The organism is Nonomuraea sp. WAC 01424, from assembly GCF_003947315.1.
GTDB classification, from domain to species: domain Bacteria; phylum Actinomycetota; class Actinomycetes; order Streptosporangiales; family Streptosporangiaceae; genus Nonomuraea; species Nonomuraea spiralis.
In genome coordinates, this window is sequence record NZ_QHHZ01000031.1 from 1 (window position 1) to 54,326 (window position 54,326).

Here is a 54,326-nt window from a genome sequence, read left to right on the forward strand (position 1 = left end):
GCCGTCCAGCAGGGCGACCAGCAGCTTCAGCCGGTTCTGGTCGGACAGCAGGCCGAAGACGTCGGCCGTGTCGGCCAGGTCCTCGGCGGCGGGCATGCGCTCGTGCACGGCGGCGACCCGGTCGGCGTCGACCACCTTGACGGTACAACCGTCGACGGCCAACACATGGTCATCTGAAGAACTGTTCATATGTCTAACTTAGTAGGACATGTCGGTGTTCTGTCAAGCGGGGGTCAAGCGCGCAGGCGAGGGGTCAGCCGCTTCAGCGCCGCCGCGAGCCGGTCGACCTGCGCCGCCGACGTGAACAGAGCCGGCGTGACCCGGACGGCGTCGCCGCCGGTCATGCCCGTCCGGGCGACCGTGTACAGGCCGTAGGTGTCCAGCAGCGTCTTGGCGACGGCCTCGTTGTCGGCGGTGGAGGTACGGCCGGCGATGCGGAAGGCGGTGATCGCGCCGTACATGCCGGGTTCGTCGGGGGTGAGGATCTGCATCCCCGGCAGGTCGCGGACCTGGCCGACCCAGCGGTCGCGCAGGTGGCACAGCCGGGCCTGCTTGAGCGGCGCGCCGAGCCGCTGGTGGAAGTCGAGGGCGTCGGGGACCGTGAGGGGGGCCGCGACGTCCATGGTGCCGGAGTGCACGCGCGAGCGGATGTCGCCGGCCGGGTAGCTCTCGTCGGCGAAGACGGGCTCGATGTCGGCCAGCCGTTCGCGGCGGATGTAGAGGAACCCCGTGCCGAGCGGCGCGCCCATCCACTTGTGCAGCGAGAACGCGGCGAAGTCGGCGCCGAGGCCGGGCAGGGTGAAGTCGAGGTGCCCCCAGGAGTGGGCGGCGTCGACGACGACGTCGACGCCGCGTTCGCGGGCCATGGCGACGATCTCCCGGACCGGCAGGACCAGTCCCGTGCGGTTGTTCATGTGCGACAGCAGGAGCAGCCTGACCTTGGGGTTGGCGCGCAGCGCCCGCTCGTAGGCGTCAAGAGCCGCCTGCCGGGTGGCGGGCTCGGGCACGACGAGCCTGGCGACACCGGCCTCGCGCCGCCCGGCCAGCCAGTTCATCGTGTGCTGGGCGGCCGGGTAGTCGAGGTCGGCGTACAGCACGGCGTCGCCCGGACGCAGCCGCCGGTAGCCGGAGATGAGGTTCTGCAGCGCCTCGGTGCCGCCCCGGGTGAGCGCGATCTCGTCCCGGGTGACGCCGAGCAGCCGGGCGACGCGGTCGCGCACCTCGTCGGCCTTCGCCTTGTACGTCGTCCGCAGCAGATGGGAGTTGCGGGCGTTGAGATCGTCGACGTTGCGGTGGTAGGCGCGCCGGACCGGCTCGGGCATGATCCCGTAGTAGCCGTTCTCCAGGTTGACGAAGTCGGCGCTGACCCGGAACTGCCCGGCGACGCCCGCCCAGAAGCGTTCGTCCCGGGCGAGTCCGGAGACGTCGGCGGCGAGGGCGGGGGCGGCGGCCACGGCGGCGGCCAGCGCGCCGACCCCGGCGATGACCGCACGTCTGGACAGGGCCATGCGCACCCCTTCGGTCGGCGGAACGGTGAATGCCAGTGTCGCGGAAACAATCACCCGCCACGGGGACGGCTCGCCGTTGTGCCGTCATCCGGCGGGAATGCAGCTGTTTGAGAGATCGGGTGGGCATTAAGTAATTCGCACAGCGGATCCGGTGCAACGGGAATTTCTTTACGGCAACCTTGTCCTTTCCCGGGCGCGCCGCGTCGCGTGGCGGGCATGATTCGCGGTGATGCTCATGACCAGGTCAGCCGGTGCGCACCGGCCGCCCCTCCCGGGGGCCGGCCGATGGCTGACGCACGCGGTCCTGGCCCTGGCCCTGCTGATCACCGTGGTGTTCGCGCACGGCGGCGCGTGCGCGGCCGTCGAACTGTCCGAGCGGGCCTCGGGCGGCCCCGCGCCGGCGGCCGTCCAGGACGCCGCCTCCGGCCTCCACCGGCACGTCACGTGGTCGTCCGGCCGCATGCCGGTGCAGGACGCGGAGTGCCTGCACGGTGAGCTGCCGCTCGGCCATCTGCACGGCACCGAGCAGAACTGCTCGGCGGTCGCCGCCGCCTCCGCGCCCGTCGTGGCCGCCGTCTGCGCGCTGCCCGCCGTGCCCGCCGCTCCCGCGGCCCTGTCCGTACGGGCGGCGCCGCCGGTCGTTCCGGCAGGACTCGCGCCGGGTCACGGATATCCCTGTGTGATGCGTATATAGGACGCGCGTTCCTCGTCGCCGTCCATTTCCACTGCGCCGTTTCGCGGTGCCTTCCATGCCGCGGGTGCGCCGTCCATCTCGGGGATATCCACCAATGTCGTACGACACTTTGCCGCGCCCTGACATTCTGCCCGCCATCGGAAATTCGGGTATTTGTGTCACCGTCGGAAACACACCACTGGCGTTCGTCGCCGCGCCGTTCGTCACCCAAGGAGGCGGCTTCTGGGCCAAGCTGGAAGGCTTCAACCCGGGCGGCATCAAGGACCGGCCCGCCCTGCACACGATCCGCCAGGCCCGCGCCCGGGGCGACCTGGCCCCCGGCGCGACGATCGTCGAGTCGACCAGCGGCACCCTGGGGCTGGGCCTCGCCCTGGCCGGGATCACCTTCGGCCACCCGGTCGTGCTGGTCGCCGACCCCGGCATGGAACCGCTCATGCAGCGGCTGCTGGCCTCCTACGGCGTACGCCTGGAGATCGTGCCCGAGCCGCATCCCACCGGAGGCTGGCAGCAGGCCCGCCGCGACCGGGTCCACGAACTGCTGGCCGAACTGCCCGGCTCCTACTGCCCCGACCAGTACAACAATCCCGACAACGTCGCCGCCTACGCCGGGCTGGCCCGCGAGCTGCTCGCCCAGCTCCCGCACATCGACACGCTGGTCTGCTCCGTCGGCACCGGCGGGCACAGCGCGGGCATCAGCCGCGAGCTCCGCCGCCACCTGCCCCGGCTGCGGCTGGTCGGCGTCGACACCGTCGGCTCGACCATCTTCGGCCAGCCCGACCGCCGCCGCCTGATGCGCGGCCTCGGCTCCAGCATCCACCCCGGCAACGTCGCCTACGACGCCTTCGACGAGGTGCACTGGGTCAGCGCCGCCGAGGCGGTGTGGGCCTGCCGCACCCTGGCCGCCCAGCACTACGTCTCGGGCGGCTGGAGCACCGGGGCCGTCAGCCTGGTGGCCCGCTGGCTGGCCGGGTCCGCCGGAGCGGGCGCCGTCGTCGCCGTCTTCCCCGACGGGCCCTGGCGTTACTGGAACACCGTCTTCGACGACGGCTACTGCCGCGCCCACGGCCTGCTCGGCGTCACCCCGGCCGACGAACCCGACGAACTGGACAGCCCCTCGGAACGGGAGGTACGCCGCTGGACCCGCTGCACCACGGTCACCGACCCGCTGGCGGGCACACGATGAAGGACACGCTGCGGGAGTTCCGCTCCTTCGACCGGCCGATCCGGCTGCTCCAGATCAACCAGGCGGGCATCAACATCGGCTTCTACATGCTGATGCCCTACCTCGCCCAGCACCTGTCGGCCGGCGCGGGCCTGGCGGCCTGGACGATCGGGCTCATCCTCGGCCTGCGCAACGCCAGCCAGCAGGGCATGTTCCTGATCGGCGGCACGCTGGCCGACCGGTTCGGGCACAAGCCCATGATCATGGCGGGATGCGCCCTGCGCACCGCGGGGTTCGCGCTGTTCGGGCTCACCACGTCCCTGCCGCTGCTGGTGGTGGCCGCGGTGCTCACGGGGCTGGCGGGGGCGCTGTTCAACCCGGCCGCCCGCGCGTACCTGGCGGGCGCCGCTGGGTCGCGCAAGGTGGCGGCCTTCGCTGTGTTCAACGTGTTCTACCAGGGCGGGATCCTGCTCGGACCGCTGCTCGGGGTGCTGCTGCTGGCGGGCGGGTTCACCGTGGTGTGCCTGGGGGCGGCGGGCATCTTCGCCGTCCTGACGGTGTTGCAGGGGCTCTACCTGCCGTCGCGGCCCAGGGAACCGGACCAGGCGCGGCAGCCGGTGTTGCGGGCCTGGCGGCAGGCGTTCGGCGACCGGGCCTTCGTCTCGTTCGCGGCCTCGATGATCGCCTCGTACGCGCTGTCGTACCAGATGTACCTCGCCCTTCCGCTGCAGGTGCAGCGGGCCGGCGGCGGCGAGTGGGGGGTGACCGCGCTGTACGCGGCGTCGGGCCTGCTCGGCATCGCCGGGCAGGTACGCCTGACCGCCTGGTGTGCCGAACGGTGGAGCCGCGGCCAGGCGATCACCCGCGGGCTGGCCCTGATGGGGGCGTCCTTCGTGCCGATGGTCGTGGCCGCGCAGCTCCACCTGCCGCCGGCGGCGACGCTGGCGGCCGCGCTGGTCTGCGCGCTGCTGCTCGGCGCGGGCACGCTGGTCGCCTTCCCGTTCGAGATGGCCACCATCGCGGACATGGCGGGCGAGCGGCTGGTCGGCACCTACTACGGCCTGTACAACCTGGCCTCCGGCGCGGGCATCCTGGCCGGGAACCTGCTGTCGGGCGCCCTGCTGGACGTGACCGCCGGAGCGGGCTGGGCGGGCCTGCCGTGGTTGGCGCTGGCCGCCGCCGGGTCGCTCTCGGCCCTGGCGGTGGCCCGCCTGGACCGCCGCCAGGCCCTCCAGCCACGCCTACCGGCACCCGTCCCGACCGGCTAGCCGGCGTCGCCGGGGTTGCGCTTGCGGCGGCCGGCGATGACGGTCGCCGCTCCGCCCGCCACCAGCGCCGCCGCGGCCACCCACAACCAGCCGGGCACACCGCCCGAGCCGGTCTCCGCCTGCGCGACCGGCGTCGAGGAGGCCGCTTCCGGCTCGCCGGAACCGGCGGAGGCGGCGGGAGCGGCCTCGGACGGCGTCGCGGAGTCGGCGGGAGTGGCGGCGCCGGACGGTTCGGCCGTGGCGGCGCCGGACGGCTCGGCCGTGGCGGTGTCGGACGGCTCGGCGGTGGGGGTGGCCGGGGCGGTGACGGTGAAGCGCAGCTCGCCGGAGATCGGGCGGCCGTCGGAGGAGACCACCCGCCAGGCCAGACGGTACCGGCCCGGCTCCAGCGGCTCGCCCGGCTCGGACGTCACCTTGACGCCCTGGCTGCGCGGCTTGCCCAAGGGCAGGTTCTTGCCCGCGGGCCCGTCGAGCACGAGGGTCGGCATGGTCATCCGGGACGTGAACTCAAGCTCGATGCTCTCCACCTGCGCCACCTTGGCGCCGTCGGCGGGGGAGCTGTCCTTCAGCCGGTCATGGGCCAGCGCCGCGGGCGCGGTGGCCAACAGCAGCAGTACGGCACCGCCGACGGCGACACCGGCACGGCGGATCGCCCGGAACGGACGACGAACGGGGCGGTTGGAACGGGTCACTGTGAACTCCGAAGATCCTGGATCCGGCTGAACCGCCGGATGGACGTACGCTCCGGCGCGTGACGGCGCGGAAGGCGCACCGCGACGGCGCCGGCTGGCACCTGCCGGACGGCACGCGGGACCCGCCGCGTGACGGTACGTCAGCGGCAGTGCGGGCGGGCGTGCCGGACCGGGCCGGGCGGCCCGCGCCGGGAGAGCACCGGAGCCAGCAGCAGGACCCGGTGTCCCGCCACGGGCGGCCACAGCGGGCACGCGCGGGCGGGCCCGGCGACCGGCGGCGCCAGGACGCGCAGCCAGGCGGACAGGACACCCCACAACCGGGCCAGCCGGACGGTGCTCAGGCGCAGCACCGCCGCCAGCGCCGCGTCACCGCGGGCCAGCCACCAGCTCGACGACAGCGCCACGGCCAGGTGGATCACCACCATGCCCGGGGCGGAACCGTGCCCATGGGCGACGGCCCCGGTGGGAACGACTGTCGACACGGCGGAGGTCGCGGGGGCGGAGGCGTCGAAGAGTTCGTGCAGGCCGTACTGGGCGGCCACGCACATGCTCAGCAGCAGCGGCCAGCCGCGCGGGCGGGAGCCGGCGGCGTAGGCGGCCCCGAAGGTCTCCGCCACGGCCACGGCCAGCGGGCCGGGCGCGATCGCGGTGCCGCCGACCAGCATGTGCAGGGCGGCGGAGACCAGGACGCACACAGCCGTGAACACCGCGGCGCGAAGCGCGCGGACCACGGGACGGGCGACCTGCACCCGGCCATCGTGCCAGAGCCCGGGAGCGTCGTCATCCGCGTGCGTGCGCAACCCGGTCCGCAGTCCGGGCTCCATGCCGGGGGGCAGCCAGGTGAGGCGCCGGCCATGCCAGGGGTCAGCCATGTAGGAGTCAGTGGTGTTGCGGGGTTTCGAGCTCGCCGCCCAGCCGGGCGCGCAATTGTTCCAGCGGGCCGGCCGCGGCGACGACCACCCACCGCTCGCCGACCAGGTACGAGCCGCCGTACGCCTGGGCGGCGTCGAGCCAGGTCCGTTTGCCGTTGTCAGTGGCGAAGGTCACGATCGTGAGCCGGCCCTGCGGGCTGTCGCAGGCCGCCTGGCGCAGCTCGGCGGCGTCCACCTGCAACTTCCGGGGCGGGCAGCCGAGCAGGGCGGTGAGCTGTTCCATGCTGGCGGCCCGCGACGCGGGAGCGGCGGCGGGAGCCTGGGCGGCGGCGGGGGGAGCGGCGCCGTGGTGGTGCGCCGCCTGCTGGACGGGTACGGGCGCGGTCGCGCAGCCCGCCAGCAGGGCGAGGCCCAGGGCCGCGACGGCCGGCCGTGGGATGCGGATGTTCCTGGTCGTGGGCATGAGGCTCCGTACGATGAGCGATGAGCGATGCGGTGTGGCGGGTCCTGTCAGTTCTGTTGCGTCCACCGGCGTCAGGGGGTGGTCGGGGCGGGGGAGGGGGCCGGCGGTTCGGGGAGCTGGTTGTGGTTCACCAGGCCGGTCGACTCCAGGTACGTCATGTGGCGCATGACGAAGTTGATGCCCTCCTGGGCGAACTTCCGGATCTCGGCGTTGCGGGTCCCGGCCCGTACGAGGGCGAGGGTGCCGAAGACCTTGCCGTGGGCGGCGCGCAGCAGGTTCGCGTAGTCCTGGTCGAAGGCGGGGCCGCTCTCGGTCGCGAGCTGGGCCAGCCAGCGCTGCTGGTCGGGATTGGGCTCGTCGGGCAGCGCGACGCCGAGCTTCGCCGCGGTCTGGCGGGTCATCTGGTCCAGCTTCCCGTGCTCGTCCATGATCTGCTTGCCGACCTGCCTGACGCGCGGAGACTGGGCGCGGGTGGCGGCGTACTCGCCCGCGGGCATCTCCCACAGGCCCGCCTGCCGCACCTTGATCAGCAGATCGACGTCGGCGGCAGAGAGCGGGCCGGAGGACGTCTGGGTCGGTTGCGCGACCGCGGAGTCGATCGACTGGGGCAGGATCAGCAGGATCGTCGCCGCGGCCGCCGCGACGAAGCCGCCGAGCATGAACATCTCACCGCGCAAGAGCCTCTGCATGCTGCGAGGTACGCAGGCCGGCCCGGTCCGGTTCAACGGTCATGGCCCTTCTTGTGTCGCTGCGTCGCGGATATACCCCCCTTGGGTATAGTGTGGCCGCGACAAGGAGGACAAATGAGACGTCTTGCAGCGCTGGATCCGGCAGAGGCCCCTGAGAAGTCCCGCCCGATCCTGGAGGACATCGTCGCCAGGCACGGCGGCGTGGGCGACATGGTGTCCACGATGGCCCACTCGCCCGCCCTGCTCCAGGGATACCTGGACTTCTCCCGTGCGATGAAGCGGGTGAAGATCCCGCGCGCGCTCGGCGAGAAGATCTCCTTGGCCGTGCAGGAGTGGATCGGCTGCGGCACGTGCCTGGCCGCCCACACCGAGGCGGCGCTGGCGGCGGGCCTGACCGAGACGGACGTGGCCCTGGCCCGCCAGGGCACCTCGGCCGACGCGCGGGAGGCCGCCCTGATCGGCGTGGCCGTCCGCGTACTGGTCGAGCCGTCGGCCATCACCGACGAGGACGTGGCGGGGCTGCGTGCCCACGGCTGGAGCGACCGGGTGATCGCCGAGGTCGTCGGGCTGGTCTCGCTCAACCTGCTGACCGGCGCGTTCAACCTGCTCGTGGGCAACCAGCCGCACGAGTCGTAGGCCCGTGCGGGCGGCCGTGGCAGGATCGGGGTGTGCGGGAGCAGCGGTACACCACGGAGAGCCGGTCGGGCGGGCGCGGGCGGATGTTCGTGCCGGTGCCGTTCGATCCCGACGCGGTCTGGGCGCCCAAGCAGGTCCACCACGTGACCGGCACGGTCGAGGGCGTGGCCGTCCGCGCGGTGATCGTCGAGGAGCAGGGTGAGCGCGGCTTCCTGCTCGGCCCGGCGTGGTCGCGATGCGGGCCGACGCCGGGCGCGCGGGTGCGCGTGGTCCTCACGCCCGAGGGGCCGCAGCGGGCGGACCTCGCCGACGACCTCGCGGCGGCCCTCGACGCCGACCCGGCGGCGGGCGCCTTCTTCGACTCCCTCGCCCAGTTCTACCGCCGGGCCTACCTGCGCTGGATCGACGGCACCAAGGGCCGTCCCGAACTGCGGGCGCGGCGCATCGCCGAGACGGTCGGCCTGCTGGCGGCGGGCGTGAAGGAGCGTCCCAAGACCTGAGCCCCGAGGGGCGGGCGCCGGGCCTGGGCGGTGCGCGGTCCGTACGCGCCGACCAGGGGGATCGGCCGCACGGCCGGTCACGTGGTCAGCGGTCGTGGTGTACTGGCTGATGGCGATCGGCGTGCGCCGGGAGGCGGTCCCCCGCACGCCCCGGCGACGGTTGGAGGACGACATGACGGTGCACGAACCGGCGGCAACCTCGCATTTCCGGCGGGCGCACGCCGACGCGGTCGACGCGGTCGACGCCTTCATCGCCGCGGCCAACGCCGACGACCCCGAACACCGTTCCGCGCTGCTCAGCCGGGCCCTCGCCGCCGACGTCGTGTTCTGGGGGCCGCTCGGGCGCGGCACCGGCCGCAACGCGGTGGCCGACTTCATCACCGAGGTCGTGCAGGGCTACCGGGCCGGTGGTTGCCGCCTGGTGCGGACGACGTCCGTCGACGCGCCGCACGAGTGGGCCCGGTTCGGCTGGCGCTTCGAGGCGCCCGACGGCGCGACCGTCCTGTCGGGCACCGACATGGTGCACCTGACCGCCGCCGGCGACATCGACGAGTTCGTGGTCTTCGCCGGGCCGCTCCACTGACCGCCGCTCCCGCCGCCGCCAGGACCTAAGCCCCTGCGCCTCCGGGACGTTCGCCGCTGCCGCCCGCGCCCCCGCGCGAGGGAACGTGGAGGCGGAAAGCGAGGTGGCCGATCATGTCGATCGAGGTCAAGGACGTCATGGGGCGCGTGGCGATCGCGGTGCTGGAGCACGCGTCGTTCGCCGACATCGTGGCGGCGATGAAACGGTACGCGGTGGGCGCGGTCACCGTGATCGACGCCGACCGGCGGCCGGTGGGCGTGGTGTCGGAGGACGACCTGCTGCTGAAGGAGACCGGCCACGCGCGGCACGCGGTCTCCGTCTTCGACTCGCGGGCGCGGCGGCAGGAGCACCGCAAGGCCGGCGCCGTCACCGCGGCCGAGCTGATGACGTCACCGGCGATCACGGTCACGCCGGGCACGCCGGTCCGCGAGGCGGCCCGGCTCATGCACGCCCGGCGCGTCAAGCAGCTCCCGGTGATCGACCCGGTCACCGGCCGCGTCGCCGGCACGCTGCACCAGCGCGACGTCCTGCGCGTCTTCACGCGCCCCGCCGGCGAGCTGGAGGCCGACGTCCGGGCCGTGCTCCCGAGGGACGGGACGTTCTCGGTGGCGATCGACGCCGGCGTCGTCACGATCGGCGGCAGGGTGGCCGCAAGGTCGCGGGCCGTCGAGCTGACGGAGGCGGTCCGGGCGGTGGAGGGCGTCGTGGACGTCGTCGCCGAGATCGAGCACGACCACGAGGACCTGTTCACCGTCCCCCCGTTGTTGTAGGGCGGGACCAAGGTCCTTCCGGCGCGGGCCGTACGCCACTGCACCCGGACGGCCGCGACCGGTGGGATGAAGGCAAGACAGAGAGCACGACCCCAGCGGAAAGGAAGGCCCGCCATGGCCACCACCGTTCACACCCCCGTGATGGGCGTCGCCGCCGTCGCCAAGGCGGCGCACACCCCGGTCGACTACGTCTGGGCCGCCGCCCGGATCGCGATCGGCTGGATCTTCCTGTGGGCGTTCCTGGACAAGACGTTCGGCTGGGGCTTCGCCACCCCCGCCGCCAAGGCCTGGATCAACGGCGGCAGCCCGACGACCGGCTTCCTCAAGGGCACCGGCGAGAACGCGCTCGGCGGCCTGTTCGGCGCCCTGGCCGGCCAGGCATGGGTGGACTGGCTGTTCATGACCGGCCTGGCCGGCATCGGCCTGGCGCTGGTCCTGGGCGTCGGCACCCGGATCGCCGCGGTCACCGGCACCCTGATGCTGGCCCTGATGTGGGCCGCCGAACTGCCCCTGGCCACCAACCCCTTCCTCGACGAGCACATCATCTACGCCATCGTCCTCGTCGGCCTGGCCCTGACCGGCGCCGGCACCACCCTCGGGCTCGGCAACCTGCCGATCGTCCGCCGCAACGCCTGGCTCAGGTAGCCACTCCGGTCAAGGGCCCGTACCTCGTGGGGGACGGGCCCTTGGCCGTTCCGCGGGTGGACGGCCTGATGCTGCCGGCGACGGGTCCGGCTGGGACACTGAACGGTATGTCGGAAAGTGAGCACCGTAGCCTGATGCCCCAGATGCGGCTCGACGAGTTGCTGGCCGAACTCCAGACGAGGCTCGCCGCCGTCCTCGCCACCCGCGACCGGGTGCACGCGCTGCTGGAGGCCGTCGTGTCCGTGGGCAGCGACCTCGACCTGGAGACCGTGCTGCGGCGGATCGTCGAGACGGCGACCAGGCTGGTGGACGCCTCGTACGGGGCCCTCGGCGTGGTGGGGGAGGAGCGCACGCTCGTCCAGTTCATCCCGGTGGGGCTGAGCGAGGAGGAGATCGCCAGGATCGAGCACTGGCCCCACGGCCTCGGCCTGCTCGGCCTGCTCATCAAGGACGCCCGCCCGCTCAGGCTGGGCCGCATCTCCGACCACCCCGAGTCCTACGGCTTCCCGCCCGGCCACCCGCCGATGGGCACCTTCCTCGGCGTCCCGGTACGCGTCCGCGACGAGGTGTTCGGCAACCTCTACCTGACCGAGAAGCGCGGCGGCGGCGACTTCGACGAGGAGGACGAGGCCATCGTCGTCGCCCTGGCCACCGCCGCCGGCGTCGCCGTGGAGAACGCCCGGCTGTACGAGGAGTCGCGCCGGCGCGAGACCTGGCTGAAGGCGTCCTCGGAGATCACGACCAGCCTGCTGTCCGGCGCAGGCTCCCGCGAGGTGCTGACCACCATGGCCGCGCGGGCCCGCCAGATGTGCGACGCCGACCTGGTCCAGGTGCTGCTGCCCGACCCGGCGGGCCAGACGCTGACCGTCGACGTGGCCGAGGGCGACGGGGGCGGCGCGCTGGTGGGGACGGCGTTCGACGTCTCGGCCACACTGGCCGGCGAGGTGTTCACGCACGCCGAGCCCCGGTCGGAGCGCGACCTTCCGGGCGCGGCCCACCGCGACTCCCCGCTGCGGCGGCTGGGCTACGGCCCGGGGCTCATGGTGCCGCTGGGCGCCGCGCCCCGGGTGCGCGGCGTGCTCACGCTGGCCAAGCGCGGGGGTCGGCTGCCGTTCAGCGCGGCCGACCAGCAGATGCTCGAATCGTTCGCGGGGCAGGCGGCGATCGCGCTGGAGCTGGCCGAGACCCGCCGCGACGCCGAACGGCTCGGCCTGCTGGAGGACCGCGACCGCATCGCGAAGGACCTGCACGACGTGGTCATCCAGCGGCTGTTCGCGACCGCGATGACGCTGATGAGCACCGTACGGCTGGTCGAGCGGCCGGAGGCGGGCAAACGGCTCCAGCACGCGATCGACGAGCTGGACGAGACCATCCGGCAGATCCGCTCGTCCATCTTCGCGTTGCAGGCCCCGCGCGAGGACACCGCGCCGAGCCTGCGCACGCGGATCGTCGACCTGGTCGAAGGGGCGGGCGCGCACCTGGGGTTCATGCCCGGCCTGCGGATGGAGGGCCAGATCGACACCCTGGAGCCCGACCCGGTGGCCGAGCACCTGCTCGCCGTCCTGCGCGAGGCCCTGTCCAACGTCGTACGCCACTCCCACGCCACCCGCGCCGAGGTCTCGATCGAGGTCGCGGACGGCCGGCTCACCCTCGTCGTCGGCGACAACGGCGTCGGCGTGGGCGTGGGCGGGCGGCGCAGCGGCCTGCGCAACATCGAGGAACGGGCCGGCGACCTGGGCGGCGCGGCCGAGCTGGAGACCCCGGAGGAGGGCGGCACCCGCCTGCGCTGGCACGTGCCCCTGTGAGGGCCCGGCGCCGCCGCGCGTCCTAAGTCCTCCCAGGTCGGGACCTTCGTCCATACCCCACGTCATCCCCGCTGAGCTGTGATGGGACAGCACATCCCGGTGATCGCGGCCGTCCCCCGGCCGCATGAACGTGAGGAAGACATGACGAACGCACCGGCCACCACCCCCGGCCGCAGCCCGGCGTTGATGCTCGGCCTGGCGACCCTGGGCTTCGCGGTGAACTTCTGGGCCTGGGCGCTGCTGAGCCCGCTCGGGCCGCGTTTCAAGGAACTGCTCGGGTTGTCTGCCGGGCAGCAGGCGCTGCTGGTGGCCGTACCGGTGATCGTGGGGTCGCTGGGCCGCATCCCGGTCGGCGCGCTCGCCGACCGGTTCGGCGGGCGGGTGATGTTCCCGCTCGTCTCCGCGGCCACCATCGTCCCCGTGTTGTTCATCGGCCTGTTCGGGCAGACGTCGATGGTCGCGCTGCTGACCGGCGGGTTCTTCCTGGGCATCGGCGGCACCGTGTTCGCCGTCGGGGTGCCGTTCGTCAACGCCTGGTTCCCGCCGAACCGGCCGGGCCTGGCCGTCGGGATCTTCGGGGCCGGGATGGGCGGCACCGCGATCAGCGCGCTGACCACCGTCCCGCTGGTGCGCGCCGCCGGGCCGGCCGTGCCGTTCGTCATCACCGCCGTCGTGCTGGCCGCGTACGCGGTCGTGGCGTGGCTGGTGCTGCGTGACGCGCCCGGCCGCGCCGTCGTCGTCCAGCCGCTCGGGCTCGGCCTGGCCGCCGCGCTCAGGCTGCCGATCACGTGGCAGGCGTGTGTGTTGTACGCGGTCGCCTTCGGCGGATACGTCGCCTTCTCCGTCTACCTGCCCGCCTACCTCCAGACCGGGTACGGGCTGGAGCAGGCCGACGCCGCCAACCGGATGGCCGGGTTCGTGGTCCTGGCCGTGCTGGCCCGGCCGCTGGGCGGCTGGTTGTCGGACCGGGTCGGGCCGGTGCCCGTCCTGACCGGCGTGTTCGTCGTCACCGCCGTCACGGCGGGCGTGCAGGCGCTCACCCCCGGCCTCATGCCGGTCGGCACGATCGCGTTCCTGACCATGGCCGCCGCGCTCGGGGCCGGCAGCGGCGCCACGTTCGCCCTCGTCGCGCAGGTCGCCCCGGCCGACAAGGTCGGCACCGTCACCGGCCTGGTCGGGGCCGCCGGCGGGCTCGGCGGGTTCGTCCCGCCCCTGGTGATGGGCTTCCTGTACGGCCGGCTCGGCTCGTACGGACTGGGTCTGGCCCTGCTGGCGGTCACCGCCGTGGTCACCCTGGCCCTGACGGTGACCGCGGTCCGCGCGCTGGCCGCCAGCCGCACGGCCGGCTCCCACTGACGTGAAAGAAGGGGCGGGGCCCGGCGGGCCCCGCCCCTTCTTTTCGTCCGTCGCTAGATGGAACGTTCCCGGGCGATCCGGCGGCCGGAGACCTGCTCGGCCTCGACCACGACGAAGTGATCGCGGCTGCCCGGCGCCCAGGGGGACAGCGGCAGCCTGGCCAGCCGGGCCGTCTCGGCGGGATCGTTCACGGCCCGCGCGTGCCCGACGGCCGTCACCGACCAGCCCGTGCGCGTCGCGGGATCGAACTCGTCGGCCTCGAACGCCACCACGGCGTGCCGGGTGGCCGCCGCCAGCTTCGATCCGATCGAGGTGCGGATGACGACGCTCTCGCCGTCGAGGCAGAAGTTGACGGGCTGGACGGCGGGCAGGGCGCGATCGGTGAAGACGATGCGCCCGATCGGCGCGGACGACAACAACCGCAGGCACTCCTCACGCGAGAGCACCTGGAGCCCGGACGAATCGAGTCGCATACGCCTCAGCCTGCCACCGGGACGCATCCCGGCGGCAGAGGCGAAAGTCCCGAGGTCAGGGCCGCTCAGCAGGGCCGCTCAGTCGCGCCGGTCGGCCCGCAACCGCGCCGACAACGCGGCCGCCTGGGTACGGCGCTGCATGTTGAGCTTGGACAGCAGGTTGGACACGTAGTTCTTGACCGTCTTCTCGGCCAGGAACATGCGCTCCCCGATCTGCCGGTTGGTCAGCCCCTCGCCGATCAGGTCGAGGATGTGCCGCTCCTGCTCCGACAGCGCCGCCAGCGGGTCCTTCCGGGCCGCCTGGTCGCGCAGCCGCTGCAACATGGCGGCGGTGGTCTGCGGGTCGAGCAGCGACTGCCCCGAGGCCACCGTACGCACCGCGCCGACCAGGTCGGAGCCGTGGATCTGCTTGAGCACGTAGCCCGAGGCGCCGGCCATCACCGCGTCGAACAGGGCGTCGTCGTCGGCGAACGAGGTCAGCATGAGGCAGGCCAGCTCCGGCAGCTTCGAGCGCACCTCGCGGCACACGTCGACGCCGTTGCCGTCGGGCAGGCGCACGTCGAGCACCGCCACGTCCGGCCGCAGGGCCTGGATGCGGGCGACGGCCGACTCCGCGGTCCCGGCCTCGCCGATCACCTCGATGTCGTCCTCGGACTCCAGCAGGGTGGCCACGCCACGCCGCACGACCTCGTGATCGTCGAGAAGGAACACACGAATCATGTCTCCGACGCTACCGCCTCCCGTCACCCGGCAGTAGGGACCAAGGTCCCCCGTGCCGGTCGTGGGCCCATCGGCCCCCACGAAGGGACTTTGGTCCCTGCCGGGAGCGGGCGGCCACCCACCAGCCTGGAGCCATGACCGTTGTGGCAGGGGAAAAGTTGTGAGCGACATAGACGCGATCCCGGGCATGGGGCCGTTGCTGGCCGCCAGGAAGTTCTTCACCAAGGCGGAGGTGTCGGCCGACGGGCGCACCATCCACCAGATCGACCCCAGCGCCTGGGACCGCTTCTACCGGGACCGGTGGGCGCACGACAAGGTGGTGCGCTCGACGCACGGCGTGAACTGCACGGGCTCGTGCTCCTGGCAGGTGTTCGTCAAGGACGGCCTGATCACGTGGGAGCACCAGGCCACCGACTACCCGTCGGTCGGCCCGGAGTCGCCCGAGTACGAGCCGCGCGGCTGTCCCCGTGGCGCCTCCTTCTCCTGGTACACCTACTCTCCCTCGCGGGTGCGCTACCCGTACGTGCGCGGGGTGCTGCTGGAGATGTGGCGCGAGGCCAAGGCCAGGCTGGGCGACCCCGTACTGGCGTGGGCGGAGCTGACCGGCGACCCGGAGCGGGCGCGGGCCTACAAGCGGGCCCGCGGCAAGGGCGGGTTCGTCCGGTCGAGCTGGGAGGAGGTCCTGGAGCTCATGGCCGCCGCCCACGTGCACACGATCAAGGACTACGGCCCGGACCGGGTGGTCGGCTTCTCGCCGATCCCGGCGATGTCGATGGCCTCGTTCGCGGCGGGCACCCGCTTCCTGTCGATGATCGGCGGCACCCTGCTGTCGTTCTACGACTGGTACGCCGACCTGCCGATCGCCTCGCCGCAGGTGTGGGGCGACCAGACGGACGTGCCCGAGGCCGCCGACTGGTGGAACTCCCGCTACCTGATCATGTGGGGCTCCAACATCCCGGTCACCCGCACCCCGGACGCGCACTTCATGACCGAGGCCCGCTACCAGGGCACCAAGGTCGTCGCCGTCAGCCCCGACTACGCCGACAACGTCAAGTTCGCCGACGACTGGCTCGCGCCGCACCCGGGCACGGACGGCGCCCTCGCCATGGCGATGGGCCACGTGACGCTGACCGAGTTCTTCCGCGACCGCCAGGTCCCGTACTTCACCGACTACGTGCGCAAGTACACCGACCTGCCGTTCCTGGTGACGCTGGAGCCGCGCGGCGACGCGTACGTGCCGCGTCGGTTCCTGACCGCCGCCGACCTGGGCCAGGAGAGCGAGAACGCCGAGTTCAAGACCGTCTTCCTGGACGAGACGACCGGCGCGGCGCAGGTGCCGAACGGCTCGCTCGGCCACCGCTGGGGCCAGGAGGGCGAGGGCCGCTGGAACCTCGACCTGGACGGCGCCGTCCCCGCGCTGACCCTGCTCGACCGGTCCGGGCGCGCGGTCGAGGTGGACCTGCCGCGCTTCGACGAGGGCCCCACCGAGGGCGGCACGGTCATGCGCCGCGGCGTGCCGGTGACCGAGCTGGGCGGCAAGCTGGTGACGACGGTGTTCGACCTGCTCATGGCCCAGTACGGCGTCAAGCGCGACCTGCCCGGCGTCTGGCCGGACGGCTACGAGGACGCCACGCAGCCCTACACCCCGGCCTGGGCGGAGGAGATCACCTCGGTCCCGGCCGCCACGATCGCCAGGATCGGCCGCGAGTTCGCCCGCAACGCCGAGCGCACGCAGGGCCGGTCGATGATCGCGATGGGCGCGGGCACCAACCACTGGTTCCACTCCGACCAGATCTACCGCGCGTTCCTGACGCTGGTGCTGCTGACCGGCTGCCAGGGCGTCAACGGCGGCGGCTGGGCGCACTACGTGGGCCAGGAGAAGGTCCGCCCGGTCACCGGCTTCCAGCACCTGGCCTTCGGCTTCGACTGGCAGCGCCCGACCCGGCACATGGCCGGCACCGCGTTCTGGTACCTGGCCACCGACCAGTGGCGTTACGAGCGCATCGGGGCCGGCGAGCTGGCCAGCCCGCTCGGCGAGGGCAGGTTCGCGGGCCGGTCGTTCGCCGACTGCAACGCCCAGGCGGCCCGGCTCGGCTGGCTGCCCTCGCACCCGACGTTCGACCGCAACCCGCTCAAGCTCGCCGACGAGGCCGCCGAACGCGGCATCCCGGTCGCCGAGCACGTGGTGAACGAGCTGACCTCGGGCCGGCTGCGCTTCGCCGCCGAGGACCCGGGCGACCCGGCCAACTTCCCGCGGGTGCTGACCGTGTGGCGGGCCAACCTGCTCGGCTCGTCCGGCAAGGGCAACGAGTACTTCCTGCGCCACCTGCTCGGCGCCGACGCCGAGGCGCGCAACGAGGAGACGCCCGAGGGGCTGCGCCCGGCCGAGGTGACCTGGCGGGAGAACGCCGCCGAGGGCAAGCTCGACCTGCTGACGACGATCGACTTCCGGATGACGTCCACGGCGCTGTTCTCCGACGTCGTCCTGCCCGCCGCCACCTGGTACGAGAAGCACGACCTGTCCAGCACCGACATGCACCCGTTCGTGCACGCCTTCAACCCGGCCATCGCGCCGCCGTGGCAGACCCGGTCCGACCACGACGCCTTCCTCGGCCTGGCCGACGCCTTCTCCGAGCTGGCCGCCCGCCACCTGGGCCGGCGCACCGACGTGCTGGCCGTTCCGCTCACCCACGACACACCGGACGAGCTGGCCCAGCCGGGCGGCCGGGTGCGCGACTGGAAGCACGGCGAGTGCGAGCCGATCCCGGGCAAGACCATGCCGAAGATCATCACGGTCGAGCGCGACTACGCCGCCGTCGGCGAGCGCGTACGCGGGATCGGGCCGCTGTTCGCCGAGCTGGGGCTGACCACCAAGGGCATCACGTACCAGGTGGGCCCCGAGCTGGACTACCTGCGCGAGCAGAACGGCCGCACGCCCGAGGGACACATCTCCCTGAGCACCGCCGACCGGATGTGCGAGGCCATCCTCGCGCTGTCGGGCACCACCAACGGCCGCCTGGCCACGCAGGGCTTCGAGACCATGGAACGGCGCACCGGCACCCGGCTCGCCGACCTGGCCGCCGAGCACGAGGGCAAGCGCATCACGTTCGCCGACACGCGGTCCAGGCCGCAGCCGGTGATCACCTCGCCGGAGTGGTCCGGGTCGGAGACCGGTGGGCGCCGCTACTCCGCCTTCGTCATCAACGTCGAACGCGACAAACCGTGGCACACCCTGACCGGGCGGCAGCAGTTCTTCCTCGACCACGACTGGATCATCGAGCTGGGCGAGCAGCTTCCCGCCTACCGGCCGCCGCTCGACCTGCGCCGCCACCACGGTGACCAGGGCGACGGGCAGGGGGCCGAGGTCACCGTGCGGTACCTGACGCCGCACTCGAAGTGGTCGATCCACTCGGAGTACCAGGACAACGCGTACATGCTGGCCCTGTCGCGGGGCGGGCCCACGATCTGGATGAGCGTCGAGGACGCCGCCGCGATCGGGGCGGCCGACAACGACTGGATCGAGGCGTACAACCGCAACGGCGTGGTCGTGGCCAGGGCGGTCGTCTCCCACCGGATGCCGGCCGGGACCGTGTACATGTACCACGCCAAGGACCGCAACGTGAACGTGCCGCTCACCGAGAAGTCGGGCCGGCGCGGCGGCGTGCACAACTCCCTCACCCGGCTGCTGCTCAAGCCCAGCCACCTCATCGGCGGGTACGCGCAGTTCACCTACGCCTTCAACTACTACGGGCCGACCGGCAACCAGCGTGACGAGATCACGGTGATCCGCCGCCGCGGCCAGGAGGTGACCTACTGATGCGCGTCATGGCACAGGTCGCCATGGTGATGAACCTGGACAAGTGCATCGGCTGCCACACCTGCTCGGTCACCTGCAAGCAGACCTGGACCAACCGGGACGGCGTCGAGTACGTCTGGTTCAACAACGTCGAGACCAAGCCCGGCGTCGGCTACCCCAAGCGGTACGAGGACCAGGAACGCTGGCACGGCGGCTGGGAGCTCGACCGGCGCGGCCGGCTCAAGCTGCGCGCCGGCGGCCGGGTCAAGCGGCTGCTCAACCTGTTCTCCAACCCCGACCTGCCGGACCTGGACGACTACTACGAGCCGGCCACCTACGACTACGACACCCTGCTCAACGCCCCCGCCGGGCCGCACGTGCCGGTCATCCGCCCCAAGTCGGCCATCACCGGCCAGGACATGAACATCACGTGGGGCGCGAACTGGGAGGACGACCTCGGCGGCGCCCCCGAGCACGCCCACGGCGACCCCAACCTCGCGGCCATGGCCGAGAAGGTGCGCATGGAGTTCGACCAGACCTTCATGTTCCACCTGCCGCGCATCTGCGAGCACTGCCTGAACCCGGCGTGCGTGGCCGCCTGTCCGTCCGGCGCCATGTACAAGCGGGAGGAGGACGGCATCGTCCTGGTGGACCAGGACCGCTGCCGCGGCTGGCGCATGTGCGTCTCGTCGTGCCCGTACAAGAAGGTGTACGTCAACCACAAGACCGGCAAGGCCGAGAAGTGCACGTTCTGCTTCCCCCGCATCGAGGCGGGACAGCCGACCGTGTGCGCCGAGACCTGCGTCGGACGGCTGCGCTACATCGGCCTCGTCCTGTACGACGCCGACGCCGTGCTGGCCGCCGCCCGCGTGCCCGACCCGCGCGACCTGCTGGAGGCCCAGCGGAAGGTCTTCCTCGACCCCGACGACCCCGAGGTGGCCGCCGCCGCGCGGGCGTCCGGGATCAGCGAGGACTGGATCGAGGCCGCCCGCCGCTCGCCGATCTACCGGCTGGCCATGCGCTACCGGGTGGCGCTGCCGCTGCATCCGGAGTACCGCACGCTGCCGATGGTCTGGTACATCCCGCCGCTGTCGCCGGTGCTGGACGCCGTGACCGGCGCCGGCGCGGACGCCGACGACCCCGACAACGTCTTCCACGCCATCACCGACCTGCGCATCCCGCTGGAGTACCTGGCCGGCCTGTTCAGCGCCGGGGACACCGAGGTCGTGGCCGGGGTGCTGATGAAGTTGTCGGCGATGCGCGGCTACATGCGGGCCCGTACCCTCGACGGCACCGTGGCGGAGGACCTGCTGGAGTCGGCCGGGATGACCGCGCGCGACATGGAGGAGATGTACCGGCTGCTGGCCGTCGCCAAGTACGACGAGCGCTACGTCGTGCCCGCCGCGCACCGCGAGGACGCCGCCGCCCTGTCGGCCCAGGCCGACGGATGCAGCCTGGACGGCGACGGCGGCCCCGGCATGAGCGAGTTCCACCCGACGGGCCTGACCGGCCGCCGTACCGACGGACGCCTGGGCCTGAAGCTCTTCACCGGCAAGGGACCGGCCTCATGAGACTGCTCCGCGCACCCGAGACCGCCCTCGAACGGCCGCAGGACCGCGCGACCCTGCTCCGGCTGGTGTCGCTGCTTCTGCAGTACCCGGACGCCGGGCTGCTGGACGCCCGCCCCGAGCTGGGCCGGGTCGTCGCCGCGCTGCCCAACTCCCACCCGCGCCAGGCGCTGGAGCAGTTCCTGTGGTGGTTCGCCGACCGGCAGCCGATGCCGCTGGCCCGCCACTACGTCGAGACCTTCGACCTGCGCCGCAAATCCAGCCTCTACCTCACCTACTACCTGCACGGCGACACCCGCCGCCGCGGCATGGCCCTGCTGACCCTCAAGCAGCGCTACCGTGTGGCCGGGCTCACCCCGCCCGAGGGCGAGCTGCCCGACTTCCTGCCGGTGGTGTGCGAGTTCGCCGCGCTGGCCGGGCCGGACACGGGGGAGGCGCCGCTGCGCCAGCACCGCAAGGGGCTGGAGCTCATCCGCACCGCCCTGCACGACTCCGGCTCGCCGTACGCGCTGGTGCTGGACGCGCTGTGCGCGGTGCTGCCCGGCCTGTCGGAGGCCGAGCGGACCGCGCTGGCCGACCTCGCCCTGGCCGGCCCGCCCGCCGAGGACGTCGGCCTGGCCCCGTACGGGCCGTCGCTGAACGAGAGCGGCCTGGCCCCGTCCGGGTCGCCGCCGAACGAGAGTGAGGTACGGCCGTGAGCGTCGTGCTGTGGGCGATCGTCCCCTATGTCGCCTTGACGATCTTCGTCGCCGGGCACGTCTGGCGCTGGCGCGTCGACCAGTTCGGCTGGACCACCCGTACCACGCAGGTGCTGGAGAGCCGGGTGTTGCGGCTCGGCTCGCCGCTGTTCCACCTGGGCGCCTTCGCCGCCATCGGCGGTCACGTGCTCGGCCTGCTCGTCCCCAAGAGCTGGACCGAGGCGGTGGGCGTCGACGAGCATCTCTACCACCTGGTGTCGGTGAGCGCCGGGACGGTGGCCGGGATCATGGTCGTCGCGGGCCTGGCGCTGCTGCTGGCCCGCCGCCTGACCAGCCCCCGGGTGCGCCGTACCACCACGCGCTCCGACAAGGTGCTGTTCACCGTGCTGGCCGTGGTGATCGTGCTCGGCATGACCGCGACCGTGGGCCGCAACCTGCTCGGCGGCGGCTACGACTACCGCGCCACCATCGCGGTCTGGTTCCGCGGCGTCCTGACCTTCCGCCCCGACCCCCGCCTGATGGCCGACGTGCCGCTGATCTTCCAGTTGCACGCGATGTCGGCCTGGCTGCTGGCCGCCGTCTGGCCCTTCACCCGGCTGGTGCACGTGTGGTCGGCGCCGGTGGCGTACCTGTGGCGGCCCTACGTCGTCTACCGGCGGCGCGTGCCCGTACGGCCGCGCTGACCGGCGCGGGGATGAGCGTGGCCAGGGCGGCTGTGGTGCTGCTGGCCGCCGCCGGCGCCGCGCTGGTGGCGGCCGGCCCGGTCACCGCCGCCCAGGAGGACGCCGCCCGCGCCGAGATCCGGCTGGAACCGCGCGGACAGGTGATCAGGCTGGTTACAGCGCGTGGATGCGGCGGCCGGTGATCCGGTGCGGGACGATGCGGATGTAGAGCCGCCGGTCGCCGCCCGCCCACGGCGTGGGGTCGGCCCCGGCCTGCTCCTCCGGCGTCACGTGATGGGCGGCCCCCTGGACCAGCACGCTCCAGCCCTGCCGCCTGGCCTCGTCGATCCGGTCCACCTCGAAGCCCACCATGACCTCGACCCCCTCCAGCCCGGTACGCAGATCCTGGTCCATGGGCCCGCCCGAGCCGGTGCGGAAGACGATCGCGCCCTCGTGCATCCGGAAGTTGACGGGCAGCACCGTCGGCCCGTGCGAGCCGTTGAACGCGATCCGCCCGATGCCGCCCGGCTCGATCAGCCGCCGGCACTCGTCGGGATCGAGCACCTCCAGCACCGGCTCGGCCATCGCCGGTCCGACGCCCGGCGGACGGTCGCGCCCGCCGCCCAGCAGATCCTGGCTGGTGGTCTCCAGTGCGTCGGCCAGGCGGTTCAGGGTGCCCCGGTCCGGGATGTCCACATGCTCCTCCATGTAGCGGATGTAGCCGGCGGACATGTCCGCCCGCTCCGCCACCTGCTCTGGCGTGAGCCCCAGCCGCTGCCGGTGATATTGGATGCGGTGGCCGAAGTCGCCGGTCCCTGTCACTTTCTCCTCCTGCGCGCTAGAGCACTGCGTGATGAAGCTACCCATGTCCCTGCCCTCCGGACAGGGTCCTTCGCCCCTTCCGGCCCCGGCCGTGGGACCAACGTCCCTTGTGCCGGGGACGCACGGCCCTAGGGGACGGCGGCCGGGAAGAGGAGCCTGGCCTGCATGGATGTCCTGGATCTCTCCCGGTGGCAGTTCGGCATCACGACCGTCTACCACTTCCTCTTCGTGCCGCTCACGATCGGCCTGTCGATCATCGTGGCCGGGTTGCAGACGGCGTGGCACCGGACGAAGAAGCCGGAGTACCTGCGGCTGACCCGGTTCTGGGGACGTCTGTTCCTGATCAACTTCGCCATGGGCGTGGTGACCGGGATCGTGCAGGAGTTCCAGTTCGGCATGAACTGGAGTGACTACTCCCGCTTCGTCGGAGACGTGTTCGGGGCGCCCCTGGCCATGGAAGGGCTCATGGCGTTCTTCCTGGAGTCCACGTTCCTCGGCCTGTGGATCTTCGGCTGGGACCGGCTGTCGCCCCGGCTGCACCTGGCCACGATCTGGCTGGCCGCCATCGGCACCAACATCTCGGCCTACTTCATCCTGGCCGCCAACTCCTGGATGCAGCACCCCGTCGGCTACCGGATCGTCAACGGCCGCGCCGAGCTGACCGACATCTGGGCCGTGCTCACCAACTCGACCACGCTGGTCACCTTCCCGCACGTCCTGTTCGGGGCGTTCCTGACCGCGGCCGCGTTCGTGCTCGGCGTCAGCGCGTGGTTCCTGCTGCGCAAGCGGGACGTCTCCCTCTTCCGCACCTCGGCCCGCCTGGCGCTGGCCGTCAGCCTGGTCTCGGCGATCGGGGTGTCGTTCTCCGGCCACTGGCAGGCCCAGATCATGACCGAGCAGCAGCCGATGAAGATGGCCGCCGCCGAGGCCCTGTGGGAGGACGAGACCTCCGCCGGCTTCTCCCTGTTCGCCATCGGCGACGTCGAGAACGGCCGCAACCACGTCAACCTGCAGATCCCGTACGGCCTGAGCCTGCTGTCCACCAACACCCTGGACGGCGAGGTCGAGGGCATCAACGACATCCAGGCCCGCTACCAGGCCCTGTACGGCCCCGGCGACTACCGTCCGGTCGTCGGCCTGGCGTACTGGTCGTTCCGGCTGATGATCGGGTTCGGCATGGTGTCGGCGCTGCTGGCCCTGGCCGGACTCTGGCTGACCAGGCGCGGCCGGCTGCCCGCGGGCCGCTGGGCCTACCGGCTGGCCATCGCCGGGATCGGCCTGCCGTTCCTGGCCAACAGCATGGGCTGGATCTTCACCGAGGTGGGCCGCCAGCCGTGGACCGTCTTCGGGATCATGCGCACCGCCGCGGCCGTCTCGCCCACGGCGGACATCCCCTCGGTGGCCATCACGCTGGTCGGCTTCACCCTGGCCTACGCCGTGCTCGCGGTCATCGAGATCCGGCTGCTGCTCAAGTTCATCCGGATCGGGCCGAACGAGCAGGCCGAGCCCGACACCGCCGTCCCCGCGCTGAGCTACTGAGGAAACCATGGAAAACGTCTGGTTCGTACTGATCGCCGTGCTCTGGACCGGCTACTTCCTGCTGGAGGGATTCGACTTCGGCGTCGGCATCCTGCTGCCCGTCCTGAGCCGCGAGGAGGCCGACCGGCGCGCCATCGTCAAGACGATCGGCCCGGTGTGGGACGGCAACGAGGTGTGGCTGCTGGTGGCCGGAGGCGCCACGTTCGCCGCCTTCCCCGAGTGGTACGCCACCCTGTTCAGCGGCTTCTACCTGCCGCTGTTCCTCATCCTGCTGGCGCTCATCGCCCGCGGCGTGGCCCTGGAGTACCGCAGCAAGAGCGACAGCACGCGCGGCTGGGACCGGGCGCTGTTCTGGGGCTCGCTCGTCCCGGCCTTCCTGTGGGGCGTGGCCTTCGCCAACATCGTGCGCGGTGTCCCGCTGGACGCCGACCACGAGTACACCGGCACGCTGCTGACCCTGCTCAACCCGTTCGCGCTGCTCGGCGGGCTGGCCACGTTGTTGCTGTTCACCCTGCACGGCGCCGTCTTCCTGGCCCTGCGCACCACCGGTGACCTGCGCCAGGCCGCCGCCCGGATGGCCAAGAGCATCTCCCCGGCCGCGTTCCTGGTGGTGATGGCGTTCATGCTGCTCTCCGACGGCGGCGGCGGGGCCGTCCGGTGGGCCGCGGTGGCGCTGGTCGCGCTCGGCCTGATCGGCGCGGTCGCCGCGACCGTACGCGGCCGTGACGGGTGGGCGTTCACCGCCAGCGCGGTCGCGATCGTCGCGCTGGTCTGCGCGATCTTCAGCGGCCTGTGGCCGAACGTCATGCCCGCCCTGGACCCGGCCAACAGCCTCACCGTGACCAACGCGGCCTCCAGCCCGTACACGCTGACGGTGATGACCTGGGTGGCGGCCGTGTTCACGCCCGTCGTCCTGGCCTACCAGGCGTGGACGTACTGGATCTTCCGCCGCCGTCTCACCGGCGCCGCCTGACCCGGGCCGCTACGCGCGCCGGGCGATGACGTGGGCGAGGGCCGCCACCCGCCGATAGGGATCGGTGGCCCCCGCCAGCTCCTCACAGTCCAGCAGTTCGGCGAGCTCGGGCCCGGCGGGCGGCTCGGCGTTCGACGGCACGACGTCGGTGAAGACCCGCACGCCGTACCAGGCATCCACCGGCAGGCCGCGGACGGCGAGCGCGGCGACCAGATCCGCCACCCGGTCCGCGCGGGCCGTCACCCCGATCCGGTTGTCGTAGGACAGGTCCCCGAACGCGCGCCGCGCCGCCGCCCAGTCGCCCAGCAGGCCCGGCCGCATCGCCAGCGCGTCACCGTTGCGGACCAGCAGCGACACCAGGCCGCCCGGCCGTACGAGCCGCGCCAGGTCGTCCAGCAGCGTGGCGGGGTCGGCGAAGTACATCAGCACGCCCTGGCAGAGCACCACGTCGAAGTCGTCCGCCGCGAACAGCGCCGCCAGGTCGCCTACGTCGCCCTCGACGGTCCGGACCCGCCGCCGTACCTGGTCGGGCTCGTCGGCCAGCGCCCGCCGCAGGTCGCCGAGGAGCGTGGGGGAGGAGTCGAGCCCGGTCACCTCGTGGCCGTCACGCGCCAGCCGCAGGAGCTGGGTGCCCTGTCCGCAGCCGGCGTCCAGAACCCGCAGCGGCCGGTCCGGCAGGTGTGCGGCGAGCTGACGGGCCACCAGCTCCTGGCGTACGACCTGCCGCAACGTCCCCAGGTGGGCCCGCCACCGCTGCTCGCCGGACGAGAACCCCGGACTCACCCCACCCCCGGGTCGGCGGCCCCGCCGAGCTCGGTCACGGTCAGGGCGCGCAGCAGGTGGGGGTGCAGGCCCTCGGCACGCTGCCGGGGCAGGCCGGCCGCCAGCGCGGCGTCGACGAGCGCGGCCTTCGTCCACGCGAGGTCGACGCGCCGCCCGGCGTCGCCGGTGATCAGCGGATGGTCGGCGGGCCGCCCGCCGCACAGGCCGCGCAGCGGGCGGCGCAGGTACGGCGCGAGCGGGAAGGCGACGACGTCCCCCCGCCCGTCGTGCAGGGTGATCAGCGCGGGATCGCCGCCGCCCACCAGGTGGACGTCGCACGGCGTCAGCCGGGCCAGCGCGTCGACGGACGCGCCGGTGGACTCCAGCAGCCCGATCGCCACGGCCTCGGCCAAGCGCCCCTCCCCGGCCAGGCGGGCGACCCCGTCGCGCAGCAGCCGCCGCTCGGCCGGCGTGGGCGGATGGGCCGCCGGTACGGGCAGGGCCGGGCCGTGCCCGCCGGCGAAGGCGTAGAAGGAGGCCAGGACGGCCCGCCTGCGGATCACCGTCGCCTTGGCCAGCGGCCGCCCGGACGGGGCCAGCCCGCCGGTGATGGCGGCCAGGCAGTAGGCGTCGGCCTGCGACCCGGCCGCGAGCAGCTCGGCGCCGGGTTCGGTGGCGCGTAACCATCGCAGGTAGGAGGCCAGCACCCGTAACCGCGTACGCCGCAGGGCCGGGGACGGCTTCTCGCGCAGCCATCCGGCCACCACGCGCGTCGCCACGGGATCCAGCCCCTCGACGAGATCGACGTCGGGCGCGGGCACCTCACCCCCGTCGCCGGGACGGCGGCGTGGGCGCAGCCCCTCGATCCGGGCGACGAGGCCGCGGGCCTCCGGGCCGGTGAGCGCGTTCCAGGACGCGAGGCCGCCTTCGGACATGCTCAGCACGCGACCGGCGTGCTCGCCGGGCCCGCGGTGGCCCGTGCCGGAGCAGGGCAGGACGGAAGGAAGGCGTGGAGGACGTGACTGCTCGCGCCCAACGGACCCATCATGATCTCGATCGTCTCATGGAACCGTGCCCCAAAGCTCCATCCGGCCGGGCCCGTGCGGCCCGCGCACCCCGCGGCCCGGCCGTACGCCGAGGTCAGGGTTCGATCAGGCCGGCGCGGATGGCGTAACGGGTCAGGTCGAGGCGGTCGTTTAGGCCGAGCTTGGCCAGGATGTTGCTGCGGTGGCGGTCGACGGTCTTCGGACTGATGACCAGGGTGTCGGCGATGGCCTTGGTCGAGTGGCCCTCGGCGATGAGCTTGACGATCTCCTCCTCGCGGGCGGTCAGCAGGCTGTCGGGCAGCGGGTCGCCGTGCTGGTGGCGGTGCAGGTAGTCGCGGATCAGCGCGGTGACCGCCCCCGGGTAGAGGAACGGCTCGCCGCGCATCGCCGCCCGGCACGCCTCGATCAGGTCGCGGTCGGCGACCGACTTCAGCACGTAGCCGCAGGCGCCCGCCTTCAGCGCGGCGAAGAAGTACTGCTCGTTGTCGTACATCGACAACATCAGCAGGCGTACGCCCGGCTGCCGGCGGGAGATCTCCCGCGCGGCCTGCAACCCGGTCATCCGGGGCATGGCGATGTCCAGGATGACCAGGTCGACGTCGTGGGCGCGGACGGCCTCGACGGCCTCGGCCCCGTCCGCGGCCTCGGCGACCACGGTCAGGTCGGGCTCGGCGTCGAGGATCAGGCGTACGCCCTGGCGGACCAGCGCGTGGTCGTCGGCGAGCAGGATGCGGGTCATGGGGCGTCCTCCTTGGCCGCGCCGGGAACGGTGAGGGTGATCTCGGTGCCGCCGCCGGGCGGCGAGTGCACGTTCAGGCGGGCCCCGATGAGCAGGGCGCGCTCGTGCATGCCGCGGATGCCGGCGCCCGGCTCGCCGATGCCGCCACGGCCGTTGTCGGTGACGCGCAGGACCAGGTCGCCGCGCTCGGGCGCCAGCGTGAGCGTGGCCCTGGTGGCCTGGGCGTGGCGGGCGACGTTGGTGAGGCTCTCCTGGGCGATGCGGTAGAGGACGAGCTCGACCTCGGAGGTGAGCGGCGGCAGTCCGGGAGCCAGCCTGCGGTTCACCTCGACCGTGCCGGTCTGGGACAGGTCGGTGGCCAGCGCGGTCAGGGCGCTGGTCAGGCCGAGGTCCTCCAGTACGCCGGGGCGCAGCCGGTGGGCGACCTGGCGCACCTCGTCCAGGCTGGTCCTGATCGCCTCCTGGGCGTGCCCCAGCTCCTCCGACAGCTCCGCGGGCCCGCGGTCGCGTACCCGCTTGAGCGCCAGCAGCGCGACGGTGAGGCTCTGGCCGATCTCGTCGTGCAGCTCGCGGGCGATGCGGCCGCGTTCGGCCTCCTGGGCGGCCAGGGCCTGGGCGCTGGCCACGCTGCGCTCCTCCTCCAGGCGGTCGAGCATCTGGTTGAAGGTGTCGGTGACGCTCCTGAGGTCGCGGTTGCCGGCGACGGGCAGCCGGTCGTGGGTGTGCATCAGGTCCACCCGCCGCATGAGGGCGGTCAGCGAGGTCAGCGGGGCGAGGCTGGCCCGTACCAGGAACGCGTTCGCGGCCAGGATCAGCGCCAGGCCGATCAGCAGCACGGGGACCTCGGCCAGGAGCACCGGTGAGGAGACCGTCGCCGGTGACAGCGCCAGCACGAACGTGCCCGCGGCGAAGACCAGCGCGTTGATGACGAACAGGCGGCGGAACAACGCCTGGGCCGGACTGCGGCCAGGCGGCTCCGGCGCGGTGGCGACGGCGTCTTTCATGCCTCCAGCCTGGGCGGTTGCCGCCCGCGCTGTCCACTGACCCCGCCCGGATACGGCTCGGCCCCCACCCGATATGGGGGCCACACCCAATGGGCACGGGCCCCCGCCCGGTGATGACATTGAAATCCCCGGAAAAAAGGGACGGACCGTGAGGAGGTGGGCGATGCGTGGCACGGACTCCGTCCGGGCCACCACGGCAGGACCGCTTCTCCTCCTGCCCGCCCCCGTGCCGCGGTCCGTCCCCCGGGGCCAGCCGACGGGTGGGCCGAGCCGGGGGCCGGCCGCCGTCCAGTGGCCGGGGAAGGGCGCCTGAGGCCGTCCCCGCCAGGCCCGCACCGGGCCGCCGTCACGACCTTCGCCAACGCCCCCGCAGGAGGTGCCCCATCAAGACCTGCCATACGACCATGCCCGGAACCGGCGGCGACCGCCGTGTACTGACCACTTCGACCAGCGTGGAGGGTGCCTTGCGAGCACAGGACATCGTCGTCGCCCTGCCGACCGTGACCGCCCGCGACTCCGTCGTACGCGCGGTACGGCTGATGGTGGTCAACCGGCTGCCCGGACTCATCGTCGTCGACGGGCAGGGCCGGCCGGCGACCGTGCTGCCCGGCACGCAGGTGCTGCGGCTGGCCATCCCCGGCACGTACCAGGAGGACCAGGCGCTGGCCCGCACCCTGGATGAGAGCGACGCCGAGCTGTTCTGGCAGGAGCTCGCCCACCTGACCGTCGGCGACTGCCTGCCCAGGCCGCCGGCGCGGCCCGTCACCGTTCCCCTGGACGCGACACTGCTGGAGGTGGCGGCGCTGATGGCCCGCACCCGCAGCCCGCTCGTCGCCGTGCTCGGCGCGGACGCCACCCTCACCGGGGCGATCACACTGGAACGCCTGCTGACCAGCCTGGCCATCACGAGCCTTCCGGACTGATCGGATGAGCGCGATCCTGGCCATGGCCATCTTCGTGGTGGCGTTCTTCTTCATCGCCACCGAGAAGGCCGACAAGGTCAAGGTCGTCCTGGTGGCGGCCGGGCTGATGACCGTGCTCGGGCTGACACCGGGGGAGGAGGTGTTCTCCTCAGGCCACGCGGGGATCGACTGGAACGTCATCTTCCTGCTGCTCGGCATGATGATCATCGTGGGGGTGATCAAGCAGACCGGGCTGTTCGACTATCTGGCGATCTGGGCGGCCAAACGCTCGCGCGGGCGGCCCTACCGGCTGATGGCGATGCTGATGGCCATCACCGCCGTGGCCTCGCCCTTCCTCGACAACGTCACGACGATCATGCTGGTCGCGCCGGTGACGGTGATGGTGTGCGGGCGGTTGCGGATCCCGGCGCAGCCGTACCTGATCGCCGAGGTGCTGGCCTCGAACATCGGCGGGGCGGCGACGCTGATCGGCGATCCGCCGAACATCATCATCGGCAGCCGCGCGGGCCTGACGTTCAACGACTTCCTCGTGCACATGGCGCCCGCGGTCGTGGCGATCTTCGCGGTGTTCGTGCTGCTCACCTATCCGCTGTTCCGGCGGTCGTTCCACTACAACGCCGACCACGTCGCCAAGGTGATGGCGTTGCAGGAGCGGCGGGCCATCACCGACCCCGCCCTGCTGGCGCGGTCGATGACGGTGCTGGCCGGCGTGGTGACGGCGTTCGCGCTGCACTCCGTCCTGCACCTGGCGCCCTCGATCATCGCGTTGGTCGGCGCGGGGGTCATGCTGCTGGTGTGCCGGGTCGAGCTCGGGGACGTGCTGCGCGAGGTCGAATGGCCCACGCTGGTGTTCTTCGCCGGGTTGTTCGTCATGGTCGCGGGCCTGGTGCACACCGGGACCATGGAGACCATCGGACGGGCCACCATCGACCTGTTCGGCGACAACTACTTCGCCGCGGCCACCTCGCTGCTGTTCGGCTCCAGCGTGCTGGGGGCCTTCTTCGACAACATCCCGTACGTGGCCACGATGGCCCCGGTCGTGGAGGAACTGGCGGCCGCGGCCCCGGACGCCGCCACCGGGCAGGCGCTGTGGTGGGCCTTCGCCTTCGGCGCCGACTTCGGCGGCAACGGCACGGCCGTCGCCGCCAGCGCCAACGTCGTGGCCCTCGGGATCGCCGCCCGTACGGGGAACCCGATCACGTTCTGGCAGTTCACCCGGTACGGCATCGTCGTCACCCTGGGCAGCACCGCCCTGGCCTGGGTGTACGTCTGGCTGCGCTACTTCTGAGCCGGGGCCGCCCGGTCAGGGGCGCAGCCGGTGGAACAGCTCGACGCGGGCCCGGTGGTATTCCAGGTCCTCCTCGTCGTGCGCCACCCCTGACCGGGCGGCCTTGTGGAAGTAGGCGTACTCCCGGCGCAGCTTGTGCCTGACGAGCTGGGCCAGCGACTCGTCGTCGAGCGGGGCCGCCGTGCCGCCCTCCTCGTGGTAGGCGGCCACGAACTCCTTGCTCGGCCCGGTCACGTCGTCGCCCCACTCCAGGGCGGCGGCGGCCAGCTCCAGCTCGGGGGCGCCGACGAAGGTCTCGTCCCAGTCGAGCACCGCGACGATCCGGCCGTCCCTGGCCAGGGTGTTGCCGGTGTAGAAGTCGCCGTGCAGGGGGTGGCGTACGGGATGGCCGGCGTGGAAACGCGCCAGCCAGCGGTCCAGGACGGGGTCGGGCAGGCCGGCCGCGTCCTCGGGCGGGTCGCCGTACAGGCCGGACTCCTGGAATGCGGGCACCGGGCGCGGCCCCGGACGGCAGCCGGCCAGCGCCCGGTGGAGCCTGGCCAGCAGGCGCGCCCCGGCCTCGCGCTGGGCCGGTACGTCAGAGTCCGGCCAGTCGCCTTCGACGTACGGCCAGCAGGAGATCGGCCGCCCGTCCACGACGACCACGGTCGCCCCCTCGGCGGTGGTCAGCGGCGCGACGGCCTCGGGCAGCGTGGCGGCGGCGTGCCGGGCGACGGTGTGGCACCACTCCGACTCGGCGACGCCGCGCGCGGCCGGGCCGATCCCGAGCACCCGGTCGCCCAGGCGGTAGGCGGCCGACTCCTCCCCGCCGTGCAACCGCCCGCCCTCTCCCTCGACATCCCAGGCCATTAGGGCGGCTCGGCGGATCGCGGGGGTGAGGGGCGTCTTGGCATAGATCACCTTTCCAGGCTACGGTCCCGGCCCGGTTCTTGAGTGTTCCGCCAAGGTAGGCCAAGGTCGGGCAAGGTCGGGCGACACGGGGTCCCAAATTCCGCGTTCTCCGCCGCATGGCGCTTAACCTGCACTAACAGGATCATCATTCGCTTGCCACCCTGCCGCGAGGCCAGCCGGTGCCAGGCCCGCTCCGAACTCGGGATGCCCATGATCGCGCAGTCGCAGGAGATCTCGCGCAGCTCTCATCCGCCCCATACCCGCCCGCTCCGGCGTCAGGTCCGCGGGGGTTTTGGAACGTTCCACACCTCGTGCCCGACCTGGCGCGACCTTCCTCCCGCCGTCGTCCCGCGCCGCCGCTAGCGCCGTCCGGCCAGGCCGCCGGGCGTGTCCGCCGATCAACGCCTGGGAGTCCCGCGTGTCCTATCCAACGCCGCCGGCCACGCCGGCGCGGCCGCGTACGCCCTGGCGGCACGTGACCGGCGCCGGGCGGCGGGTGGAGATCAACCCGTGGTTGTCGCGGGCGCCGTGCTCGGTGCGCGCGTGCCTGCCGGAGGAGGTCGCCGCCGCCGGGCGGGCCCGCCGCGCGGCCCGGCTGTCCGCCGCCCTGCTGGTGCTGCTGACGTCCTTGCCGGTGTTCCTCGTCATGGGCGCGGCGCCGCGGTTGTGGCGGGCGCGGATCGTCCGGGCGGCGGCCAGATTGCTGCTGCGCGCCCTCGGCGTCCGGGTCGAGGTCACCGCGAGCGAGCCGCCGGCCTGCGACGCGGCCGGGCTGCTCGTCGTGGCCAACCACGTCTCGCTGCTCGACCCGGTGGTCATGCTGGCCGCGCTGCCCTGCCGTCTGCTGGCCAAGCAGGAGGTACGCGGGTGGCCGCTCATCGGGACGCTCGGCGCAGCGTGCGGGGCGCTGTTCATCGACCGGGAACGCCTGTCCACGCTGCCGGTCGCGGTGGGGCTGATCCGCGACGCCCTGCGGGCCGGCGAGGCGGTGGCCGTCTTCCCCGAGGGCACGACGTCCTGCGGGCGCGAGGTCGGCACCTTCCGGCCCGCGGTCTTCCAGGCCGCGATCGACGCCGGGGCGGCGGTGTGCCCGGCCGTCCTGCGCTACTACGAGGGCGAGAGCCGGTCGAGCCGCGGGAGCTGGGTGGGCGAGGACACGCTGCCCGGCTCCCTCCTGCGGGTGGCCGGCACGCGGCGGCTGCGGGCCGAGGTACGGCTCACCACCCTCCTTCGGCCCGCCGAACCGGGCCCCGGACCGAAGGCGCGGGCCGCCCTGGCCCACGCCGCCGAGGAGCGCGTGCGCGCCGGCCTCGACTGACCGTTACTCAAGGTGAGGACTTACCGATGTGGGGCAATTCGCCGCTGCCCGGCCGTACGCGGCGCCTGCGGCAACAGGCGGTGCTCTGGGGCGCGCTCGCCACGTTCGCCGTGGCGCTCGTGGCCGGCATGGACGTGCACGAACGGCTCGTACTGGGCGACATCGTCCCGCTCGGATCGTCATCCGTACGGGCGGACGACCTGCTGCGGAACGGCTTCCACGCCGGGAACGCCAACCTGGTCCTGATCGCCCGTGCCACGCGGCCCGTGGACGCCCCCGAGATCGACGCCGCCGGGAAACGGCTCACCGAACGCGTCTCGGCCGACCCCGGGGTGTGGCAGGTCACCTCGTACTGGCGGGACCACGCGCCCCGGCTGCGCGGCCGCGACGGGCACGCCGGGGTCGTCCTGGCGCACCTGAGCGGCGACAACGCCGCCCGCAACGCCGCCGCCCGCCGGATCGTGCAGTCCCTGAACGGCCGCTACGGCCCCCTGGCGCTGTCGGCCACGGGCGAGGCGCAGGTCCGCGTCGAGGCCCAGGACCGCAGCGAGGCCGACCTGCGCACCGCCGAGCTGATCGCCGCGCCGCTGACCCTGGCCATCCTGTGCCTGGTGTTCGGCAGCGTCGTCGCCGCCCTGCTGCCGGTGCTGATCGGGCCGCTGGCGGTGGTCGCCACCATGGCCGTGCTGCGCCTGCTGACCGAGGTCATGGAGATCTCGGTGTTCGCCCTGAGCATCTCCAGCGCGCTGGGCTTCGCCCTGGCCGTCGACTTCAGCCTGTTCATCGTCACCCGCTTCCGCGAACACCTGGCCGAGGACGGGGACGCCTCCCGCGCGATCGCCGTCACCATGCGCACCACCGGACGGGCGATGGCCTGCTCGGCGGCCACCGTGGCGCTGTCCATGTCCGCGCTGCTGCTGTTCCCGTTCACGATGCTGCGCTCACTGGCCGTGGGCGGGATGACGATCAGCCTGATGGCGGCGGCGGCCAGCCTCCTGGTGCTCCCGGCCGTGCTCACCCTGCTCGGCGACCGGGTCAACCGGCTCCCCGTACCGGGTCCGTGGAGCGCCCGGCGCCGCGCCGCGCCGCCGGTGGAGGACGGCCCCTGGTACCGCCTGGCGATCGCCGTCATGCGCCGGCCGGTGGTGGTGGCCGTGCCCGCGACCGCGTTGCTGCTGGCCATGGGCGTGCCGTTCCTGGGCGCCCGGTTCGGCACCCTGGACGACCGGGTCCTGCCGCCCGACGCGCCCGCCGCCGTGGCCGCCCGGTCCCTGCGCGCCGACTTCGGCGGGCAGCAGGTCGTCGGCGGCACCCTGATCGTGCTGCCGGACCTGCCGCCGACGGCCCAGGACGCCGCCGGCCGGCTGGACGCCTACGCCCGGCGCCTGTCCGCCACCGCCGGCGTGCTGCGCGTGGACACGGCGGGCGGCTCGTACAGCGGGGCCGGCGTCGTCCCGAGGGAGGGCCGCCGGTTCACCGGCGAGGCCGGCACCTGGCTGCTCGTCACCACCGCGCACGAACCGTTCTCGGTGGCCAACAGCGAGCTCGTCCAGCGCCTGCGCGCGATCACCGCCCCCGGGCGGGCGTTCTTCGGCGGGCCGGGAGCCGAGCTCGACGACGTCAGGCAGAACATCGCCGGCACGCTGCCCCTGGCCCTGACGCTGATCGCGCTGACCACGCTGGCCATGGTGGCGCTGCTGACCCGCAGCGTCGTGCTGGCCGTCAAGGCCCTGGTGATGAACGTGCTGAGCCTCACCGCCACCTTCGGCGCCCTCGTCCACGTCTTCCAGGACGGCCACCTGGGCTGGCTGGTCGGCGACTTCACCGCCACCGGCAGCATCGACGCCCTCATGCCCACGCTGATCTTCTGCGTCGCCTTCGGCCTGTCCATGGACTACGAGATCTTCCTGCTGTCCCGCATCACCGAGGAGTACCGGCGCGGCGGCGACACGGTCACCGCCGTGGCCACCGGGCTCCAGCACACCGGGCGGCTGTTCACCTCGGCCGCGGTCATCTTCGCCGTCGTCATGGCCGCCGTGGCGACCTCAGGGCTGGCGGTGCTCAAGATGATCGGGGTGGGCATCGCGGTGGCCGTCCTCGTGGACTGCACGCTGATCCGCACGCTGCTCGTGCCCGCCGTGATGCGCCTGGCCGGGCCCGCCAACTGGTGGGCCCCCCGGCCGCTGCACCACGGGCGGCGCGGCGGCGACGGCTCGTCCGGGGCGGCGCCGCGTGTACCCGTGGGCGCCGGCGCGGGCGGCTCGGACGGCACGGACACCCCGCCGCCACCACCCTGACCGCCCGACCGCCCGGCCGACCAAGGAGATCGCGATGTCCATCCCCGCACAGGACCACCGCCACGAGGACACGGCGTCCCCGACGACGCCGTGCGCGCCGGAGTCCTGCGTCGGGCCGCCCGTCACCGCCGCCGGGCCGGTCCGCCGGGCCGCCCGCCTCCTGGGCTGCGGGCTGGCCCTGCTGACGGCCCTCGCGGTGACGCCGGTGCTCCGCCACGGCCCGGCGGCCCTGCGCGGGCCGCTGTCCCGGCGGTCCATGCGCCTGATCGTCGGCTCGGTCGGCATCACGGTACGGACCACGAACGGCGTCCCCGCACCGGCCGGCCCCGGCAGCCCCGGAACCCTGCTCGTCAGCAACCACGTCTCCTGGGCCGACTCGCTGGTCCTGGCGGCCGTCACACCGGCCCGCCACCTCGCCAAGCGGGACGTCGGCCGCTGGCCGCTGATCCGGTCGCTGGCCGCGGCACACCGCACCCTGTTCATCGACCGGGACCGCCCCGCCGCGCTGCCCGCCGCCGTCACCGCGGTAGCCGCCGCCCTGCGCGACGGGGACACGGTGCTGGCCTACCCCGAAGGCACCACCTGGTGCGGCCACGCCATGGGCGCCTTCCACCCGGCCCTGTTCCAGGCCGCGCTGGACGCGGGCGCCACGGTACGTCCGGTGGCGCTGCGCTACCTGGAGGGACGGGCGCGCTCCAGCCGCGGCTCCTGGGTCGGGGAGGAGTCCCTGCTGACCTCGCTGCTGCGCGTGGTCGCCACCCGGCACGTGGTGGCCGAGGTGACCTTCCTGCCACCCGTACGCCACGAGCCCTCCGGACGGCCGCGCGAGGACCGGGCGGCCCTGGCCGCGCTGGCCGAGTCGCAGGTCAGGGCAGCCGTCCTCGGCCCGGCTTGATGGACATTTGAGGTGTCACACCCGGACCGGCACGCACTGCTCCTGCACACTCGGACTCGCCCCCCCAACTCGTCGAGAGAACGGAGGACACCATGACCGACGACCAGATCGCAGACCTGCTCCGCGGCCACTGCGCGCGAGTCCTGGGGGTCAGCCCGGCTCAGATCACCCCGCACACCGACCTGCGCACCGAACTGGACGCCGACAGCCTCGACTTCGCCGAACTGTACGCGGTGGTCGAGGACGAATGGGGCACCTTCGCCGACGAGTCGCTGCAGCGGGTCCGTACGGTCGCCGACATGGCCGCCGTGATCCGCCGCCATCTGATGACGGTGGGCGGCTGATGCGAACCCGCGTCGCGGTCACCGGGGTCGGCCTGCGCACGCCGGCCGGGTCCGGCCCCAAGGAACTGTGGAACACGCTGCTCGGCGGGCGTTCCACGGCACGGACCATCACCTCCTTCGACGTGTCCGCCCTTCCGGTGCGCTTCGCCTGCCAGATCCACGACCTGGACGTCTCGGCGTACCTGACGGTCAAGCAGGCCCGGCGGCTGGACCGGGCGTCGCTGCTGGCGGTGTGCGCCGCGGGCGACGCGCTGGCCGACGCCGGCCATCCCGAGGTCCCGGCCGAGGGCCGGGCCGTGGTGGCGGGCAGCTCCTTCTGCGGCACCGAGACGTACGAGTCGACGCTGCTCGGCGCGGACGGTCCCGGCGGGCTGAAGGCGTCCCCGCTGTTCATCCCGAAGATCATGCCCAACGCGGGCGCCGCCGCCGTCGGCATGCGGTACGGCGTCCGGGGGCCGAGCATGGCGGTGTCGACCGCGTGCGCGTCCGGGGCGCACGCCATCGGCGAGGGCGTCCGGCTGATCCGCGACGGCTCGGCCGACCTGGTCCTGGCCGGCGCCGGGGACGCCAACATCACGCCCGGCATGCTGCACGGCTTCAGCCGCTGCCGCGCCCTGTCGGCCCGCAACGACGACCCGGCGGCGGCCTGCCGGCCCTTCGACGCGGGCCGCGACGGGTTCGTACTGGCCGAGGGGGCCGCCTTCCTCGTCCTGGAACGCCTCGACGACGCCGTACGCCGGGGCGCCCGCGTCCACGCCGAGCTGTCGGGCTACGGCCGTACCTGCGACGCCCACGACCTGACGGCGCCCGCCCCCGAGGGAGAGGGCGCCCGGCGGTGCATGGAGGCCGCGCTCGGCGACGCCGGCCTGAGCCCGGCCGACATCGTGCACGTCAACGCCCACGGCACGGGGACCGAGCTGAACGACCTGACCGAGGCCCAGGCGATCCGGAGCGTCTTCGGGCCCGCCGCCGTGCCGGTGACCTCGACCAAGGGCGTGACCGGCCACGCCATCGGCGCCTCCGGGGCGATCGAGGCCGTGGCCTGCGTGCTGGCGATCGCGGAGTGCACCGCCCCGCCGACCGCCAACCTGGACCGGCTCGACCCGCGCTGCGACGTCGACGCGGCGGCCGTGCCCCGCCCGATCGCGCGGGGGCCGGTGTTGTCGAACTCGTTCGGCTTCGGCGGCCACAACGCCACCCTGATCCTCTCGCCGCCGCCCTGACGGTCCGCGCCGCGTCAGTGCTCCCCGGGATGCGACGGGGAGACGAACACGCAGAACGGGTGACCGGCCGGATCGGCGTAGACCCGCAGGGGCTCCTCGGCGTCGTCGATCCGGTCCAGCAGCAGTCGGCCGCCGAGGCGCAGGACACGTTCGTGCTGGGCCAGGAGGTTCCCGGCGGACGCCACGGTCAGGTCCAGGTGGAGCTGCTGGGGCACCCCGTCGTCCGGCCAGGTCGCCGCCGGCAACGTGCCGACCTGCTGGAAGGCGAGTTGAGGGGCGCCGTCCGGGGTTCTCAGCACGAGCCAGTCACGGCCGCGCGGGTCGTCGGCCCCCGCCTCGGGCGGCTCGTCGCCGGGCCGGTAGACCAGGCCCAGCAGGGCCCGGTAGAACTCCGCCAGCGCCCTGGCGTCGGTGCAGTCGAGCACCACCTGACGCAACCTGATCCCGTCGTCCTGACCGGCCATCGCACGTCCTTCCCATGATCGCCCGCGCGTCCGCCCCGCTTCCTGCACGCGGAGGCGGCGCGTCAAACCCCGGGATCACCACGTGACGGGCAGCGCGGCCACTCCGTAGATGGTGGCACGCGGACGCAGCGGCACCTCCGCGGCGGGCACGGCCAACCGCAGCCCGGGGAAGCGGCGCAGCAGCGCCGGGTAGGCCAGCCGCATCTCCAGCCTGGCCAGCTGCTGGCCCAGGCACTGATGGATGCCGTGGCCGAAGCCGAGCTGCGGGCCTGCCTCGCGGGCGACGTCGAAGCGGCCGGGGTCGGGGAAGCGGGCGGGATCACGGTTGACGGCCGGCAGGGACAGCGTCACGGTCTCCCCGGCCCTGATCGTCCGCCCGGCGAGCGGCACGTCGGCCCTGGCGACCCGGATCGGGCCGATGTGGGTGATGCTGAGGTAGCGCATCAGCTCCTCGACGGCGGTCGCCGCGACGCCGGGGTCGGTGCGTACCAGCTCGGCCTGCTCGGGGCGGCACAGGAGCAGGAACGTGCCGAGGGCCAGCATGTTCGCGGTCGTCTCGTGCCCGGCGGTCAGCAGCAGCGTGGCCACGCCCGTGAGCTCCTCGTGGCTCAGCTCGCCGCCGGTGGCCAGCTGACTGATCAGGTCCTGGCCGGGGGCGGCGCGCTTGCGCGCGACCAGTTCGGACAGGTAGCCCATCAGCTCGGCGCCCGCCGCGCCGCGTTCCTCGACGGGGCTGTCCAGGTTCACCGCCCGCGCGGTGGTGGCCTGGAAACGGGAGCGCTCCTCGTACGGGACGCCGAGCAGCTCGCAGATCACCAGCGAGGGCACCGGCAGCGCGAACGCGGAGACCAGGTCGGCGGGGGCGCCCGCGCGGGCGATCTCGTCGCGCACGCCGTCGATGATCTCCTGGATCCTGGGCTCCAGGAGCCGCATCCTGCGCATGCTGAAGTGGCCCGTCAGCAGCCTGCGGTAGCGGGAGTGCTCGGGGTCGTCCATGGCGATGAAGAAGCCCGGCGGGATCACCAGGTCCGTCAGCCCCTCGGGCGGCGCCAGTTCCTTGATCGGCGGGGCGGCGCCCTGGGAGGTGTTGCTGAAGCGCGGGTCGTCGAGCACCACGCGGGCCTCGGCGTGGCCGGTGACCAGCCAGCCGGGCCGGCCGTCGGCGTAGATCATCCGGTGCAGCGGTCCGTGCAGCTCTCCGAGTACGGCCGGCGGCTCGAACGGGTCGTCGCGTTCGAGCGGCAGGGCCTGAAGGATGTCCATGACTTCAGAAAATCGCATAGACTGCGAAATTGCAAGCTATGCGTAAACGCAGACCATGCAGTAGGCTGGCCCGGTGGAAGGTCATCGCGAACGCAAGAAGGTCCGCACCCGCCGCGCGCTGCTGGAGGCCGCCGTGCGGCTGTTCGCCGAGCGGGGCTACGAGCAGACCACCGTCGCCGACATCGCCGCGGCGGCCGACGTGGCGCCCCGCACCTTCTTCGCTTACTTCGCCGGCAAGGAGGACGTGCTCTTCCTGCGGGCCGGCGACCGCGAGCTGGCCATGCTGGAGGTGATCGCCGGGCGGAGGCCGGGCGAGCCCCTGGGCGAGCTGCTGAGCCGGATGTTCGAGGCCCTGGTGCGCAGCATGGCCGAGGACGACGAGCTGGACTTCGCGTTGTCGCCGCTGCGGGCGCGGCTGATGCTCACCGAGCCCGCGCTGCGCTCCCGCGGCCTGACGCTCATGATGGAGACGCAGCCCCGGCTGGCCGCCGCGCTGGCCGAGGTCTACCCCCGCCTCGACCCCGTCTCGGCCGGCGCGGCGGTCGGGAGCTTCATGGGCGCGCTGGCCGTGGCCGGACTCGTCGCCCAGCAGCGGGGCGGCTCGGACGACGACGTCCTGGCCGCCGGCCGCCGCGGGATCGAGATCGCGCTCGACGGGCTGTCCACCCTCGACGACGCCTGACGTCGGCGCGCCGGAGGGCTCACAACCAGCCGCTCCTGCGCAGCAGCCGGTACACGACGACCACCGCGACCGCCATGAGGGATAACGCCAGCGGATACCCCAGCAACCAGTGCAGCTCGGGCATGTGGTCGAAGTTCATGCCGTACACCCCGGCGATCATGGTGGGGACGGCGATGAGGGCGGCCCAGGAGGAGATCTTGCGCATGTCGGCGTTCTGCTGCATGGCCGCCGAGCTCTGCTCCCGGCCCACCAGCGCCAGGTGGGCGCTCAGGGCGTTGGTGAGCAGTTCGTTGTGCTGGTCGATCGCCGCGTCCACCCGCAGCAGGTGGTCCAGGACGTCGCGGAACTGGTCGCGGGCGACGGCGCACAGCTCCACCCGGCCCTTGACGATCTCCTCCAGGACCGGGATCAGGGGGTCCTGGGCGGCCCGGAACTCCAGCACCTCTCGTTTGAGCGAGTAGATGTCCTCGGTCACGTCGGCGTGCTCGCCGCTGAAGACCCGCCGCTCCAGGACGATGAGGTCGTGCTCCACCTCGTGGGAGATCTGCGAGTAGGTGTCCACGACCTCGTCGCAGATCGCGTACAGGACCCCGGCGGGCCCGGCGGCCAGCAGTTCGGGGTCGGCCTCGATGCGCCGGCGGACCACGGTGAGCGGGTTGGCCGGGCCGTGCCGTACGCTGATGACGAAGTCGGCGCCCACGAACAGGTTGATCTCACCGACCTCGATGTCGGAGCCGTTCTCGACGTAGAGCAGCGGCTTGAGCACCACGAACAGGGTGTCGCCGTAGCGTTCGAGCTTGGGGCGCTGGTGGGCGTGGATGGCGTCCTCCACGGCCAGCGGGTGCAGCTGCACCTCGCTGGTGATCAGGTCGAACTCCTCCTGTGTGGGCTCGTGCAGGCCGATCCACAGGAAGCAGTCACCTCGCGCCCGGGCCCCGGCGAAGGCCTCGCTGATGTCGCCCTCGATGGTCTCGCGTACGCCGTCGCAGTAGATCGCCTTGTCCACAATCACAACCGGCATTTTCGCCCAAGGGAGAGAAGTCATGCCCAGACACGTTCTCACCGGCGCCCCCGGGGCCGGGAAGACCGCCGTCCTGCGCCTGCTGGAGGTGCGCGGGCACGCCGTCGTCGAGGAGGCGGCGACGGACGTCATCGCCCTGGCCGGCGCGCTCGGCCCCGCCGAGCCCTGGCACGAGCCCGCCTTCGTGGACGAGGTCGTCACCCTGCAACGCCGTCGCCAGGAGGCGGTGCGGCAGGACCGGGCCGCCGCCGTCTTCTTCGACCGTTCGCCGGTCTGCACGCTGGCGCTGAGCCGCTACCTCGGGTTCGGCACGTCCCGCCTGCTCGCCCGCGAGGTCGAACGGGTCGTGGCCGAGGGTACGTACGACGGAAGGGTCTTCTTCGTCCGCAACCAGGGCTTCGTGCGGGCCACGCCCGCCCGGCGGATCAGCTTCGAGGACTCACTCGACTTCGAGCGCCTGCACGAACGGACCTACCGCGACCTCGGGTTCGAGCTCGTCGAGATCCCCGCCGCGCCGGTGGCCGACCGCGTCACGCTGATCGAGCGCTCACTGAACGCTTGATCTCAACCGCGGTTGAGGTTGCAGGATGGGCGCGTGACCACCGACACCGGTTTCTACTCGATCATCGACTACACGGTCGACGGCCACGACACCCAGCGGGAGCTGGTCGCGGCCTTCGCGGAGATCCAGGAACGATGGGTGCGGTTCTACCCCGGCTACCGCTCGGCCCGCTTCCACCTGAGCACCGACGGCACCCGCGTCTACAACATCGTCCATTGGGCGAGCGAGGACGACTACCGCCACTTCGTGAACACCTCCGACGGCGAGGGCCGTACGGCGGCCATCCGCGCCGCCCTCGACGGCCTGACCGGCACGGCGGAGGCCCGCATGAGCGGCCCGCCCACCTACAGGGTCGTCCGCGAGGTCGGCCCCGGACCGCGGCGGCTCGACGGATGACCGCCATGGACGCCGGGATCCCCGCCGGGATCCATGTCGAGGTCTACGCCGACGTGCTCTGCCCGTGGTGCTACATCGGCAAGAGACGGATGAGCGCCGCGCTGGAAGGCATCCCGGCCGCAGAACGGCCGCGGATCGTCTGGCGCAGCTTCGAACTGGCCCCGGACGCGGGCCGGACCCCCGGCCCGACGGCCGCCGAGGCCATGGCCGGCTGGCTGGGCGAGGGCGCGCCGGCCCGCGTCGCCCTGATCCGTTCCCTGGGCGCGGCCGAGGGGCTGGCGCTCAACCTGCACCTGGCCAGGCCGGTCAGCACGTTCGACGCGCACCGGCTGCACCACCTGGCCGCCGCGCACGGCCTGGCCGACCAGGCGATGGAACATCTGCTGCACGCCTACCACACCGAGGGCCTGAACGTGGCCGACCCGCAGGTGCTGCGCCGGGTGGGCGCCGAGGCCGGCCTGCCCGGCGAGGAGGTCGAGACCCTGCTCGCCGGTGACGGCTACGGCGAGCAGGTACGCGCCGACCGGCGCCGGGCGGCGGCGCACGGCGTCACCGGGGTCCCGTCCCTGGTGATCGGCGGCGGGCCGCCGGTGTCGGCCGTACAGGACCCGGTCGAGCTGCGCCGGCTCCTGGTACGGGCCGTCAGTTCGCCCGGCCACTCGTGACGAGCGCCCAGCACAGGGAGGCGAACGCCCCCGTGGTCGCGATCGTGCGGACGAGGTTGAAACCGGCCCACTTGGCCTCGTCGAACGCGCGGCGCACCGCGGCCAGGTCGGTGATCTTGTCCGGGTCGCCGGCCGCCTTGAGCGCGTCGTTGAGCGGCACGTTCACGGCCACCGTGAGGACGAAGGCGACCAGGTAGAGGACCAGGGCGACGAGGATCCAGGGGAGCGCCGCGCGCACGTTCTGCCCGAGGTGCAGCACCGCGGCGAGGCCGGTGAAGGCCAGCGCGCCCATGAAGCTCAGCATGAACCAGGGATTGATGATCGCCCGGTCGATGGCCTGGAACGCGGTGACGAACGTGCGGTCGTCCGTGCCGCCGAGGCCGCGCATGATGGTGTGACTGTAGAGCCCGAAGACGCCCGCCGCGAGCCCGGTCGCCATGGTCGCCGCGATGAGCACGACAGCGCGCAGAACCGACATCAGTGTGTTTCCTCTTCTCGTTCCGCGTCCGACCTCCCGGACGCGGGTCTCAGTCAACGCGATGCCGGGGGAGCGCGGCCATGGCCGAAGCTCTCCCGCGCATACGTGAGAATCCAGACGGGCGGCGCCGGTCAGGAAGGCGGCGGGTTCCGCCGGGCGGTCACCAGGGCGAAGGACAGGTACTCGCCCTGGTCGGTTTCGAGCATGGCGACCGTGGCCGCCTCCCCGCGGGCGCGTGCCCACAGCAGCCAGTCGTGCCAGCCCCCGTCCTGAAGGCGCGCGGACGTCACCGTGACCAGCTCGGTGATCTCCCACTGGAAGCGCCACCACTCGGCGGTGTGCCAGGCGATCGCCTCCCAGCCGACCAGGGCCTTGATGTGGCCGGGGATGTGCCCGAGGTCGCGGACCTCGCGGGTCATGGCGGGCGTGGCGACGCCGAGTTGCCCGCCGGGGCGCAGGAAGCGGACGAGGTAGGGCAGGTAGGAATCGGCGGTGCCGAAGTACTCGAAGGCGTCGACGCTGACGATCACGTCGAACGACTCCTGCTCGAACGGCAGCGCGTGCGCCTCGGCCCGTACGGCCTGGACGCGGTCGGCGACGCCCGCCCCGGCGAAGACCGCCTCGGCCTTCCCGGGCTCGACCCACAGGTCGGCGGCCACGACCTCCACCCCGAACTCGCGGGCCAGGAAGACGGAGGTCGCCCCCAGGCCGGAGCCCAGGTCCAGCACCCGCATGCCCGGTCTCAGGTCGAGGTCGCGGGCGAGGTCCTCCAGCAACCACAGCGGGTGGGGGCCCATGTCCAGCCCGAGCACCCATTCCGGGTCGTATCCGGAGGAACGCGGGTAGACATCGGGGCGTACGAGGTCCTGGAACGTTGACACAGCGGGCCATCCCACCACGAGGGGCGCCGTTCGTTCAAACGGTTATCCGGCCGGTCTCAGGCGGCGATGACGGCCGCCGTGGTGCGCACGCCGAGCGCGTCGAGCACGATCCCGTGGACGAACGCCGCCTCCTCGGCGGCCAGGTAGACGGCGGCGTGCGCGATGGCCCGGGGTGTGCCCATGCCGCCGGCCGGCGTGCCGTTCCTGAGGTCACCGGGTGAGGTGCGCCAGCAGGGCGCCGGCGGCCGGGTTGGCGGGCACGGGCGCGCGGCCGGCCAGCACGACCGTCCTGGCCGGGTCGGGCTGGCGGATCCGTACCGTGGGCAGCCGCTCCTGCTCGGCCACGCGGCGGGGGACGATCGCCACGCCGATCCCGGCCCGTACCAGCTCGACCAGCAGCCGGATCTGGGTGACCTCGCAGGTGATCTGCCGGTGCAGCCCGCAGCCGGCGGCCAGCCGGCGCACCGCCGTCTCCAGGCCGGTGCCCGCCTTGAAGTCCACGAACGGCTCCTCCGTCAGCTCCGACAGCAGGGCCCGCTCGGCGCCGGCCAGCCGGTGTGCCGGAGAGGTCATCAGCACCAGCTCCTCCTCCCAGGAGTCGAACACCGCCAGGCCCTCCGGCAGGTCGGCGCCGTCGAGGGCGAGGTAGGCCAGGTCGAGCTCGCGGGCCAGCAGCGCGTCCAGCAGCCCGGCCACGGGGGCGTCGCGGACCGAGATCTGGATGCCGGGCCGCAGGTGGTGGAAGGCGGCCAGCTCGGCCGGCAGGTCGACGCAGGTGAGCGTCTGGATCGTGCCGATCGCGACCCGGCCCGTGGCCAGCCCGGACACGGCGGAGACGGCGTCGGCGGCCGCGGTGGCGTCGGCCAGCTCCGCCCGCGCCGCCGGGAGGAACGCGTGCCCCGCCGGGGTGAGGATCGGCCGGCGTCCGGTGCGCTCGAACAGGTCGGCGCCCAGCTCGCGTTCGAGCTTGCGGATGGACGTGCTGAGCGCGGACTGCACGATCAGCTCGGCCCTGGCGGCGGCGGTGAAGCTGCCGTGGGCGGTGACGGCGACGAAGTGGCGGAGCTGGCGCAGTTCCATCCATCTACGATAGCGATGGCTGCCAGCGAGACGATGTGTTGGAACGATCGGTGGGGGCGGGGACATGCTGGTCCCCATGGAACGTCACGTACCCGTCCTGTGGTCGGCCGCCTATGAGTCCCGTCGTCCCGCTCCCGTCCGGTGGGCGGGGCGCGGGTTGCTGCGGCTGCTCGACCTCGCCCGCGCGCTCGCCCTGGCCGACCACCACACGTTCGTCTCGCACTGACGGCCCGGAGGCCCGCGCTCAGGTCGAGTTCGCGCGGTGTTGCAGGAGGAGCAGGGCGATGTCGTCGGTGTGCGGGGCGTGGTCGAGCAGGGTGCCGGCGATCTGCTGGAGCTGCTCGCGCGGGGCGCTGGTCAGGTACTCCGCCAGCCCGTCGATGGCCTCGTCCAGATCGACCCCCGGCGCCTCGATCAGCCCGTCGGTGTAGAGGGCCAGGACGGCGCCCGGCGGGAACGGCACCTCCACCGTCGCGTACTCGGCGTCGGCGTCGATGCCGAGCAGCAGGCCCGCCGGGATGTCGATGACCTCGGCCGGCATGTTCGGCGGACGCAGCAGCGGCAGGGGGTGGCCCGCGTTGGCCGCGCACAGGGTACGCAGGCGCAGGTCGAAGTAGATGAGCAGGCAGCTCGTGAACAGGTCGGTGTCCAGGTCCATGAGCAGCCGGTTGGTGTGCTGGAGCACGTCGCCGGGGCTGGCGCCGACGGCGGCGTGGGCGTGGATGGCGGTCCGCACCTGGCCCATGAGCGCGGCGGCCGTCATGTTGTGTCCCTGGACGTCCCCGATGACGGCGGCGGCGGTGGTCTCGTTCAGGCGGATCAGGTCGTAGAAGTCGCCGCCGATGCCGACGCCGCGGGTGGCGGGCACGTACCGGGCGGCGACCTCCAGGCCCGGCATGTCCGGCAGGCTGCCGGGCAACAGCGAGGTCTGGAGGCTGTGGGCCAGCCGGTCCTTGGTGTCGTACAGGAGGGCGCGGTCCAGGGCCTGGCCCATCAGCCCGGCCAGGGTGTTCAGGGTCGCGCACTGCTCGGCGGTGAACGGGCGCGGATGGTCGAAGGCCAGCGTGCAGACGCCGAAGGTGTCGTCGGAGACGGTCAGCGGCAGGAACGCCCACGCCGACATCCCGTCGTCCTGCGCGGTCTCCGGGAACGCCTGGCGCAGCTCGTCCCGGTCGGCGAAGAAGGCCGGCTCGCCCGTACGGACGACTTGCTCGGCGGGGCTGGGCGCGGCCAGCGTCTGACCGTCGAACCGGTCGAGCACCTCGGGGCAGTAGCCGTGGGAGCCGACGATCCTCATCCGGCCGCTCTCGGCCCGCATGATCGCCATCGCCTGGGCCTTGAACACGGGCATGACGTGCACGGCGATGAGATCGACGACCTCGCGCACGTTCAGCGCCCGGGTCATCGCCGCCGCCATGTGCAGGAAGTTGTAGAAGACGTCGGCCCGCGGCAACCTGGACGCGCCCGCCGAGGCCGAACGCGCGAGCCGCTGCGCGGGCAGGTCCGCCGGCGAGGGGGTGATGCGCAGGCTGAGGCCGGTCGGGTCGGGATGCAGGACGAACTCCAGCTCGTGGCCGTCCGGCCGGCGCGCCGAGCAGGAGGCGACCTGCTGGCCGACCACCGCGGCCCGGCAGCGGTCCTGGAAGGCCGGGTCCTTCAGCCAGGTCGCCGTCTCCCACAGCGGCGTGCCCAGCAGGTGGGCGACGGTGGTGCCGAGCAGGTCGGCGGCGGTGGGGCTGGCGAAGGTGACCACGCCGTCCAGGTCGAGCGCGACGGAGCCGTCGCGCAGCCGTTCGAGGTAGCCGGCCGCGGCCACGGCCTCATACGGGTCGGGCATCGGCGGCGCCACCGGGGTCAGCGCGCGCGGCTCGCCCGTGGGACGCAGCGGGTGCCCGCAGTCGTCGGCCTGCTCCAGAATGGCGGCCAGGCGCTCGCTCGTGGCGCTGATGACGTCCAGCTCGGACTCGCTCAGCTCGGACGGCCGCTCGGCCGGCCACAACAGGATCCACGAACCCCACATGCGGGAGTCGCTGTGCAGGGGCGCGGAGGCGGTGGCGAAGGAGTACGGGAAGGCCAGGGCCGTACCGGGGAAACGGCAGGCCAGCTCCTGCGGGTTCGGCACCCAGACCAGCCGCCCCTGGCGTACGGCGGCGGCCACGGGGGCCCCGGCGTCGAGCCTGACGGTGGTCCACGGCTTGACGATCTGCGTGGGCAGCCCGATCTCCGTCTCCATCACCAGGACCTGCGGGGAGCCCGTCAGGAGGTACACCGCGCCGATGTGCGCCCCGGTGTCGCGGGCGGCCTGGGCCAGCGCCTCGTCCAGGGCCGAGGTGTGCGGCAGGGTCCCCTCGTCGGCGTGGCCCCCCACGGACTACCTCGTTCCGTCCTGCGATGACGTCGGCGCCGCGTCCCAATGATCGCCCATAGGACAACTGTAGATATCCGTATTAGGGGTGTAGGTCACCGTTGCTGGATTCTGGCGAAGAGGTGGGAGGAATATGAGCTTTGCGAGTGGCGGGAGGCGGGTGGCCGTACGGTCGGGACAGATGGCCGATTTGTGACAATCCGGCGGGCTTCTCCGCCAGGTGATCGCTGTCTACACTCCGGTTCGGACGCCAAGCCGCTCCGCGATCGGAGAGGGGAGGCGGTCCAGCTCGTCACCCGCCGGGGAGGGTCATCGATCTCTCCGGCATGCGCGCGTGGGGGTGACATGACGTCTTCGGCCGGTCTGGCGGGTTCGTGCAGCTCCTCGGCCAGGAGGTCTTTGTGTTGTCCCGTTCCTTCTCATCCCGTTTACGCCGGTTGACATCGTTAGCCGTCGGGCTCGGCGTCGTGATGACCATGAGCCCGGCCGTGGCACGCGCCACGCCGACCCCGCCCGCCAAGTGGCGGGCCGTACCGCTCGCCGGCGCCGAGGTGGTCGAGGGCGCCAAGTCCCCCACGGGCAAGCTCGCCAAGAGCGACACGGCGTTGTTGCGGGCCACCTCGCCCGCGCCCGTCAACGTCATGGTCAAGCTGGACTACGACTCGCTGGCCGCCTACCAGGGCGGGCTGTCCGGACTCCCGGCCACCAGCCCCGCCGTCACCGGCAAGGCCCTCGACACCAGGAGCGCCGACGCCAGGAAGTACGGCACCCACATCCAGGACGTCGAGAACGCCTTCCTGGCCGAGCTGACCAAGAAGATCCCCGGGGCCGTCGTCGGCCAGCGCGTCAGGACCGTCTACGGCGGCATCGCCCTGCGCATCCCGGGTGACAAGGCGGCCGAGGTGCTGCGGCTCCCCGGCGCGGTCGCCGTGCAGGAGGACAGGCCTCAGCAACTGCTGACCGACTCCAGCCCCGAGTTCATCGGCGCGAACACCATCTACGGCAAGCTCGGCGGCAGCGCCTCCTCCGGCAAGGGCGTGATCGTCGGCGTCCTGGACAGCGGCGCCTGGCCCGAGCACCCCTCCTTCGCCGCCGCCCCCGGCCTGCCCGCCCCCGGGCCCACCAAGGACGGCACGCCGCGCGTGTGCAACTTCGGCGACAACCCGCTCACCCCGGCCAGCGACCCGTTCACCTGCAACAACAAGCTGATCGGCGGGCAGCCGTTCATGGAGACCTACAACGCCGTGTACGGCGGCGAGGTCTACCCCGACAGCGCCCGCGACTCCAACGGGCACGGCACCCACACCGCCAGCACCTCCGCCGGCGGCCCGGTCGCCGACGCCAACCCGCTGGGCATCAGCCGCGGCCCGATCCACGGCATCGCCCCGGCCGCCGAGGTGTCGGTCTACAAGGTGTGCGGCGCGGAGGGCTGCTTCCCCTCCGACTCCGCGCAGGCGGTGGCACGTGCCATCCTCGACGGCGTACGGGTCGTCAACTTCTCGATCTCCGGCGGCAGCGACCCCTACAGCGACCCGGTCGAGCTGGCCTTCCTCGACGCCTACGCCGCCGGCGTGCTGGTCTCGGCCTCGGCCGGCAACTCCGGGCCCGGCGCCGGCACCACCGACCACCGCAGCCCCTGGGTGACCACGGTGGCGGCCTCCTCGCAGAACCGGACCTTCCAGTCCACGGTCACGCTGTCCGGCGGCGGCGCCACGGCGACGATCAAGGGTGCCTCCATCACCGGCGGCCTCGCCTCGCCGCTGCCCGTCGTCCTGGCCTCGGCGCCGCCGTACTCCCGGGCCGCGTGCGACGTACCGGCGCCTCCCGGCATCTTCACCGGCAAGATCGTCCTGTGTGAACGCACCCCCAACCGCGTGCTGAAGAGCTTCAACGTCAGGCAGGGCGGCGCGGCCGGGATGATTCTCTACAACACCTTCCCGTTCGACGTCTTCACCGACGCGCACTGGCTCCCGTCCGTGCACGTCGACAAGCCCGAGGCCGACACCCTGCTGGCCTTCCTCGCCGCGCACCCCGGCGCCACCGCCTCCTTCACCCAGGGCGTCAAGTCCACCTGGCAGGGCGACGCGATGGCGCACTTCTCCTCGCGCGGCCCCGGCGGCGACTTCCTCAAGCCGGACGTCACCGCGCCCGGCCAGCACATCATGGCGGGCATGACGCCGACCCCCGAGTCGCCGCTGGAAGGCCCGCCCGGCAACCTCTACCAGGTCATCTCGGGCACCTCGATGTCGGCGCCGCACGTGACGGGCTCGGCGGCGCTGGTGTTCGCCCTGCACCCCACGTGGACGCCCGGCCAGGTCAAGTCGGCTCTGGAGACCACGGCCAAGACCGCGGTCACCAAGGAGGACAGGACCACGCAGGCCGACCCGTTCGACATGGGCGGCGGGCGCATCGACCTGACCAAGGCCGGTGACCCCGGCCTGACCCTCGACCAGGACGCCGCCGGCTTCGTCGCCTCGGCCACCGACCCGCTCAACCGGATCGACCTCAACCTGCCCTCGGTGAACGCCCCGACCATGCCCGGCGTCATCACCGCCAAGCGCACCGTCACCAACACCACCGGCTCGTCGCTCACCTTCACCGCCTCCGGCACGACCGTGAACGGCGCCTCCGTGACCGTCCTGCCGCCGGTGTTCACCGTCGCGCCCGGCAAGAGCGCGAAGCTGAGCATCGTCATCGCCGCGCCGGACCTGCCGGAAGGCCAGTACTTCGGCCAGGTCAACCTCAAGCAGGCCGGCGGCACGCGCGCGCTGCACCTGCCGGTGGCCTTCTTCCGCAAGCAGGGCGCGGTGCCGGTCGAGCAGACCTGCGCCCCGGACACCATCGCCAGGAACACCGGCGAGTCCACCTGCACGGTCACCGTCCGCAACACCACGTTCGAGGACGCCGAGGTGACCGCGCTCAGCACCCTCGACGCCCGCCTGCGCCTGAACAGCGTCACGGGGGCGACCAAGGTCGGCACCCAGATCGCGACCACCAAGGCGACGCTGGCCGCCACCCAGCCCGCCAAGCCCGCGATCGCGCCCGGCGCCGGACCGGCCGGCTACATCCCGCTGGACGCCTTCGGCGTCACGCCCACCCCGATCGGCGACGAGCAGGCGCTCAACTTCACCGTGCCCGCCTTCAAGTTCGCCGGACGCGACTACACCCGGCTCGGCGTGACCTCCGACGGCTACAGCGTCGCCGGCGGGGCCACGGGCGGCGACGTCTCCCCGACGCCGCAGACCCTGCCCGACCCGGCACGGCCCAACGGGGTGCTGGCCCCGTACTGGACCGACCTCGACGGCACCGCCGCGCCCGGCATCCTGGCCACGATCCTGACCGACGGGGTCAACGACTGGCTGGTCGTCGAATGGCGGCTGAACCTGTACGGCACCAGTGACCTGAAGGTGTTCCAGCAGTGGATCGGGCTCAACGGCGTGGAGGACATCAGCTACGCCTACGACCCGGGCAACCTGCCCGGCTCGCCGCCCCCCGTGTACGGCCTGACGGTCGGCGCCGAGAACGCCGAGGGCACCGCCGGCGCCCAGATCTCCGGGCCGCCCACCCAGGACCTGGTCGTCAGCAGCACGCCGGGGGCTCCCGGCGGGACGCTGACGTACTCGATGAAGGTCAAGGGGGTCAGCGCGGGGACCGGCAAGATCACGACCGCCACCTCGACCCCCCAGGTGAAGGGGATCACCGTCGAGGTGGACAAGATCACCGTCCAGTGATTCGACCGGCGGCCGCGGGCGAGCACCCGCGGCCGCCACGGCACGACGGCGGGACGGCGACGACGGACGGTCTAGCACCTCCCCGCGCCGCCCCCGCCGTCCCGCGGCGGGTCCAGGTCAGGGGCAAGTGGTCGCCAGGTCGTTCCCAGGTCCGCGCCAAGCGCGCCGGGCGAGCATCGGAGGTGACAGCGGATCCCGGCCCCGCGAACGGCGGGCGCCCGTCCTGACAGGAGAAAGACATGCCGGCTTCCACCATTCCGGCCCCCGCCGGCCGGGCGATCGGCGCGACGTTGCTCGGCGGGGTCGGTGTACTGCTCGCCATGGACCTGATCGGCGCGTTCATGGCGGTCTCCGCCGGGCTGAACCCGACGTTCCTGGACGCCCTCGGGCCCCAGGCGCGGTTGTCCGCGCCGATCCCGATGATGGTCGCGCAGGTCGTGCTGGTCGCCGGGGCGACCCGGAGCCGCCGTGGCGTCGCGATCCCGGCCGCCGCCCTGCTGGCGGTCGCCGGGGTGCTGGCCTTCGTGTCGGGGTTCTACGACGGCGGCTACGCGGCCGAACTTTCGGCCGGGCAGCGGATCTACCAGATCGCCCTGGTCTCGGCGCACCTCGCGGTGGCCGTCGTGGCCGCGCTCAGGCTCGCCGGACTGCTCCGCCGCCGGCCCGCGCGCGTTTGACGTCCTTCAGTGGGCCTTGGTGGGCCTTAGTGGGCCGACTCGTACTTCTCGACCACCGAGGCCGCGATCCGGCCGCGCTCGCTGACGGGCAGGCCGTTCGCCTTGGCCCACTGCCGGATCTCCGAAGACTTCTCCCGGCTCAAAGCCCGGCTGCCGCCAACGGTCGCCCGCCGGCCGCGCCCACTGCGTTCCACGCGAACCGGGCGGGCCTTCACGATGAAGGGCGCCAGTGCTTTCCGCAGCGAGTCCGCCTTCTCCTCATGAAGGTCAATCTCGTAGCTGCTGCCATCGAGTGCAAAGACGACGGTCTCATGAGCCTCCCCACCGTCGACATCGTCGATGAGAATCTCTTGAATCTGCTTAGCCATGGTGGCACTCCATGCTCGATACGGTTGTTGCGTACTGTAGCGCTCTTCAGTAGCGTGCGGGCAACTTACCTCGGCCGGGCGTCGGTGAACGCGTTGAACTCGCCGGGCCGACCGCGTGTCAAAGTCATTTCAAGCGCGACCGGTCCCTCGTGTGTCCGGGGTGTCACGGCGTCCGTCTTGCGTATCTCACCTGGGAATGCCCATGTCACATTCATGCCCGCCAGGTGCGTGCGGCCCGGCCGCGGGCCCTGTCCTGGTCGGGGCGTACGCGCGGTCGCAAGGGCTGCTCCCGGCGGGGGAGGGGGCGCGGGAAGGCGGGCGGCGCGGCGGCGTTCAGCTTATCGAAGATGAATTCAAAGCTGAGTTTCGAGGTGCGCGCGCGGAGTCCCGGATTTAGCGCCGGGTCGCCAGGGGTGCGGCGGGCGTGTAGTGTCCGTGCGGCGGCGGTGGCGATCCCGGTGGCGAATCACTCGCGCATTCCGTGGGATACGCCGCGCCGTCACGGTCGCCGTCGTGAGCGTCACCCGCGACGCCGGCGGTCGCCTCCCGGCACCGGTACACGGTTTACCGGCCGTACGAGATCCGCTTCCCGGGCCGGTCTCTATGCCGGCGACTCCGGCAAGGCGCAGAAGCACAAGTGCGAATGGGACGGCCCCGGTTACCTTCTGTCCCTTTATTACTGACGTTTTTTCCGTGACGCGGCCGGCGTTCGCCGCCTAAGGGGCCGGGGTGATCTCGGCGGCGCGGGCCAGGCGGGCGCGGCGCTCGGGGGCGCTGTGCGCGGCGGCGGCGGCCTGCCGGAACAGCGCCGCCGCGCGGGCCCGGTCGCCGGCCCTGGCCGTGAGGTCCGCCTCCGCGGCGATGGCCAGCGGGTGGCCGTCCAGCTCGGCGCGGGCGCGCTCCAGCAGTGCGAGCCCGGCGCGCGGCCCATGGGCGTAGCCGTGGGCGACGGCGCGGTTCAGCTCGACGACGGGTGTGGGGTGGAGCAGGGCCAGCTCGTCGTAGCAGCGGGCGATCCGCGGCCAGTCCGTGGCGGGCGGCGTGGGGGCGGTGGCGTGGCAGGCGGCGATGCGCGCCTGCAGCCCGTACGGGCCGTCCCCCTCGATCGCGGCCAGCAGGGCCAGCCCTTCGGCGATCGCGGCCCGGTCCCAGCGCGAGCGGTCCTGCCGGTCGAGGGGGACCAGGTCGCCCGCGGCGTCGCGGCGGGCGTACCGGCGGGAGTGTTGCAGGAGGAACAGCGCCAGCAGCGCCCGCACCTCCTCCTGCGCGGGCATGAGCCGGCGCAGCAGCCGTGCCAGCCGGATCGCCTCCTCGGCGAACGCCGGCTCGCCGCCCGGGTCGTACCCCTGCGTGAACAGCAGGTAGAGCACGGCCAGCACGCCCGGCAGGCGTTCGGCCAGCGCCGGGCCCTCCGGCACCCGGTACGGGATGCCGGCCTCGGCGATCTTCCTCTTGGCCCTGGTCAGCCGCCGGGTCATGGTCTGCTCGGTGACCAGGAAGACGCGCGCCACGTCGGCCGTCGGCACGCCGCAGACGGTGCGCAGCGTCAGCGCCACCCGCGACTCCAGCGCCAGCGCCGGATGGCAGCACGTGAAGACGAGCCGCAGCCGGTCGTCCACGACCTCCTCCTCCCGCCCGTCCCCGGGCCCGTCCTGGGAGGTCAGGGCGAGCGCCGCCAGCTCGGCGAGCTTGCGGCGCTCCACCGAGGCGCGGCGCAGCGCGTCGATCGCGCGGTTGCGCGCCACCGTCATGAGCCAGCCGCCCGGATTGGACGGCACGCCCTCCTCCGGCCACCGCCGCACGGCCAGCGTCAGCGCCTCCTGGGCGCAGTCCTCGGCGAGCGTCCAGTCGCCGGTGACCCGGATCAGGGCGGCGACGATCCGCGGGTACGCGTCCGCCGCCGTCTCCTCCAGGTGTCGTCTCGCTGCTCGGATCACTGCTCGAAATCGGCGAACGGGCGCAGCTCCAGCCGTCCGTGCCTGGCCATCGGGTGCGTGCGGGCGACCTCGATCGCCTCGTCGAGGTCGGCGCATTCGAGCAGGTCGAAGCCCACGATCACCTCTTTGGTC

At 72.9% G+C, this 54,326-nt stretch carries 55 protein-coding genes (1 of these 55 running past the window's edge); 31 read left to right on the top strand and 24 right to left on the bottom strand.

Annotation, left to right across the window (positions count from 1 at the left end; all coding sequences use genetic code 11):
- Nucleotides 1-233: 233 nt before the first annotated feature.
- On the bottom strand, nucleotides 234-1,508 hold the full coding sequence (locus DMB42_RS50560; RefSeq protein ID WP_125648807.1) for an aminotransferase class V-fold PLP-dependent enzyme: 1,275 nt from the start codon (nucleotides 1,506-1,508) through the stop codon (nucleotides 234-236).
- A gap of 235 nt (nucleotides 1,509-1,743) precedes the next feature.
- Here DMB42_RS50560 and DMB42_RS50565 point away from each other — a divergent pair, with 235 nt between their 5' ends.
- The 3 genes from DMB42_RS50565 to DMB42_RS50575 all read left to right on the top strand — a co-directional run bounded on the left by DMB42_RS50565 (nucleotide 1,744) and on the right by DMB42_RS50575 (nucleotide 4,632).
- The gene (locus tag DMB42_RS50565; RefSeq protein WP_125648810.1) at nucleotides 1,744-2,202 is read left to right on the top strand and encodes a hypothetical protein; all 459 of its coding nucleotides are present in this window, start codon (nucleotides 1,744-1,746) and stop codon (nucleotides 2,200-2,202) included.
- 94 nt (nucleotides 2,203-2,296) lie between these two features.
- Nucleotides 2,297-3,385, top strand: a complete 1,089-nt coding sequence (locus DMB42_RS50570; protein ID WP_185845300.1) for a PLP-dependent cysteine synthase family protein — start codon at nucleotides 2,297-2,299, stop codon at nucleotides 3,383-3,385.
- Nucleotides 3,382-4,632, top strand: coding sequence for an MFS transporter (locus DMB42_RS50575; protein WP_125648816.1), 1,251 nt, complete (start codon nucleotides 3,382-3,384; stop codon nucleotides 4,630-4,632). Before DMB42_RS50570 ends, DMB42_RS50575 begins: the two co-directional genes overlap by 4 nt.
- Here the strand turns inward: DMB42_RS50575 and DMB42_RS50580 are convergent.
- The 4 genes from DMB42_RS50580 to DMB42_RS50590 all read right to left on the bottom strand — a co-directional run bounded on the left by DMB42_RS50580 (nucleotide 4,629) and on the right by DMB42_RS50590 (nucleotide 7,348).
- Nucleotides 4,629-5,324, bottom strand: coding sequence for a copper resistance protein CopC (locus DMB42_RS50580; RefSeq protein ID WP_185845301.1), 696 nt, complete (start codon nucleotides 5,322-5,324; stop codon nucleotides 4,629-4,631). The two genes, DMB42_RS50575 and DMB42_RS50580, sit on opposite strands and share 4 nt — an antisense overlap.
- 140 nt (nucleotides 5,325-5,464) lie before the next feature.
- Nucleotides 5,465-6,196, bottom strand: coding sequence for a hypothetical protein (locus DMB42_RS53900; protein WP_185845302.1), 732 nt, complete (start codon nucleotides 6,194-6,196; stop codon nucleotides 5,465-5,467).
- Nucleotides 6,197-6,203: 7 nt separating this feature from the next.
- Complete coding sequence (locus DMB42_RS50585; RefSeq protein WP_125648821.1) at nucleotides 6,204-6,659, bottom strand: hypothetical protein; 456 nt, start codon at nucleotides 6,657-6,659, stop codon at nucleotides 6,204-6,206.
- A 71-nt stretch (nucleotides 6,660-6,730) separates the two neighbouring features.
- The gene (locus DMB42_RS50590) at nucleotides 6,731-7,348 is read right to left on the bottom strand and encodes a DUF4142 domain-containing protein (protein ID WP_125648824.1); all 618 of its coding nucleotides are present in this window, start codon (nucleotides 7,346-7,348) and stop codon (nucleotides 6,731-6,733) included.
- A gap of 114 nt (nucleotides 7,349-7,462) precedes the next feature.
- Here DMB42_RS50590 and DMB42_RS50595 point away from each other — a divergent pair, with 114 nt between their 5' ends.
- The 7 genes from DMB42_RS50595 to DMB42_RS50625 all read left to right on the top strand — a co-directional run bounded on the left by DMB42_RS50595 (nucleotide 7,463) and on the right by DMB42_RS50625 (nucleotide 13,643).
- Nucleotides 7,463-7,984, top strand: a complete 522-nt coding sequence (locus DMB42_RS50595) for a carboxymuconolactone decarboxylase family protein (RefSeq protein WP_125648827.1) — start codon at nucleotides 7,463-7,465, stop codon at nucleotides 7,982-7,984.
- Between the two features lie 32 nt (nucleotides 7,985-8,016).
- On the top strand, nucleotides 8,017-8,484 hold the full coding sequence (locus DMB42_RS50600; protein WP_221762729.1) for a YdeI/OmpD-associated family protein: 468 nt from the start codon (nucleotides 8,017-8,019) through the stop codon (nucleotides 8,482-8,484).
- 94 nt (nucleotides 8,485-8,578) lie between these two features.
- Nucleotides 8,579-9,067 (top strand): nuclear transport factor 2 family protein, encoded by a 489-nt coding sequence (locus DMB42_RS50605; protein ID WP_260478414.1) that lies wholly within the window; start codon nucleotides 8,579-8,581, stop codon nucleotides 9,065-9,067.
- Between the two features lie 113 nt (nucleotides 9,068-9,180).
- Complete coding sequence (locus DMB42_RS50610) at nucleotides 9,181-9,837, top strand: CBS domain-containing protein (RefSeq protein ID WP_125648829.1); 657 nt, start codon at nucleotides 9,181-9,183, stop codon at nucleotides 9,835-9,837.
- Nucleotides 9,838-9,951: 114 nt separating this feature from the next.
- A complete protein-coding gene (locus DMB42_RS50615; protein ID WP_125638298.1) occupies nucleotides 9,952-10,482 on the top strand; it encodes a hypothetical protein in 531 nt (176 codons plus the stop codon).
- 107 nt (nucleotides 10,483-10,589) lie between these two features.
- Nucleotides 10,590-12,287, top strand: coding sequence for a GAF domain-containing protein (locus DMB42_RS50620; protein WP_125648831.1), 1,698 nt, complete (start codon nucleotides 10,590-10,592; stop codon nucleotides 12,285-12,287).
- A 141-nt stretch (nucleotides 12,288-12,428) separates the two neighbouring features.
- Nucleotides 12,429-13,643: an MFS transporter gene (locus tag DMB42_RS50625; RefSeq protein WP_125648834.1), complete on the top strand. Its 1,215-nt coding sequence runs from the start codon at nucleotides 12,429-12,431 to the stop codon at nucleotides 13,641-13,643.
- A 53-nt stretch (nucleotides 13,644-13,696) separates the two neighbouring features.
- On the opposite strand, the gene DMB42_RS50630 is transcribed toward DMB42_RS50625, so the two are convergent.
- Together DMB42_RS50630 and DMB42_RS50635 are read right to left on the bottom strand one after the other, a co-directional pair.
- A complete protein-coding gene (locus tag DMB42_RS50630; RefSeq protein WP_125648837.1) occupies nucleotides 13,697-14,116 on the bottom strand; it encodes a pyridoxamine 5'-phosphate oxidase family protein in 420 nt (139 codons plus the stop codon).
- 78 nt (nucleotides 14,117-14,194) lie between these two features.
- Nucleotides 14,195-14,836: a response regulator transcription factor gene (locus DMB42_RS50635; protein WP_185845303.1), complete on the bottom strand. Its 642-nt coding sequence runs from the start codon at nucleotides 14,834-14,836 to the stop codon at nucleotides 14,195-14,197.
- Between the two features lie 187 nt (nucleotides 14,837-15,023).
- Between DMB42_RS50635 and DMB42_RS50640 the strand changes: the two genes are divergently transcribed.
- The 5 genes from DMB42_RS50640 to DMB42_RS53905 are packed head-to-tail and all read left to right on the top strand — an operon-like array spanning nucleotide 15,024 to nucleotide 21,763.
- Complete coding sequence (locus tag DMB42_RS50640) at nucleotides 15,024-18,653, top strand: nitrate reductase subunit alpha (protein ID WP_125648975.1); 3,630 nt, start codon at nucleotides 15,024-15,026, stop codon at nucleotides 18,651-18,653.
- Nucleotides 18,653-20,203: a nitrate reductase subunit beta gene (gene narH, locus DMB42_RS50645; protein WP_125648843.1), complete on the top strand. Its 1,551-nt coding sequence runs from the start codon at nucleotides 18,653-18,655 to the stop codon at nucleotides 20,201-20,203. The genes DMB42_RS50640 and narH overlap by 1 nt, the downstream gene beginning before the upstream one ends.
- Complete coding sequence (narJ, locus tag DMB42_RS50650) at nucleotides 20,200-20,898, top strand: nitrate reductase molybdenum cofactor assembly chaperone (protein ID WP_125648846.1); 699 nt, start codon at nucleotides 20,200-20,202, stop codon at nucleotides 20,896-20,898. Before narH ends, narJ begins: the two co-directional genes overlap by 4 nt.
- A complete protein-coding gene (gene narI / locus DMB42_RS50655) occupies nucleotides 20,895-21,581 on the top strand; it encodes a respiratory nitrate reductase subunit gamma (protein ID WP_125648849.1) in 687 nt (228 codons plus the stop codon). The genes narJ and narI overlap by 4 nt, the downstream gene beginning before the upstream one ends.
- A gap of 17 nt (nucleotides 21,582-21,598) precedes the next feature.
- Nucleotides 21,599-21,763 (top strand): hypothetical protein, encoded by a 165-nt coding sequence (locus DMB42_RS53905; protein WP_185845304.1) that lies wholly within the window; start codon nucleotides 21,599-21,601, stop codon nucleotides 21,761-21,763.
- Here DMB42_RS53905 and DMB42_RS50660 read toward each other — a convergent pair.
- Nucleotides 21,735-22,382, bottom strand: coding sequence for a pyridoxamine 5'-phosphate oxidase family protein (locus tag DMB42_RS50660; protein ID WP_125648852.1), 648 nt, complete (start codon nucleotides 22,380-22,382; stop codon nucleotides 21,735-21,737). The two genes, DMB42_RS53905 and DMB42_RS50660, sit on opposite strands and share 29 nt — an antisense overlap.
- 165 nt (nucleotides 22,383-22,547) lie before the next feature.
- On the opposite strand from DMB42_RS50660, the gene DMB42_RS50665 reads away from it, so the two are divergent.
- A complete protein-coding gene (locus DMB42_RS50665) occupies nucleotides 22,548-23,921 on the top strand; it encodes a cytochrome ubiquinol oxidase subunit I (protein WP_125648855.1) in 1,374 nt (457 codons plus the stop codon).
- A 7-nt stretch (nucleotides 23,922-23,928) separates the two neighbouring features.
- On the top strand, nucleotides 23,929-24,894 hold the full coding sequence (gene cydB, locus DMB42_RS50670) for a cytochrome d ubiquinol oxidase subunit II (RefSeq protein WP_125648858.1): 966 nt from the start codon (nucleotides 23,929-23,931) through the stop codon (nucleotides 24,892-24,894).
- Nucleotides 24,895-24,903: 9 nt separating this feature from the next.
- Here the strand turns inward: cydB and DMB42_RS50675 are convergent, their stop codons facing one another.
- The 4 genes from DMB42_RS50675 to DMB42_RS50690 all read right to left on the bottom strand — a co-directional run bounded on the left by DMB42_RS50675 (nucleotide 24,904) and on the right by DMB42_RS50690 (nucleotide 28,445).
- Complete coding sequence (locus DMB42_RS50675; protein ID WP_125648860.1) at nucleotides 24,904-25,677, bottom strand: bifunctional 2-polyprenyl-6-hydroxyphenol methylase/3-demethylubiquinol 3-O-methyltransferase UbiG; 774 nt, start codon at nucleotides 25,675-25,677, stop codon at nucleotides 24,904-24,906.
- Nucleotides 25,674-26,591 carry a hypothetical protein gene (locus DMB42_RS50680; protein ID WP_125648863.1) on the bottom strand — a complete coding sequence of 306 codons (918 nt, stop codon included), beginning with the start codon at nucleotides 26,589-26,591 and terminating at the stop codon, nucleotides 25,674-25,676. The genes DMB42_RS50675 and DMB42_RS50680 overlap by 4 nt, the downstream gene beginning before the upstream one ends.
- Nucleotides 26,592-26,796: 205 nt before the next feature.
- Complete coding sequence (locus DMB42_RS50685; RefSeq protein WP_125648866.1) at nucleotides 26,797-27,441, bottom strand: response regulator transcription factor; 645 nt, start codon at nucleotides 27,439-27,441, stop codon at nucleotides 26,797-26,799.
- Nucleotides 27,438-28,445: a histidine kinase gene (locus DMB42_RS50690; RefSeq protein ID WP_125648869.1), complete on the bottom strand. Its 1,008-nt coding sequence runs from the start codon at nucleotides 28,443-28,445 to the stop codon at nucleotides 27,438-27,440. The genes DMB42_RS50685 and DMB42_RS50690 overlap by 4 nt, the downstream gene beginning before the upstream one ends.
- Nucleotides 28,446-28,909: 464 nt before the next feature.
- On the opposite strand from DMB42_RS50690, the gene DMB42_RS50695 reads away from it, so the two are divergent.
- Nucleotides 28,910-29,368, top strand: coding sequence for a CBS domain-containing protein (locus DMB42_RS50695; RefSeq protein WP_125648872.1), 459 nt, complete (start codon nucleotides 28,910-28,912; stop codon nucleotides 29,366-29,368).
- A 4-nt stretch (nucleotides 29,369-29,372) separates the two neighbouring features.
- Nucleotides 29,373-30,656 (top strand): SLC13 family permease, encoded by a 1,284-nt coding sequence (locus DMB42_RS50700; protein ID WP_125648875.1) that lies wholly within the window; start codon nucleotides 29,373-29,375, stop codon nucleotides 30,654-30,656.
- Between the two features lie 15 nt (nucleotides 30,657-30,671).
- On the opposite strand, the gene DMB42_RS50705 is transcribed toward DMB42_RS50700, so the two are convergent.
- A complete protein-coding gene (locus DMB42_RS50705) occupies nucleotides 30,672-31,556 on the bottom strand; it encodes a phosphotransferase enzyme family protein (protein WP_125648878.1) in 885 nt (294 codons plus the stop codon).
- A 409-nt stretch (nucleotides 31,557-31,965) separates the two neighbouring features.
- Between DMB42_RS50705 and DMB42_RS50710 the strand changes: the two genes are divergently transcribed.
- From DMB42_RS50710 to DMB42_RS50730, 5 genes are all read left to right on the top strand, one after another.
- The gene (locus tag DMB42_RS50710) at nucleotides 31,966-32,865 is read left to right on the top strand and encodes a lysophospholipid acyltransferase family protein (RefSeq protein WP_125648881.1); all 900 of its coding nucleotides are present in this window, start codon (nucleotides 31,966-31,968) and stop codon (nucleotides 32,863-32,865) included.
- 26 nt (nucleotides 32,866-32,891) lie between these two features.
- The gene (locus DMB42_RS50715) at nucleotides 32,892-35,162 is read left to right on the top strand and encodes an MMPL family transporter (RefSeq protein WP_125648884.1); all 2,271 of its coding nucleotides are present in this window, start codon (nucleotides 32,892-32,894) and stop codon (nucleotides 35,160-35,162) included.
- Between the two features lie 34 nt (nucleotides 35,163-35,196).
- A complete protein-coding gene (locus DMB42_RS50720) occupies nucleotides 35,197-36,057 on the top strand; it encodes a 1-acyl-sn-glycerol-3-phosphate acyltransferase (RefSeq protein ID WP_125648887.1) in 861 nt (286 codons plus the stop codon).
- Between the two features lie 92 nt (nucleotides 36,058-36,149).
- Nucleotides 36,150-36,401, top strand: a complete 252-nt coding sequence (locus tag DMB42_RS50725) for an acyl carrier protein (RefSeq protein WP_125648889.1) — start codon at nucleotides 36,150-36,152, stop codon at nucleotides 36,399-36,401.
- Nucleotides 36,401-37,624 carry a beta-ketoacyl synthase gene (locus tag DMB42_RS50730; RefSeq protein ID WP_125648892.1) on the top strand — a complete coding sequence of 408 codons (1,224 nt, stop codon included), beginning with the start codon at nucleotides 36,401-36,403 and terminating at the stop codon, nucleotides 37,622-37,624. The genes DMB42_RS50725 and DMB42_RS50730 overlap by 1 nt, the downstream gene beginning before the upstream one ends.
- A gap of 14 nt (nucleotides 37,625-37,638) precedes the next feature.
- Here the strand turns inward: DMB42_RS50730 and DMB42_RS50735 are convergent, their stop codons facing one another.
- Nucleotides 37,639-38,088 (bottom strand): VOC family protein, encoded by a 450-nt coding sequence (locus DMB42_RS50735; RefSeq protein WP_125648894.1) that lies wholly within the window; start codon nucleotides 38,086-38,088, stop codon nucleotides 37,639-37,641.
- A gap of 75 nt (nucleotides 38,089-38,163) precedes the next feature.
- On the bottom strand, nucleotides 38,164-39,351 hold the full coding sequence (locus DMB42_RS50740) for a cytochrome P450 (RefSeq protein ID WP_125648898.1): 1,188 nt from the start codon (nucleotides 39,349-39,351) through the stop codon (nucleotides 38,164-38,166).
- Nucleotides 39,352-39,424: 73 nt separating this feature from the next.
- Between DMB42_RS50740 and DMB42_RS50745 the strand changes: the two genes are divergently transcribed.
- A complete protein-coding gene (locus tag DMB42_RS50745) occupies nucleotides 39,425-40,033 on the top strand; it encodes a TetR/AcrR family transcriptional regulator (protein ID WP_125648901.1) in 609 nt (202 codons plus the stop codon).
- A 19-nt stretch (nucleotides 40,034-40,052) separates the two neighbouring features.
- On the opposite strand, the gene DMB42_RS50750 is transcribed toward DMB42_RS50745, so the two are convergent.
- Nucleotides 40,053-41,045: a magnesium and cobalt transport protein CorA gene (locus DMB42_RS50750; protein WP_125648904.1), complete on the bottom strand. Its 993-nt coding sequence runs from the start codon at nucleotides 41,043-41,045 to the stop codon at nucleotides 40,053-40,055.
- Nucleotides 41,046-41,076: 31 nt separating this feature from the next.
- Here DMB42_RS50750 and DMB42_RS50755 point away from each other — a divergent pair, with 31 nt between their 5' ends.
- From DMB42_RS50755 to DMB42_RS50765, 3 genes are read left to right on the top strand one after another with little or no spacing between them, the layout of a single operon-like run.
- Nucleotides 41,077-41,616 (top strand): AAA family ATPase, encoded by a 540-nt coding sequence (locus DMB42_RS50755; RefSeq protein WP_125648907.1) that lies wholly within the window; start codon nucleotides 41,077-41,079, stop codon nucleotides 41,614-41,616.
- A 33-nt stretch (nucleotides 41,617-41,649) separates the two neighbouring features.
- Complete coding sequence (locus tag DMB42_RS50760) at nucleotides 41,650-42,012, top strand: antibiotic biosynthesis monooxygenase (RefSeq protein ID WP_125648910.1); 363 nt, start codon at nucleotides 41,650-41,652, stop codon at nucleotides 42,010-42,012.
- Between the two features lie 5 nt (nucleotides 42,013-42,017).
- The gene (locus DMB42_RS50765; RefSeq protein ID WP_260478416.1) at nucleotides 42,018-42,677 is read left to right on the top strand and encodes a DsbA family oxidoreductase; all 660 of its coding nucleotides are present in this window, start codon (nucleotides 42,018-42,020) and stop codon (nucleotides 42,675-42,677) included.
- Here DMB42_RS50765 and DMB42_RS50770 read toward each other — a convergent pair.
- The 4 genes from DMB42_RS50770 to DMB42_RS50785 form a co-directional block, all read right to left on the bottom strand.
- Complete coding sequence (locus tag DMB42_RS50770; RefSeq protein WP_185845307.1) at nucleotides 42,655-43,155, bottom strand: DUF1772 domain-containing protein; 501 nt, start codon at nucleotides 43,153-43,155, stop codon at nucleotides 42,655-42,657. The two genes, DMB42_RS50765 and DMB42_RS50770, sit on opposite strands and share 23 nt — an antisense overlap.
- 131 nt (nucleotides 43,156-43,286) lie before the next feature.
- Complete coding sequence (locus DMB42_RS50775; RefSeq protein ID WP_125648913.1) at nucleotides 43,287-44,036, bottom strand: cyclopropane-fatty-acyl-phospholipid synthase family protein; 750 nt, start codon at nucleotides 44,034-44,036, stop codon at nucleotides 43,287-43,289.
- Nucleotides 44,037-44,092: 56 nt separating this feature from the next.
- Complete coding sequence (locus tag DMB42_RS55820) at nucleotides 44,093-44,218, bottom strand: hypothetical protein (RefSeq protein ID WP_260478417.1); 126 nt, start codon at nucleotides 44,216-44,218, stop codon at nucleotides 44,093-44,095.
- Nucleotides 44,219-44,246: 28 nt separating this feature from the next.
- A complete protein-coding gene (locus tag DMB42_RS50785; protein WP_125648916.1) occupies nucleotides 44,247-45,116 on the bottom strand; it encodes a LysR family transcriptional regulator in 870 nt (289 codons plus the stop codon).
- Between the two features lie 76 nt (nucleotides 45,117-45,192).
- On the opposite strand from DMB42_RS50785, the gene DMB42_RS53910 reads away from it, so the two are divergent.
- Nucleotides 45,193-45,342: a hypothetical protein gene (locus DMB42_RS53910; RefSeq protein ID WP_185845309.1), complete on the top strand. Its 150-nt coding sequence runs from the start codon at nucleotides 45,193-45,195 to the stop codon at nucleotides 45,340-45,342.
- Between the two features lie 18 nt (nucleotides 45,343-45,360).
- Here DMB42_RS53910 and DMB42_RS50790 read toward each other — a convergent pair whose 3' ends face one another.
- Nucleotides 45,361-47,484, bottom strand: a complete 2,124-nt coding sequence (locus DMB42_RS50790) for a SpoIIE family protein phosphatase (protein WP_125648919.1) — start codon at nucleotides 47,482-47,484, stop codon at nucleotides 45,361-45,363.
- Between the two features lie 434 nt (nucleotides 47,485-47,918).
- Between DMB42_RS50790 and DMB42_RS50795 the strand changes: the two genes are divergently transcribed.
- Entirely contained in the window at nucleotides 47,919-51,212 is a 3,294-nt protein-coding gene (locus tag DMB42_RS50795; RefSeq protein WP_260478418.1) for a S8 family serine peptidase, read from the top strand.
- Nucleotides 51,213-51,451: 239 nt separating this feature from the next.
- On the top strand, nucleotides 51,452-51,889 hold the full coding sequence (locus DMB42_RS50800) for a hypothetical protein (protein ID WP_125648922.1): 438 nt from the start codon (nucleotides 51,452-51,454) through the stop codon (nucleotides 51,887-51,889).
- Nucleotides 51,890-51,915: 26 nt separating this feature from the next.
- On the opposite strand, the gene DMB42_RS50805 is transcribed toward DMB42_RS50800, so the two are convergent.
- The 3 genes from DMB42_RS50805 to DMB42_RS50815 all read right to left on the bottom strand — a co-directional run.
- Nucleotides 51,916-52,257 (bottom strand): Lsr2 family protein, encoded by a 342-nt coding sequence (locus tag DMB42_RS50805; protein ID WP_125648926.1) that lies wholly within the window; start codon nucleotides 52,255-52,257, stop codon nucleotides 51,916-51,918.
- Nucleotides 52,258-52,973: 716 nt separating this feature from the next.
- On the bottom strand, nucleotides 52,974-54,194 hold the full coding sequence (locus DMB42_RS50810; RefSeq protein ID WP_260478419.1) for an RNA polymerase sigma factor: 1,221 nt from the start codon (nucleotides 54,192-54,194) through the stop codon (nucleotides 52,974-52,976).
- Nucleotides 54,191-54,326, bottom strand: partial view of a YciI family protein gene (locus DMB42_RS50815; RefSeq protein ID WP_125648987.1) — the 3' end only. It continues 200 nt past the right edge of the window; only the last 136 of its 336 coding nucleotides appear in the window; its start codon lies beyond the right edge, outside the window; the stop codon is at nucleotides 54,191-54,193. The genes DMB42_RS50810 and DMB42_RS50815 overlap by 4 nt, the downstream gene beginning before the upstream one ends.

Excerpts from the sequence above, each read along its gene's own strand:
- DMB42_RS50560 (WP_125648807.1), bottom strand. The coding sequence starts at position 1,508 with ATGGCCCTGTCCAGACGTGCGGTCATCGCCGGGGTCGGCGCGCTGGCC.
- DMB42_RS50565 (WP_125648810.1), top strand. The coding sequence starts at position 1,744 with ATGACCAGGTCAGCCGGTGCGCACCGGCCGCCCCTCCCGGGGGCCGGC.
- DMB42_RS50570 (WP_185845300.1), top strand. The coding sequence starts at position 2,297 with ATGTCGTACGACACTTTGCCGCGCCCTGACATTCTGCCCGCCATCGGA.
- DMB42_RS50575 (WP_125648816.1), top strand. The coding sequence starts at position 3,382 with ATGAAGGACACGCTGCGGGAGTTCCGCTCCTTCGACCGGCCGATCCGG.
- DMB42_RS53900 (WP_185845302.1), bottom strand. The coding sequence starts at position 6,196 with ATGGCTGACCCCTGGCATGGCCGGCGCCTCACCTGGCTGCCCCCCGGC.
- DMB42_RS50585 (WP_125648821.1), bottom strand. The coding sequence starts at position 6,659 with ATGCCCACGACCAGGAACATCCGCATCCCACGGCCGGCCGTCGCGGCC.
- DMB42_RS50590 (WP_125648824.1), bottom strand. The coding sequence starts at position 7,348 with ATGCAGAGGCTCTTGCGCGGTGAGATGTTCATGCTCGGCGGCTTCGTC.
- DMB42_RS50595 (WP_125648827.1), top strand. The coding sequence starts at position 7,463 with ATGAGACGTCTTGCAGCGCTGGATCCGGCAGAGGCCCCTGAGAAGTCC.
- DMB42_RS50610 (WP_125648829.1), top strand. The coding sequence starts at position 9,181 with ATGTCGATCGAGGTCAAGGACGTCATGGGGCGCGTGGCGATCGCGGTG.
- DMB42_RS50615 (WP_125638298.1), top strand. The coding sequence starts at position 9,952 with ATGGCCACCACCGTTCACACCCCCGTGATGGGCGTCGCCGCCGTCGCC.
- DMB42_RS50620 (WP_125648831.1), top strand. The coding sequence starts at position 10,590 with ATGTCGGAAAGTGAGCACCGTAGCCTGATGCCCCAGATGCGGCTCGAC.
- DMB42_RS50625 (WP_125648834.1), top strand. The coding sequence starts at position 12,429 with ATGACGAACGCACCGGCCACCACCCCCGGCCGCAGCCCGGCGTTGATG.
- DMB42_RS50630 (WP_125648837.1), bottom strand. The coding sequence starts at position 14,116 with ATGCGACTCGATTCGTCCGGGCTCCAGGTGCTCTCGCGTGAGGAGTGC.
- DMB42_RS50635 (WP_185845303.1), bottom strand. The coding sequence starts at position 14,836 with ATGATTCGTGTGTTCCTTCTCGACGATCACGAGGTCGTGCGGCGTGGC.
- DMB42_RS50640 (WP_125648975.1), top strand. The coding sequence starts at position 15,024 with ATGGGGCCGTTGCTGGCCGCCAGGAAGTTCTTCACCAAGGCGGAGGTG.
- narH (WP_125648843.1), top strand. The coding sequence starts at position 18,653 with ATGCGCGTCATGGCACAGGTCGCCATGGTGATGAACCTGGACAAGTGC.
- narJ (WP_125648846.1), top strand. The coding sequence starts at position 20,200 with ATGAGACTGCTCCGCGCACCCGAGACCGCCCTCGAACGGCCGCAGGAC.
- DMB42_RS50665 (WP_125648855.1), top strand. The coding sequence starts at position 22,548 with ATGGATGTCCTGGATCTCTCCCGGTGGCAGTTCGGCATCACGACCGTC.
- cydB (WP_125648858.1), top strand. The coding sequence starts at position 23,929 with ATGGAAAACGTCTGGTTCGTACTGATCGCCGTGCTCTGGACCGGCTAC.
- DMB42_RS50680 (WP_125648863.1), bottom strand. The coding sequence starts at position 26,591 with ATGTCCGAAGGCGGCCTCGCGTCCTGGAACGCGCTCACCGGCCCGGAG.
- DMB42_RS50685 (WP_125648866.1), bottom strand. The coding sequence starts at position 27,441 with ATGACCCGCATCCTGCTCGCCGACGACCACGCGCTGGTCCGCCAGGGC.
- DMB42_RS50690 (WP_125648869.1), bottom strand. The coding sequence starts at position 28,445 with ATGAAAGACGCCGTCGCCACCGCGCCGGAGCCGCCTGGCCGCAGTCCG.
- DMB42_RS50700 (WP_125648875.1), top strand. The coding sequence starts at position 29,373 with ATGAGCGCGATCCTGGCCATGGCCATCTTCGTGGTGGCGTTCTTCTTC.
- DMB42_RS50715 (WP_125648884.1), top strand. The coding sequence starts at position 32,892 with ATGTGGGGCAATTCGCCGCTGCCCGGCCGTACGCGGCGCCTGCGGCAA.
- DMB42_RS50720 (WP_125648887.1), top strand. The coding sequence starts at position 35,197 with ATGTCCATCCCCGCACAGGACCACCGCCACGAGGACACGGCGTCCCCG.
- DMB42_RS50725 (WP_125648889.1), top strand. The coding sequence starts at position 36,150 with ATGACCGACGACCAGATCGCAGACCTGCTCCGCGGCCACTGCGCGCGA.
- DMB42_RS50730 (WP_125648892.1), top strand. The coding sequence starts at position 36,401 with ATGCGAACCCGCGTCGCGGTCACCGGGGTCGGCCTGCGCACGCCGGCC.
- DMB42_RS50735 (WP_125648894.1), bottom strand. The coding sequence starts at position 38,088 with ATGGCCGGTCAGGACGACGGGATCAGGTTGCGTCAGGTGGTGCTCGAC.
- DMB42_RS50740 (WP_125648898.1), bottom strand. The coding sequence starts at position 39,351 with ATGGACATCCTTCAGGCCCTGCCGCTCGAACGCGACGACCCGTTCGAG.
- DMB42_RS50755 (WP_125648907.1), top strand. The coding sequence starts at position 41,077 with ATGCCCAGACACGTTCTCACCGGCGCCCCCGGGGCCGGGAAGACCGCC.
- DMB42_RS50765 (WP_260478416.1), top strand. The coding sequence starts at position 42,018 with ATGGACGCCGGGATCCCCGCCGGGATCCATGTCGAGGTCTACGCCGAC.
- DMB42_RS50770 (WP_185845307.1), bottom strand. The coding sequence starts at position 43,155 with ATGTCGGTTCTGCGCGCTGTCGTGCTCATCGCGGCGACCATGGCGACC.
- DMB42_RS55820 (WP_260478417.1), bottom strand. The coding sequence starts at position 44,218 with ATGGGCACACCCCGGGCCATCGCGCACGCCGCCGTCTACCTGGCCGCC.
- DMB42_RS50785 (WP_125648916.1), bottom strand. The coding sequence starts at position 45,116 with ATGGAACTGCGCCAGCTCCGCCACTTCGTCGCCGTCACCGCCCACGGC.
- DMB42_RS53910 (WP_185845309.1), top strand. The coding sequence starts at position 45,193 with ATGGAACGTCACGTACCCGTCCTGTGGTCGGCCGCCTATGAGTCCCGT.
- DMB42_RS50800 (WP_125648922.1), top strand. The coding sequence starts at position 51,452 with ATGCCGGCTTCCACCATTCCGGCCCCCGCCGGCCGGGCGATCGGCGCG.
- DMB42_RS50805 (WP_125648926.1), bottom strand. The coding sequence starts at position 52,257 with ATGGCTAAGCAGATTCAAGAGATTCTCATCGACGATGTCGACGGTGGG.